Genomic DNA, 54,903 nt, shown 5'->3' with positions numbered 1-54,903 from the left:
CTGTCGCAACAACAGGTAATATATTACTAGTTAAGTAACACCTTTGCAAGTACTTTTCTGAAAAAAGTTACATTTTTTTTATTTTCTCTATATCTAGTACCTTATCGATCCAATCACTACTATAGAAGTCCTCTTCGTGAGTAACCAATATCATAGATCCAGGGTAGTTCTTTAGCGCTTTTCTTAATGATGCTTTACTCTCATCATCCAAATGGTTTGTTGGTTCATCCATAAATAGAAAGTTAGTAGGATCAAACATCAAATCAGCAATTTTAACTTTGGTCTGTTCCCCACCAGATAATGATCTAATTGGAGACATGATCTGCTGACTAGTTAATCCAGTTCTAGCTAAAACTTGGCGCACTTCTTTATTATCTTTATCAGGGTGTTCTTCTCCAACGATTTGAAATGGAGTTGCCATCTTATTTTTCCAAACTAAATCCTGCTTGAAATATCCTATTTTTACAACTTCAGAAAATTCGTAGTTACCTTCAATTGGTTTGATTATGTCTAGTAACGTTTTGATCAACGTAGATTTACCGATACCATTAAATCCCTTAATAACCATTTTCTCTCCACTAACAATCGAGAAGTTCAACTTCTGATCAAATAGAGGTTCGTCATAACCTATCTTCAAATCATTAGCTTCTAATACCATTCTTGAACTAGGAATTTCTTGATATGGGAAATTAAAGCTAGCAATTTTCTTATTACCAGGTGGTGTTAGGACATCCATGTGAGCTAATTGTTTCTCACGACTCTTAGCACTTTTTGATCTAGTACCAGCCTTGAACTTTCTAATATATGCCTTAGTTTTAGATATCTTTTCTTGCTGCTTAACGTATGCCTTCATATATGTTTCTTTGTTGGCAGCCTTTTGCTTCATAACTTGTTTTAAAGTTCCGGTATACTTAGTGATTCTGCCAAATTCAATATCAGCTATACAGTTAACTATCTTATCTAAGAAGTTGTAATCATGGGAAATAACAATGAATGCTCCTTCAAAGTTATTCAAATAATCTGATAGCCACTCAATATGGTTAGTGTCTAAATAATTAGTTGGCTCATCTAGTAAAATCATATCCGGTTTTTCTAATAGAATTTTTGCCAAAATAATCTTTGAACGTTGTCCACCACTTAATTTCGAAACATCGTGGTCATAGCCAATAGCGTCCAATCCTAGACCTGTAGCCACTTGCTCTATCTTGGTATCTAGTTCATAAAAATCATTAGCATCTAGTATCTCTTGTAGTTTTCCTGCTTTTTCCAAATCATCTTCATCTGGGTCATTCATATAAATTTCAGTTAACTTATCATTAGCTTCATACAAATCACTAAAAGCTGTTTGAAGGTATTCTTTTATAGACATCCCTTCAACCAATTTTGCCTGCTGATCCAAATAACCAACAGTTAAGTGTTTTTGCCAGGTTATTTTACCTTCGTCTGGTTCGATTTGACCGGTTAAAATTTTGATAAAAGTAGACTTTCCCACTCCATTTTGACCAGTGATTCCCAGATGATCTTCCTTATTTACTTGGAGACTTGCATTGTCGTATAACTTCTTATCCAAGAATTGTTGTGTTAAATCATGTACCTCTAAAACACTCATAAATAAACTCCTTAATTTAAAAACATAACAAAAGGCCGAAACAAATTATGCTTCAGCCTTTTAATTAAAATCCTGATAGTCCGATTTCATCGTCTCTATCTTTATTAGTACCTTCACTACTTGTTGTACTTCTAATCTTAGTTTCATAATTCTGACTTTGGTCGCCAGTATAGTTAAATGAAAAGCCTAAAGATTTATTGTACTTATTCAATTTTGTTTCTTGATTATCTAATGTTGCTGGTGTTAGATCCAATTGCTTTCTTAACTTATCAGACACTCGTTGCAACTCTTTTGTTGGAGCAATCTCATAAGATGATCCATTAATCGTTGAACTAAATCCTTGTACGTGGTCAGAACCGATCTTCTTGGAAGCTCCACGATAGTTAAGGAATATGGATTGCATATCACTAAAACTTAAATTAGTTGTCATTGAATTTGAGATACTATTCAAGACTTTTTGATAGTGAGTAAATGTATTAGCACTTGCAGCACTCTTAATAATAGCAGAGATTACTTGTCTTTGACGTTTTTGTCTACCATAATCCCCTTCAGGATCTTCATATCTCATTCTTGAATAATCCAGAGCTTGTTTACCATTAAGGTGCATTTCACCCTTTTTAAAATGAGATTCCTTTTCATCAGTATCACCATATGAAAAACTGAATGGTACATCAACGTCTACTCCGCCAACACTATTAACGATTTTCTTCAATGAATTAAAATCAACTTTAACGTAGTAATCAATAGGAACATTCAATAACTTCTCAGTTGTCACAACCGCACTTTCTTCATTTCCTATATTATAAGCCGAATTTATCTTTTGAATTTTCTTAGTATTATTGCCAACACCTTTCCAAATTTGAGCCATGGTATCTCTTGGAACTGACACCATAGTGGTCTTATTTGTTTTAGGATTGACTGTTACTACGATCATCGTATCTGAATTACCACGATAATCTACTTCCATATCTCTAACGCCGCCATCAGTCGTATCTACACCCAATAGTAAAATCGAGATGGGTTTTTGATCAGAAATCTTAGCTGAAGCTTGTTTGCCATCTAATGCTTTGTAAGTCTTACCCAAAGATTCTTGAGTTTGAGCATAAATTCTAAATCCATAAGCACCTAATACAAAAAATACTGTCAAAACTACTAAGCCTAGAATTTTTAGGAAGGATTTTTTAGAACTCCCACCATTTCCAGAAGCCAACGCACTATTTCTAGTTAAACGTCGTCTACGCTCCCTAGACATATTATTTTTATTATTCATAAATAAACTCCGTTTAGTATACCCTTGATATTTTCCGTTAAGTTTGGAAAACGGACATATTTGTACAACGTTAATAATATACCCTAAAAATATGAAGAAATTTAGTGTACGTTGAAACAATTATAAAAGTTTAAACGATTCTGTCAAATTCGAATCCAATTAAATTTGAAAATAAAACAAAAAAACATCCCACTAAAGGAATGTTTTCTATAGTACACGATCAAGATTAGGAACCCGATCTGTCTTTTCAGATTTAGATGCTATATCCACTTTACCATCATTCAAAATAAAGGTATCTTCATTTCTACACCTTGGACATTGCATCGTAATTTCATATTTAACAGAGTCGTCTGGATTATTTTCCAGTTCCTTCTTCTTAAGGATCAGCATGGCCGGATGATTGCACTGACTGCACTTAAATAATAAGATTCTACCTTCAGAAACTTTATCTGCTAAGCTCATTATCCTTAACCTCCATTAATATTCCAACTACATAAATGTTAATAGATTGTTTACCTCATGACAACCCATTAATTACTACTATTGACGTTTATTTTAACATCTGGAACATTTCCACCGTAGCTTCTTATTTCATTCATAATATCAATTAATTTCTGTTTCTGGTTTTCTTTATCAGAATCATTATTAGCATAAGCATCTTTAACTTTTTGAAGTTGTGTATTATATTGTGGCATCAAATTATTAACTTTACTCTTACGTTTAGATTCGCGCTCTGATTCTATTTTTTCTTTTTCTTGATTATACTCAGCAATCTTCTTATTATCCTTTGAAGTCTGGAACATAGCTTGACTCATATTGAGAGATTTTTGCAAATCAAGAATCTGGTTATTAAAGTCACTTTTAGCATTTTGACGTTTTACATTTGCATTCAAATAACGAATCTTTTGTAAATCATCCAATTTCTTATTGTACTGTGATTCTTTAATAATCGGCGAATCTTTATATTTTTCAATGGCTTTCTCAACCTTACGTTCACGGGAGTACTCTTCTTTTTTAGTAAGGTGATAAATAATTCGATAGTCTAAGTTAGCCAAACGTTCAGCATTCTTACTCTTTTGTTCTGAATTATATTTTGAAAAATCATTATCGATAATATCTTGTATACTTGGTTCTTTATTTTTATTTTGAACGGACAATTTATCCCCATCGACAATTATTGTACTTGGCTTTTTAAAGTTTTTATTCTTTTCTTTTAGAGTATCAACCAAGTATTCTCCCTCTGCCTTAAATGCTTGCATAGAAAGACCTTCTTCAGCCGCTGTCAAAGTTGAAGGCATATCGTTACCTGTCCAGTTAGCGATAGTAAATTTAGGAGTCATACCAACAAAATACGAATCCTTACTATCATCAGTCGTACCAGTTTTACCAGCAGTATAGTCATAATTATCGAGCTTGGCATTTTTACCAGATCCATCAGTAATAACTGATTGCATAGTATTTAATGTCATGTAACTTGCATCTTTAGTATAGACAGACGTTTTAGGATGCGTATTTTGATAAATATAACGTTCATTTTCATTATCATAAATACTACTCAAATTACTTGGAGATATAAATTTACCTCCTCTTGAAAATGAACTATAGGCGGATGCCATTTCAGTTGTAGTTACACCATTTTTGAATCCACCAATGGCAATAATAGGATTATCATCTTCTGGAGATATTCTAGCGAAATCCATTTTAGACAAATTATTATAGTATAAATGTTTGTTATCATCTAAAGCTAATTTATAAGCAACTGTATTAATTGAATTTGCCAAAGCATCCCTGACGGTAGTCTTCCCCTTATATCCGTTATACCAATTTTTTCTACCTGCAATAGCAGAATCGATTACAGTACTTTGTGGCAAATAACCTCTTTCAAAAGCTGGAGCATATGCTGTAATAGGTTTTGCTGCAGAACCTGGTTGACGATAACCATTGATTGCTCGGTTAACTTGATCTCCTTCAGTTGTTCTACCACCAACAATCGCCAGAACATCCCCAGTTTGGTTGTCTACCACCGTACTTGATACTTGAGGAGCCAATTTCCCATGAACATCTCGCCCTGTATAGGATTTATAAGTATCTGATACGATTTTTTCAATCTTATTTTGAACATCCATATCAATAGTCGTATGAATACTGTATCCACCTTCAACTAATTCACCACGCGCACGATCAAATTCTTGTTGGTAATTTGCATAGTACTGACTCATTTCTTTATCACTATTGAACTTATACTTCATCATGAACCCTGATGATTTCATTAATTCTTCTGCTGCATTGTTTACTGCATAGCTCAATGCATAGTTATTGGAAACATCATTATCAAATTTGTGTTCATTGATTTTTAAGCCTAATGGTCGTTTTCTAGCATTCAAATAGGCGTTATGACTTATCAACTTATTATTATAGAAAATGTACAGTACCATGTTTCTACGCTTAAGTGAGCGTTGCGGATAGTTGACTGGATCATAATACGCTGGATTATTAGGAATACCAACTAGCATTGCTAGTTTATCAATTGATAACTTATTTTGATTTTCCGAAAAATAGTAGTCGGCTGCACTGCTGAACCCATATGAACCATGACCCATGTAAACATCATTAATATAAAATTCTAGAATCTGCTTCTTAGTAAACTTTTTCTCTAATTGTTGAGCGATGACCATCTCTTTTAATTTACGATCAACAGTTTGAGATTGATCTTTTAGAACAACGTTTTTAACTAATTGTTGTGTTAAAGTAGATCCCCCTTCGATCCTACGATGAATTACACGTGCTCCTAGTGAACGAAGAATTGCGTAAACATCAACCCCATGGTGAATATAAAATCTCTGATCTTCTACTTTGACCAATCCTTTTTTAATTTTTGGATTGATATTACTTATTGGCACATAGTCTGAACTTGATTGAGATAATTTTTTTAAAACTTTACCGTTACGATCATATATGACAGTTGAATTTTTTGGACGAAAATCACTCTTAGTTAATCCTTCACTATATGAATAGCCATCAGCAATTGCACTTTTAATATCATATCCATACTTCATCCAAAAAATACCTGATCCACTGGTAATAAGAATAATCAAAATCAATAATACCCATGGCCATTTTCTATGTTTTCTCTTTATTGTATTTCGCTTAACTTCTCGCATAATGACCCCTAATCAGCGTAGAATGTGGTTCCTGATGATATCTTAGATTGTAAACTGGCTAAATCTGAAGAGCTTATTTGTAATCCGTTATTATAGCTACTACCACCTGAATAAATAAAACCAATCGTTGATCCATTACTGAAGTAAATAGATCTATTCAAGCTACTATTATTTTTCATCCAAAAGACTGGAGTAGCTGAATTAAAGTCAGCAGTTGTATTATCCGCATCGGTAATATCATTATTTGATAGAGTACTATCACTGGCATTGTTCAAATACTGACCAAAGCTACTATTACTACTATCAGTAATAATTGCATCATTACTTCCAGCTGAAGTAATAACTTTCTTAATAGAATATTTACCAGAACTTACTCTTGAATTACTTACTGAAATATAACCATCTTCTGCTACATAATTGCCATTAACATTAGTCATTAAAGCCAATTTATTACTACTTGAATCGTAATACAATACGGTCTTTCCAGTTATACCTGCATTACTTAAAGTATCTGAATCATTACTTGATTTGTCCAAAGTACCAATAATATCGACATTAGCTGGTTTATACTTTTCAGTTAATGGAGCATTTCTCAGCTCGTCCAATTGTTCTTTAGCCGCGGTAACTCTAGCACTGGCACCTTTATGATTTGCATAATAATCCGTCATCTTGTTAACTGCTTCTGTCCATTGCTTTTTAATAGTCTTATTCTTGATCAATTTATAATATGCATTGACCATTGAGATCTTCTTTATATCTAGGCTTGCGTTATCATCATTAAACTTATCCCAAGTTTTAGAGATATATCCGTTAGCATCTTGAGTTTGTTCATACCAAACCTGAATCATATCTAATCTATTACGTTGCTTTTGATAGACATCTTGATTTCTTTCTTTAAGTAACTTTTTATCTAACTCATCTATTTGGCCACTAGATACACCATCTTTATAGTTTTTATTGCCATCAAAAAGAGCCGACACAGCATCAGCACGATTCATTCTGGCCTCAATATAATCTTCTAATTCTTGATATCTCTTAATATTGTCTTTAGTAATTACGTACTTTCCACTAGTCTTGATTAATTTTCCAATAAAACTAGCTGAAGAAGAATTAACATCTGTTTTTAAAACTTTATGTGTCTTATCCTGATATTGATTATTTATCTTTGCAGTTACGGCAGCATTAACAACTCCACGTGAAAGCATTACAAAAAAGATAACGGCTGTAAAAATAGCTATTACCTTAGCTCCTAGTAGTAAATACTGCACTGATTTAGAATTTCCCTTTAAATCTTTTTTATCTTTCACGATTTTCCTCAATTAACGCTTCTTTTTGTATATTATATATATTAAAGTACCACAATTATAAAGGGTGAGAAATTTTGAAAAAATTATTTAAAAAACATCTAAAACTATTGATCACTTTACTAATTCTGATCTTAATAATTTTAACTTATGTATTCAATTGGGGAAATATCAAAACTAAGACCGTTAATAAGATATCTTCCCTGACAATTCCTTTTTCATTAGTCGTCAATCCTAAAAATGTCGATAAAGGAATAACACCTAAATCAATCAAACTGAATGATAAGGACTTTGAAGGTGATAAAACTCAAGCTATTAATCTAGTCAATACTATCAATGGCAACTACAAAGCAACCAAAGATTTCAATTTTCTTACGGAAAAACAAGACAAATCTCTCACTGAAAAGATAAAAAAACAGTCACATCAATATATTCACGATGTCACTTTACTTAATTTTGGAAAAGACCGTAAGGGAAAATATTTAACAGTCAGTCTCAACCAATATAATGATACCGACAAAATAACTAGTTATCGTTATCGCCTATATCACAAAAGAAATGAAATATTCTCTGTTAAATATTTAAAAAGTACCTCTAATACATATCCACCGCGTTTCATCATTCCTGATGTTAAGGTTGGAGAAACTGGTATAAATAACTCCAAGAACTTTATGCAGCGTCTGAAAACGGCCATTATTAATTCCAACTTATCTATGAATAACGCTTCAGAACCTGGTAGTTTCAATCAAATAGCAATCAATTTAGGACTTGATCCCGATAAAAGTAATAAAGGGCTTTATAATCTGGCCAAAAATTCTAATTCTAGAGTCACTAATTATGGAATAGTTGGTTACGAAATTTCTGATGTGCCTAGATATTCTAGAGTCTATATTAAACAATTAAGTAAAGATAACCATTTTTACTACACTTTAACTTACAACAGAAATAGCAACAAATTTATTAGATTTCAAAGTGGAATAATTTCAACAAATAACAATAAATAGATGAAAAAAAAGGAGCAGTGACATGGGTCACTGCTCCTTTTTCGATTTCAAATTTTTATAGATTAAACGTGTGACAAAAGACTGTAACCTCTACATAGCTACGATCCGGTGGCAAACCGTCTTTTGTCACACTCTTTTCATTAGGCGTTCCAAACGTCATTAACTTCAATTGTTTGTTCACGGTCAGGACCAACTGATACGGTAGCGTACTCAACACCAAGTTGTTCCTTTAAAAACTCAAGATATGCTTTAGCAGCATCTGGTAATTCACTGATACTCTTAGCACCTGTAATATCTTCAGTCCAGCCATCAAATGTCTTATATACTGGCTTACATTTAGCCAAGATATTTAAATTAGCAGGATATTCGTCAATTATTTTTCCGTTTAAGTCATAACCAGTACATACTTTAATTTCCTTAAGACCAGTTAAAACATCTAAACAATTTAGTGAAAGGTGAGTAACACCAGCTACATTACATGAATGACGTAATACAACTGTATCTAACCAACCAACACGACGAGGACGGTGTGTAACTGTTCCGTATTCATGGCCAGCTTCACGCAAGAAATTCCCAACTTCATTCTCTTGTTCTGTTGGGAATGGACCAGCACCGACACGGGATGTATAAGCTTTTACAACTCCAATAACCTTATCAACCATTGGAGCACCAATACCAGCACCTGTTGTTACACCACCGGCAGGGTTTGATGAAGTTACATATGGGTATGTACCATGATCAATATCAAGCATGATACCTTGTGCACCTTCAAATAAAACGTTCTTTCCATTTTTCAACTCTTTATTCAAATAAGCTGAAGTATCAATAACACGATCTTTTACTTCTTGTCCAAATTGATAATACTTTTCAAACACATCATCAAACTTGATTTCATCAGAATTATAGATTTTTGTAAATAACTCATTTTTTTGTTTCAAGTTTTCTGTAAGTAGATCTTTGAAGATATCTTTATCCAGAATGTCAGCCATTCTGATACCAATACGAGCAACTTTATCCATATAAGCTGGTCCAATACCTCTATTAGTTGTACCAACTTTAGAATCACCTCTTGCTGCTTCTTGAAGTGAATCCAATTTAATATGATAAGGCAAGATCAACTGTGCACGATTAGATATCTTCAAATTTGAAGTATCTACACCTTGATCATGCAAACGATTTAATTCTTCTAAAAGAGATTCTAGATTTAAAACAACACCATTACCAATAACACTAGTCTTATCAGGATAAAGAATTCCTGAAGGAACTGATCTTAATTTGTAAACATTACCATCAATGTTTAGAGTGTGTCCGGCATTATCTCCACCTTGATATCTAGCAATGATATTTGCTTCACCACTAAAATAATCGGTAATCTTTCCTTTACCTTCATCACCCCATTGGGTACCTACTACAACAACTGTTGTCATGTCTATCTCCTCTTAATTGATTGAGTTTTTAAAACAAGCTACAAAAAGACAGGTTTCTACACTTACTATGACTATCTAGAATGATTGGTTCATTCTATTAATCTAATGCTCATACTATCTCTTCTTAGCTTTTTAATTTTCAGGGATATTTGCTATCGAAGAAAACTTATTATAGGACTTTACAAACAATAACTTGGCTGTACCACGCGGACCAGAACGGTTTTTACTAACAATTACTTCTACCTCACCGACATCTTGGTCTTCTTGATCTTGTGGTTCACTGTTATCATCACCATCTTCATCACGATAATAATCATCACGATAAAGGAAAGCTACGATATCAGCATCCTGTTCAATTGAACCAGATTCACGAATATCTGACAACATTGGTCTTTTATCTTGTCTTTGTTCAACTCCACGAGAAAGCTGTGACAGCGCAATTACTGGTACATGTAATTCTTTTGCTAATTTTTTTAGATTACGAGAAATAACAGAAACTTCTTGTTGTCTATTTTCTTGTCCCGTACCTTCGATCAACTGTAAGTAATCAATAATAATCAAATCCAAATTGCCGCTTTCTTTTAAAAGTCGACGACATTTTGATCTGATTTCAGCCATTTTAACACCTGGAGTATCGTCGATATAAACATTAGTTCTAGACAGACTACCCATGGCAACAACCAGACTATTCCATTGATTTTCATCCAATTGACCAGTACGAAGTGAATTAGCATCAATGCTACCTTCAGAACAGATCATACGATTAACCAGTTGTTCAGCTCCCATTTCCAATGAGAAAATAGCAACGGTCGCTTGATCCTTAGTTGCAGCGTTTTGAGCCAAATTCAAAGCAAACGCTGTTTTACCAACACCTGGACGTGCTGCTAAAATTATAAGTTCATCTTTATGCAGACCAGTAGTTAAGTTATCTAGATCTTTATAACCGGTAGATAAACCAGTAACATCAGTATCTTCACTATATAATTTATCAATTTCATTAAATGACGATTTAACAACATCAGAAATTTTTCTAAAGCCTTGATGACTACGATTCTCAGAAACTTCCATGATGTCTTTTTCAGATTGATCAATAATCGTATCTAGGTCCTCTGACTCTTCAAAACTACGAGAGACAATATTTGTACCTGCATTGATCAAACGTCTCAAAACCGCTTTATTTTTAACGATACGGGCATAATAACTTATATTTGCAGCTGTTGGTACAGCATTAGCCAATTCAGCTAAATAACTGACCCCACCAATATCCTCAATTTGATTTAGTCGATCCAATTCATTTTGGACAGTGACTACATCAACTGGTGATTCTTGCTCGTTTAAATTAACCATAGCCTGAAATACTAATTGATTAGCATGTTGATAGAAATCTTCTGCATCAACATATTCCATTGATTCAACTAGTGCATCCTGGCTTAAAAATACCGCACCTAAAACAGCTTGTTCAGCATCCTTGTCATTAGGAGGTATTCTTGTCGTCATTTCATTATTCATTTAAATTACTTCTTTTCAGCAACATGTACTCTAATAGTTGCTTCCACACCCTCAAAAATTTTACTTTTGACATTGATATAACCCAATGATTTAACACCTTCGTTTAATTCCATCTTGTGTTTATCAACTTTGATTCCATATTGCTTTTCTAATTCTTCAGAAATCTTTTTACTTGTAACGGAACCAAACAAACGACCATCAGCACCAGATTTAGCAGAAATTTCAACGACTGTTTTATCATCTTCAATTTCTTGCTTCAATTCTTTCGCCTTAGCTAATTCTTCTTTATAATCCTTAGCTTCTTTGTTTTGTTCGGCCTTTAATTTAGACATATTTTGTTTTGTTGCTTCAATAGCTTTATTGTTTTTAATTAAGAAATTTTGGGCATAACCATCTGCAACGTTTTTTACTTCACCCTTTTTTCCTTTTCCTCTTACATCAGCAGTAAAAATTACTTTCACGATGGATTCCTCCTAGTTTTTATTTTCAATTTCAGACAAGACCTGTACTAATTGATCTTTAGCTTCACCGACGGTTACATCGGATATTTGAGTAGCAGCATCAGATAAGTGACCACCACCACCCAATTTCTCCATAATAACTTGAACATTAATATTACCTAAACTACGAGCAGATATTCCAACTCTATCATCAGGTCGTTTACTAATTACAAATGAAGCTTCGACATTGTTTAATGATAACAGTGTATCAGCCGCCTGGGCAACAATAACTGGATCATACACTCGATCGTTTTCACCAAAGCAAACTGCCATTTGATTTCCAACCATTGTAATAGATTCAATCAAATGATTTCTTTGAATAAATGAATCAATATTCTCTTTTAAGAGATTTTGAATCAATGTCTCATCGGCACCAACAGAACGTAAATAACTAGCAGCATCAAAAGTTCTAGTACCGGTTCTAAGTGAAAATGATTTAGTATCGACCGTGATACCTGCCAACAATGATGTTGCTTCAATCTTTTCAATTGCTTTTTTATTCTTAGGTTGATACTCAAGCATTTCTGTTATCAATTCACTAGTAGATGAAGCGTAAGGTTCAATATAAATCAACATTGGATTTTCTGGGAACTCTTCACCTCGACGATGATGATCGATCACAACCACCTTTTCACTAGCTTTATTGAACAATTCAGGATTAATTGAAATACTTTGCTTAGAGTGATCGACCATAACGATCAAAGTATTTGATGTGATTATATTCATTGACTCTTCTGAAGAAATAATATCATCTTTAATATTAGGATCATCATCGATCATTTGAACTAATCGACTGACATCCGTATGTAAATTCTTCGTATCAATTACGATTTTACATGTAGTATTGTTCATTTGAGCAATTCTTCTGATTCCAAGACATGACCCTAAAACATCCATATCGGGATGATTATGTCCCATTACTAAAACTTGATCACTATCTTTTAGTAATTCCTGTAATGCTTCACTGATCATCCTTGCACGAACGCGTGTTCTCTTTTCCATAGGATCAGTGTTACCACCATAAAAACGAGCTTTTTGGCCAATTTCTTTAACGACTACTTGATCTCCACCTCGTCCCAATGACAAGTTAAGATTTTTTTGAGCTTCATCATTCAAAACATTCAGATCATCAACACCATATGAGAATCCCATACTCAAAGTTAATGGAACATTTTGTTGAGATGTATATTCTCTAATAACATCCAAAATTTTAAATCCTTTTTTCTCCATGTTAAAAATCTTACCTGAATAAGCAACAATGAAGAAATGGTCATCATCGATTCTCTTTAGGAACATTTGTTCACTAGATGCCCAATTCGATAATTCATTTGTAATGTAATTATCCAAATTAGAAACATCTCTATCACTCATAGATTGAGTAATTTCAGCATAATTATCTAAATAAACCTGTCCAATTACAGAACGATTATCTTCATAACGACGTTCAATCTTAGAATAATGAGTTATATCCATAAAGTACATTGTTTGCAGTTCACGCTGAATCTGAACTAAATAGTATTTGTCACCTATTTTGACAGTTTTATGAGATTCATCTTTTTGATTATCACTAACTAATGAAACTAAATCATTAGAAATATCAGATAAACTCATACTAAAGATCGAATCAATTCCAGTCTTTTCAACGAAATAAGGATTTACCCACTGAACCTGATTATCATCATCGTAAAGTAGGATCCCCAAAGGATACTCGACAAAACTATTGTCCGTTCCTCGATCAATACGATACTGTAAATTATTCGTATACTTACCGGCCTTTTCACCTAAAAGCAAGAAGAGGTATACAAAAAGTATCAACGAGATAATTACAAGCACAGCTTGAATATAACCACTTAGTGAACCATGAACTAGGCCAACAATTAAAATTGACACTAACATGACGATTAAAGATAGCGCTGTCAGTTGTGTTGAATAATCTACTCGAGAAAGGAAAAATCGCAGATTAGATTTTATTTTTTCCATATTAGTCCCCTCTTAAACGTACCCTCTAATTTTATCACAGCCTAGATTCACTTTTAATATCTAAATATAATACTTTAGTGATGACTCGATAGGTATTCTAATAAATAAGAGAATAAAAAAAGACCACTTTTCAGTGGTCTTAATTAATTTTCAATTAATCTTCTGCAACGAATGGTAATAGAGCCATGATTCTTGCACGTTTGATAGCAATTGTAAGCTTTCTTTGATTCTTAGCACTTGTACCAGTTACACGTCTTGGCAAAATCTTACCACGTTCTGAGATAAATCTCTTAAGTAATTCTGTATCTTTATAATCGATATATTCGATATGGTTAGCTGCGATGAAGTCAACTTTACGTCTTCTACGTCCGCCTCTTCTTTGTTGAGCCATTTATGTCATTCCCTTCACTTTAGAATGGTAAGTCGTCATCTGATATGTCGATTGGTTTACTGTTGTCAGCAAATGGATCGCCCATATTATTTGAGTTGTTACTGTTATTGTTAGATTGATTGTTAAAGTTATTATTGTTGTTATTTGCTGGAGACTGATTTGATGATTGATTTTGTTGGTTGTAATTAGGAGCTTGATTTGGATTAGAATTACCGTTATTACTTGAATTAGCTCTTCTTTCACTATCAGATCTAGACTCAAGCAATGAGAAGTTTTCTACAACTACCTCAGTTACATAAACTCTTTGACCTTGTTGGTTCTCATAGTTACGTGTTTGTACACGTCCATCAATTCCAACAAGTGATCCTTTATTAGTAAAGTTAGAGAAATTCTCAGCGGCTTTTCTCCAAATAACACAATTAATAAAATCAGCTTCGCGCTCACCTTGAGCATTAGTAAATTGTCTGTTTACAGCGACTGTAAAACTGGCAACTGCTGCACCATTGGCAGTATATCTAAGTTCAGGATCACGTGTCAGGCGTCCCACTAGAACTACTCGATTAATCATATACCTGCCTCCTTAAAATGTTTCACGTGAAACAAAATTAGTCTTCACGTTTGATGATCATGTGACGAAGAATGTTATCTTCGATCTTTGATAGACGATCGAATTCGTTGATTGCTTCATCGTTGTCAGCGTCTACGTTTACAATATGGTAGACACCTTCTTTATAGTTAGCAATTTCATATGCTAAGCGTTTCTTTTCCCAGTCTTTGGAATCGATTACTTTGGCGCCATTATCTGTAAGAATCTTATCGAAACGATCGATTAGAGCCTTCTTTGCGTCTTCTTCAACATCAGGTTTGATGATGTATGTAATTTCGTAATGTGTTTCAGCCATGACTGTACACCTCCTTATGGTCTAATGGTTCTAATTAAAGAACAAGGAGCATAAATTAACTACATTTTATACTCACGATGTTATAGTTTAGCATAATTACCAAACAATTTCTAGATAAATTTTCCAATAAAAAAGTGTTTCTGCCTGACACGTATCAAAAACTTGATACATATCAAATTACGCAGAAACACATTTTTTTATTCTTCAGTGTTATTTAAGTCTTCACTGGAATCTGCTGAAGCACTAGATTCGTCAGTGTCATCTTTTACATTATCATCTGAATTATTTGAATCATCAGGATTTGAATCAGAAGTATTTTCATCCCCGTCATCTGGATCCTCATGTTCGATCTTAGCCATTGTTGAAACGATTGAATTATCATCCACCTTGATCAATCTTACTCCCAAAGTAGCACGTCCTGTTTGCGATACACTTTCAACATCAAAACGTATCATAACTCCCTTATCAGTAATAAGCATGATATCCTCATCGCCATTAACAGAAGTTACACCAGCAATAGGTCCGTTCTTTTCAGTTACATTAGCGGTCTTTATACCCTTACCACCACGTCCTTTGATTGGATACTCTTCAACCTTAGTACGCTTACCATAACCTTTTTCTGAGATAGTTAGAACTTCTTGTCCAGGTTCAACGATCGAAGAACCAACAACGTAATCTTCTTCACGCAATTTAATACCACGTACACCAGCAGCAGTTCTTCCCATTGGACGAACATCGCTTTCTCTAAAGGTTACAGCATAACCCTTGTGTGTACCGATAAAGATAACCTTATCGCCGTTTGTTAGAAAGACATTAGTTAATTCATCGCCATCTTTTAACGTAATAGAACGAAGTCCAGAATGTCTAATATTAGCAAAATCAGTTACAGGTGTTCTCTTTACAGTTCCGTATTTAGTGACAAAGAACAGGAATGAATTTTCTTTATCAATGTCTCGACCAACATTAATAACAGTTTGAATCTTTTCACCCTTCTCGATATTCAATAAATTGATCACGGGGATACCTTTAGCAGTACGACCGTACTCAGGAACTTCATAACCCTTTGTTCGATAAACCTTACCCGTATTAGTAAAGAAAAGCATTCTATCATGAGTTGATGCATAAATCATATGCTCAATAAAGTCATCGTCATGAATACCCATACCTTGGATTCCACGACCACCACGATTTTGAACTCTAAATTCATCAGCAGATAAACGCTTAATATAGCCATTGTGAGTCAAGACGATTAGAATATTTTCTTCTTCGATCAAATCTTCGTCTTCAATATTGGCCACTTCACTAGCGCGAATTTCAGTTCTTCTCTCATCACCGAATTTTTCTTGAATTTCAAGCAATTCATCATAAATAATTTTATCTACACGTTCTGGTGTATTTAAAATATCTTTGTAATCAGCAATTTTAACTAAAAGATCTTGATACTCTGCTTCAACTTTTTCACGTTCCAAACCAGTCAAACGAACCAAACGCATATCAAGAATAGCTTGCGATTGTTTATCTGATAATTTAAAACGATCCATCAAAGTTTGTTTAGCCACACTTGAAGTTTGTGAACCTCTGATAATACTGATAATTTCATCAATATGATCAAGAGCAATTCTCAAACCTTCAAGAATATGAGCACGTGCTTGGGCACGATTTAATTCATATTGAGTTCTTCTTCTAATAACTACTTCTTGATGTTTCAAATAATAAACTAATACTTCTTTTAGTGACAAGACACGTGGTGTCTTATCAACGATAGCAACCATGTTGATACCATAAGAAATTTGTAATTGAGTTAATTTATATAGATTATTTAAAACAACTGAGGCACTCATATCACGACGAACATCGATAACAATTCTCATACCTTCACGGTCAGATTCATCGTTAAGATCAGTAATACCATCAAGCTTTTTATCACGAGCTAATTCAGCAATACGCTCAACCAAGTTAGCTTTATTGACCATGTATGGTAACTCAGTAACAATAATTTGTTCCTGTCCACTCTTTTTAGTAACAACGTCAACTTTAGCTCGTAAGATTATAGTACCTTTACCATTCTCATAAGCTTTTCTGATTCCTGAGCGTCCCATGATAATTCCACCAGTAGGAAAATCAGGACCAGGAAGAACCTTCATCAAATCAGCAATCGTTGCATCTTTATTTCTCATTAAGATGTGTAAAGCATCAATAACTTCTTTTAAGTTATGTGAAGGGATATTAGTTGTCATACCAACAGCAATTCCTGTAGCACCATTAACTAATAAATTAGGGAAACGTGCAGGAAGTACCATTGGTTCTTTTTCTTCACCGTCATAGTTAGGCACTAAATCAACGGTATCTTTATTAATATCACGCAACATTTCAACTGCCATTTTGCTCATACGAGCTTCTGTATAACGCATGGCAGCGGGCGGATCACCATCAATAGAACCAAAGTTTCCGTGTCCATCAACTAATGGATAACGATAACTAAAGTCTTGAGCCATTCTAACCATTGATTCATAAATGGCAGAATCCCCATGAGGATGATATTTACCCATAATGTCACCGACAAAACGAGCACTCTTTTTATATGGCTTATCTGGTGTAACACCAAGTTCATTCATTCCGTAAAGAATACGACGATGAACTGGTTTTAAACCGTCACGTACATCTGGAAGTGCTCTTGAAACGATAACACTAGCGGCATAATCCACGAAAGATTTTTTCATAACTTCCGTTAGATTAACATTGGATATTCTTCGATCGTCCATTAACTTGCTTTACCTCCCCTAATAATCTACTTCGGCATAACGTGCATTGTCTTCAATAAATTCTCTTCTTGGTTCAACTTTATCGCCCATTAACATTGAGAAGATCTTATTAGCTTCTATAGCATCATCGAGATTAACTCGATCTAATCTTCTCTTGTCAGGATCCATAGTTGTTTCCCATAATTGATCAGCATCCATTTCACCAAGACCCTTGTAACGTTGGATCTTTGGTTCTGGTTTTGGTGAAAGTTGTGCTACAAAATCATCTTTTTCTTTATCAGTATCAAAGTACTTCATCATCTTACCTTGACGAACTTGATACAAAGGTGGTTTAGCGATATAAACATAGCCTGCATCAACAACCGGACGCATATAACGATAGAGCAATGTTAATAATAGTGTTCGAATATGAGCACCATCAACATCGGCATCGGTCATGATAATAACTTTATGATAACGAGCTTTGGAAATATCAAAATCATCCCCAAAACCTGTACCCATAGCTGTAAATAAAGTTCTAATTTCTTCATTAGCCAAAATTTTATCCATTGTTGCTTTTTCAACATTTAAAATTTTACCTCTAATAGGCAAAATAGCTTGTGTAAGACGTGAGCGTCCAGTCTTTGCAGAACCACCGGCTGAATCACCCTCGACAATGAATAATTCTGATATTTCTGGATCTTTACTTGAATTATCTGCTAATTTACCAGGTAAATTACTGATTTCCAATCCATTTTGTTTTCTAGTAACCTCACGAGCACGTTTAGCAGCCATTCTGGCTTTAGTAGCTAAACTACCCTTTTCAACGATTTTCTTAGCAACACTTGGATTTTCCATCAGGAATTTCATGAAATGCTCACTGAATAAACGATCAGTGATCGTACGGGCATCACTATTACCTAATTTTGTCTTAGTCTGACCTTCAAATTGAGGATCCGGATGCTTAACACTGACAACAGCAGTCATACCTTCACGAACGTCTTCCCCGGAAAGCTTTTCACTATCTTTTAACAACTTATTCTTGTGCGCATAATCATTGATAACACGTGTTAAAGCTGTCTTAAATCCAACCTCATGAGTACCACCTTCATAAGTATGAATATTATTAGCAAAAGTCATCAAATTAGTATGATATTCATCTGTATATTGAAGAGCAACTTCAACAGTTATGCCATCTTGAACACCTTCAAGGTAAATAGGTTCATCAAATAGAACCTCTTTTTCCTTATCCATAAATTCAACGTAACTTTTAATACCGCCTTCATAATGGAAAACCAATTTTTCAGCAGTATCAGCTCTTTTATCTGTAAAGGTAAGTTTCAATCCCTTATTTAAGAAAGCCAATTCACGAATTCTAGTCGTTAAAACTTTATCATCATAAACTGTTGTTTCAGTAAAAATATCAGGATCTGGAACAAAGTGAACCTTAGTTCCATGTTCAAACTCTGGAGCATCACCAAGGACGTGCATTGGATGTACAACTTTACCCTTAGCAAAATCTATGCCGTATTTTTTACCAGCACGGGTAACAACAACATCAAGTTCACTACTCAAGGCATTAACAACTGAGGCACCAACACCGTGTAGTCCACCCGAAACCTTGTATCCGCCACCGCCGAATTTACCACCAGCATGCAAGATCGTATAAACAGTCTCTAGAGCTGGCTTACCTGTTTTCTTTTGAATATCGATTGGAATACCACGACCATCATCAAAAACAGTAATTGAATTATCTGATTCAACAGTAACGTCGATTTTAGTTGCAAAACCTGCTAAGGCTTCATCAATACCGTTATCAATGATTTCCCATACAAGATGGTGTAAACCTTGCTTACTAGTTGAACCAATATACATACCTGGTCTTTTACGAACAGCTTCAAGTCCCTCGAGAACTTGAATTTGGCTGGCATCATATTCTTCGGCCAATTCTTCTTTTTTCTCTAGTTCAGCTTCTCTATTGTTTTCAGCCATTAAATTTCCTCCTGTTGAACTACTCCGTTACTAATATTCAAAATATTTGGATCTCTAACTAAAGTTTGATCGACATCTTCTAATGAAGTTGTAGTAATAAAAGTTTGAATACGATTGCTTATCGAAGTTAAAAGATGAGTCTGTCTCTTTCGATCCAATTCAGATAAAACATCATCCAATAATAAAATTGGATAATCTCCAACCTCTTCTTTTATCAACTCAACTTCTGATAGTTTCAAACTTAAAGCTACAGAACGCTGTTGCCCCTGTGATCCAAAATCTTGAGCATCCTTACCGTTGATCATAAATTTAATGTCATCACGGTGTGGTCCGTATAATGTAACGCCACGTTGAATTTCCTTTTTTACGTTTTCTTTGAAAACATCTTTGTAATTATTATAAATGTTTTCAATACTTTTTTCATTTACATCAATTGCACTACTATAACTGAGTTCAAGTTCTTCTTGATTATCAGTAATATCTGCATGAATTTTACTCATGAAAACTTGTAAACGTGATAAGAAATCTAAGCGCATTTTCACTACCTCAGCACAATATCCAGATAATTGATCTGACAAAACATCTAAATAAACTAAATCTGGATTTTTCTGATGTTGCAATTTTTTCAAATAAACATTTCTTTGTTTTAAGACACGTCTAAATTGACTAACAGTTTTCAAATATTGTGCTGAAATTTGACCAAACTCCATATCAATAAACTTTCTGCGAATACCTGGATTACCTTTTACGATCGATAGATCCTCCGGAGAAAACAAAACAACATTCAAATTACCAATGTAACTTGATAACTTGCGTTGTTCTAAATTATTTAAACGAGCTTTTTTACCAGACTTACTGATCACCAGATCCATTTGAAGATTACTTGAATTATCTTTAATGACGGTTCCAGATATCCTGGCAAAATCACTACCCCACATAATCAAATCTCTGTCGCTAGATGTTCGATGGCTTCTCGTCAAAGCTAAAAAATACATCGATTCTAATAAATTAGTTTTACCTTGGGCGTTTCTTCCCAAAAAGATATTAATATTCGGAGAAAAATCAATTTTTAAAGACTCGTAATTGCGATAATTGTGGAGCCGTAGTTCCTTTATATACAAATGTGGCTATTCAATTTCATAAGATTCATCTTGAATAACCAAAACATCGCCCTTACGTAACTTTTTACCTCGACGATTCTCCAATTCACCGTTAAGTTGTACGGCATTATCTTGCAAAAACCACTTTGCTTGACCACCGGTTGAAATAATTCCAACGTCTTTCAAAAGCTGTCCTAACGTTATAAATTCTGTTTCAATCTTTATTTTTTGCGACATATTAACACCCTATTTATTAGATTTACATATTTATTGACATACAATAATTATAGAGGTTTTTCACTCGAAAAACAACTTATCAAGCGTTTAGAGCAATTTTAAGCCTGTTTAGTAGTTCCCCACTAAAAAAGATAAAAAAATCACAGACAGCACGAAATATTGGTATATTTCCAAATTAGATAAAAAAAAGGGTCCGAACGAAATGTTCGGATCCTTTTTTGACAAATCTAGAATGTTCTTACAGGTGTAATCAATTGAACAAAGTTATCTTTATTCTCAATTGGTCTTAAAGTAAATGGATGCAATGGTGAAGTAAAACTCATTTCTATGTTGGTATTTCCACCGAATGATCTTAACGCATCTTTTAGATAATCGGGATTAAATGAAATCTCCAAATCATCACCTTCAAGTGATTCAAAGTCTAATACTTCTTCAACAGTACCAACTTCTGGAGAATTTCCATAAAGTGTTGCTTTCTTTTCCGCTGTCTTTATTTCTAATTTAATGACATTATTTCTACTTTCATGTGAAAGAAGTGAAGCTCTTTCTACTGAACCTAAAAGTTTCGTTGAATCAAAAGTTATTCTTGTATTTGAATCTGCTGGAATTAGGCGATCAGTTTCAGGATATCTTCCGTCTAACAAGCGTGAGTAGAACATTACATTGTCAAAACTGAATAAAACTTGGTTTTCAGAGATCGACATAGAAATTTCTTTAACAGAATCACTAATTGTTCTAACTAATTCAGTCAAACTCTTTCCAGGAATTATTAAATTGTAATCTTCGTCACTAGTTATATCGATTCTTCTTTGAGCAAGACGATGGCTATCGGTTGCAACAGAAGTAAGGCCTTCATTACTGATCAAGAAATTTACACCAGTTAAAACAGGTCTGCTTTCTTGATTTGAAACAGCAATAACTGTTTGATTTACGACCTCTTTAAATAAATCTGTGGGGAAAACTAATTGATTTGATGTTTCTACTTCTGGTAGATGTGGATAATTACTTGCATCTAATCCATTAATAGTAAATTCAGATACTCCAGATGAGATTAAAGTTTGATTATTGTTTAAAACTTCTAAATCAAAGTTATCCCCAGGAAGTTTTTTAATGATCTCATTGAAAAATCTAGCTGGTAAAACAATAGATCCAGTGCTTTCAATTCTTAAGTCGTTGTCTGTGTCATCTTTTGAGATAAAAGAAGTAATTGAAATGTCTGAATTACTACCTGTTATTGTTAATCCATTTTCTGATAAGTCTAGTTTCATTCCTGTAAGTATAGGAATTGTTGTTTTTGTTGAAATGGCTCGTTGAACATTATTTGTTTGATTCACGAATTTAGAACGATCAATTGAAAATTTCATAGGTGACTCCCTCTTTTAATTAATTAATAAATATAAATAGAAGTAAGAGTAGGTGCTGTTTATTCTGTGGAAAACTTTTTTAAACGTAACATACTCTTGACTTTTGCCTGTTATTAACAGGTGTGGATAACTCTATACAAGATTAAAACTTTTCAACATGTTAATTTCTGAGTTCATCTTTTAATTCATTAACAGCTCGTTTTATTTCGTCATCTTTTGCGACTAACTCGGATATTTTATCACATGAGTGCATGACTGTCGTATGATCTTTACCACCAAATTCCATTCCGATTTGTGGCAAGGACTTATCAGTCAATTCTCTAGCAAGGTACATAGCAATTTGTCTGGGAACAACAATTGTTTTGACTCGTTTTTTTCCTTTTAAGTCGTTAACAGATACACGATAATATTTTGCTACCCTACTTTGGATCTTATTAATAGTTAATCCATTTTGTTCATTGTTTAGTTTCAATGATTTTAGGGCATCAGCTGCGATTGATTTTGTGATGTCTTCTTTATTCATAGTTGAGTAAGCTTGAACTCTTAAAAGTGCTCCCTCAAGTTCACGGACATTAGTATCAACTTGTTCGGCAATATAAGAAAGTGTGTCGTCAGGTATTTCTAGATTTTCAGCTTTCGCCTTATTTCTTAAAATAGCAATTCTTGTTTCTAAGTCTGGAGCAGTTATGTCAACTGGAAGTCCCCATCTAAAACGTGAAACCAATCTTTCTTGAAGTTTTGGTATTTCATTTGGAAGACGATCAGAAGTCATAACGATTTGTTTACTATTAGCATATAGTTCATTGAAGGTATGGAAAAATTCTTCTTGTGTACCTTCTTTTTCCGCAAAGAACTGAATATCATCTATTAGTAATAAATCTACATTACGATATTCTTGTCTAAATTCATCCTGAGTTCTTGTTTGAATAGAATTTATGAAGTCATTTGTGAAAGTTTCACTGGTAATATATTTAACTTTAGCTGCGGGTTCCAGTTTGATCATCTGATGTCCAATGGCCTGCATCAAGTGAGTTTTACCTAAACCAACACCACCATAAATAAACAATGGATTGTAAATGACACCAGGCTCTTCGGCAACAGCAAGAGCTGCGGCATGTGCCATTTGGTTTCCACTTCCTGTAATAAAGGAATCAAAAGTATATTTAGGATTTAAATGTGAGTTATGAAATACATGTCCAGTGGTATTTTGTATTTCAGTGTTATTTTGAGGAACTCTTTCAGGTTCCTCTTTTTTTGTATCATCGTCTGCAGTTTCAATAATAGGATTTAATTCAATACCGTTAAATTCAAAAGAATAGATAGCAATATCTTCAGCGTAATGACGCTCCCAGTATTCTTTGTGAAGATTACTAGGAACAGAAATATGTAAATCGTTTCCTGATATATATAAAGGATTCGCACTTTCTACCCAAGTCGTGTAACTTACGGGGGTTAAATTCGATTTTAATTTGCTGGTTAGGTAATCCCAAAATTCTTTAAGTTGATTATTTGAGTCGTTATTTATATTTTGCAAAGATTTCCCCCCAATCTTTTAGTGTGGATAATTTTTTCCAGAAAAATGACATTGTATAGTTTATCATTGTATAAAATAGTTTTCCACAGAACAAATGTTTAAATTATAAAAAAATAACAAGGTGGATTTACTAAAAATACCTGCTTGTTGAAAAGTAGGAAAAATATAGTTGTTAACATAGTTATCCACAAACAGTATTGGGTCAGAATGCCTTTATATAGGCGAAATGGACGAACTATTTTTTTAATAACCATCCTGTGGAAAACTAAAACACAGCAAAAAAATAACGGTGATAACTTTGTCGAAAGTTCTGTGGACAAAAGAAGGTGTTAATTTCATCCACACATTATCCACAGGAAATTTGTTCAAAAAAAATAAGATTGATTTTGAGAACTCTATAGAAGTAATTAGAAATTTATTGTTTAAATTCGTTGCATTGCATGGTATTATAGTTAAGCAATTGTCTGAAGAAGTGAAAAAAATTTGTTAAATAAGATTCAGGAGGTTTATTGATGACTACAAAGAGAACATTTCAACCTAAGAAGCGTCATCGTGAACGCGTCCATGGTTTCATGAAGAGAATGAGTACAAGTAATGGTCGCAAGGTTCTTGCAAGACGCCGCAAAAAAGGTAGAAAAGTATTATCAGCTTAGTTTTGAAGGATCACTGATTTTTTAGTGGTCCTTTTTTATTACAAACAAGGAAACGTCTGGTGACATATGAGAAAGAGCTATCGAATTAAAAAAGAAAATGAGTTTCAATATGTTTATTCAAACGGACAATCAGTCGCAAATCGTAATTTTGTTCTTTATCAAATTGATAAAAAAGATCAAAAGCATTTTCGCGTAGGATTATCAGTTGGTAAAAAAGTTTCACATACAGCGGTTGGACGTAATCGTGTAAAACGCTACGTTAGACAATCTCTATTGGAATTGAAACCGGAAATACCAGCTGAACTGGACTTTTTGATTATTGCTCGAAAACCAGCCGTTGATTTAGATATGTTCGAGACGAAAAAAAATATCGTACATTTGCTAAAATTAGGTAAAATACTAGGGTAAGATAAAAAATAATAATATATAGGTGTAAAAGTGAATAAAAAAAGCTTAAAAAAATACTTAGGTGTGGCTTTATTACTTGGTGTTGTTTTAGTTTTATCAGGTTGTTCTAATCTTAATGAACCCATCACTAGTCACAGTACAGGAATTTGGGACCACTATGTTCTATATAGTTTTTCTCAATTTATCCTTTGGTTGGCTTCATTAGTTGGAAATAGTTCCGGATGGGCTATTGTTCTGTTTACTTTAATTGTTAGAGTTGTTTTGTTACCTCTAAACTGGTACCAAATCAGAAGTATGAACAAGCAGATGACAGTTCAACCACAATTACAAGCACTTCAAAAGAAATATTCTGCTAAGGATACCGACACACAACAAAAATTAAGAGAAGAAACTCAAAAACTTTATAGTGAGGCTGGAGTTAATCCGGTGGCAGGCTGTTTGCCATTATTAGTTCAAATGCCAGTTATGTTTGCCTTGTATCAAGCTATTTACAAGACTGAACAACTTCGCTATGGAACTTTCCTATGGATGCAGTTAAGTAAGGCAGATCCATACTACATTATGGCAATTTTGTCCGCTGTATTTACTTTCTTAAGTACATACATCGCAAGTTTTTCACAACCTAATCAAAATACAACTACTAAATTGATGACTTATGTCATGCCAATCTTTATTTTCGTACCAGCTTTGACATTCCCATCAGCTATTACATTATATTGGGTTGTAACAAATGCTTTCCAAGTTATTCAGACATTGGTTTTCCAAAATCCTTTCAAATATCGTCGTATTCAAAAGGAAAAGGAAGAAGCAGAACGTGAGAAGCAACGTAAGATTAGAAAAGCTAAGAAACGTGCTTACAAACGTAGATAATTGACAATTATTCTAAAACTAGTTAAGATGTTTTAGAAATTGAACATATATAGAAAAGTAGTCAAAGTGCTTTTCCGCCAAAATTGGTGGATTATGCACTTTTTTTGTGCTTAAAAATGGGAAAAGAGGACTATTATGGCAAGTGCAGTTACTGAATATGATACTATTGCTGCTATTTCGACCCCACCTGGGGAGGGCGCAATTTCAATTGTTCGTCTTTCAGGTGATCAGGCGGTAGAAATTGCCCAAAAAGTATTTAAAGGTAAGGATCTTACTAAAGTTGAGAGTCACACGATTAATTATGGGCATATCGTTGATCCCGTCGATGGATCTTTAGTTGATGAGGTTATGGTTTCAGTTATGTTAGCTCCTAAGACTTTTACTAGAGAAGATGTAGTTGAAATTAATACTCATGGTGGGATCGTTGCTACTAATAAAGTTTTGCAATTGTTAATTGGATCTGGTGCTCGTATGGCCGAACCAGGTGAATTTACTAAGCGAGCATTTTTAAATGGCCGGATCGATTTAACTCAAGCTGAGTCCGTTATGGATTTGATTCGGGCTAAGACAGATAAAGCTATGCAAGTTGCCGTTAACCAATTAGATGGTAATTTAAATCATTTAATTACTAACTTGCGTCAGGAAATATTAGATTCATTAGCTCAAGTAGAGGTCAATATTGACTATCCTGAGTATGATACTGAGCAACTAACAACCAAAATGTTGTTGGAAAAAGCCAAATTAGTTAGCAAAAATATCGATAGCTTATTAAAAACAGCTGATAGTGGTGAAATATTGCAACATGGTTTAGCAACTGCAATTGTTGGAAAACCAAATGTTGGAAAATCTAGTCTTTTAAACCGTCTATTGGACGAGGATAAGGCTATTGTAACGGACGTTGCTGGAACTACTAGAGATATCGTTGAGCAATATGTCAATATTGACGGCGTTCCGCTAAAGCTGATCGATACTGCCGGTGTGCGTGATACCAATGATAAAGTAGAGAAAATTGGTGTTGAAAGATCTAAAAAGGCTTTAAAAGATGCTGATTTAGTTATTGTTGTTCTTGATTCTAGTAGAGAACTAGAAAGTGATGACATTCAATTACTTGAAGCAACCAGTGGTAAACATAGAATCATCATTTTTAATAAAAATGACTTAGTACCCGTTATAACGCCTGAAACGGTAAAACAAATAAATAAAGACGATACTATACTACAAACATCCGCTATAACGAATGAAGGAATTGAAAAAATTAAACAAACTATTGGTCATATTTTTAATTCTGGAATTGAGGATAGTAGTAATAATGTGATCATTACCAGTGCAAGACAGGCTGGTTTATTAAGACAAGCAAAAGAAAATTTGAACGATGTTATTTCAGGGATTGAGGCAGGGATGCCAATTGATTTGGTCCAGATCGATATGACATCTTGTTGGGATACGTTAGGTGAGATCACTGGTGAAAGTTACCCAGATGAATTGATAACACAACTATTCTCACAATTCTGTTTAGGAAAATAGGTGGATTTATGCAAGTTAAAGAATTTGATTCAGAGAATTATGATGTAATTGTCGTAGGAGCGGGACATGCTGGTTCTGAAGCTGCGCTGTCAGCTGCAAGAATGGGTCAAAAGACTCTTCTAGTAACAATAAATTTGGATATGGTTGCATTTATGCCATGTAATCCTTCTTTAGGTGGTCCAGCAAAGGGAATCGTTGTGCGTGAAATCGATGCTCTTGGTGGTGAAATGGGCCATAATATTGATAAAACGTATATTCAAATGCGTATGTTGAATACTGGTAAAGGTCCAGCTGTTAGAGCGTTACGTGCTCAAGCTGATAAGAATATGTATCATCGAATGATGAAGGAAGTTCTTGAAGAAGAACCTAATTTGACATTAAGACAAGGTATAGTTGATAAATTAATAGTTGAAGATGGTGTATGTAAAGGCGTTGTAACGGCCACTGGAGCTAGATATCATGCTAAAGCTGTTGTTTTAACTGCTGGTACTTCATCAAGAGGTAAAATTATTATTGGTGAACTTACTTATTCTTCAGGTCCAAACAATAGTATTCCTTCAATCAAGTTGTCTGAAAATCTTGAAGAGAATGGCTTTAAGCTGACTCGTTTTAAAACAGGAACACCACCACGTGTAAATAGAGATACAATTGATTTTTCTAAAACAGAAGAACAACCAGGTGACAAAGAACCAAATCATTTTTCATTTGATACACCAGATTCACAATATTTAAAAGACCAATTATCATGTTGGATGACATATACAAATTCCACTACACACCAAATAATCCGTGAAAATCTTGATCGAGCACCAATGTTTTCAGGGGTTATCAAGGGTGTTGGTCCTAGATATTGTCCTTCAATTGAGGATAAGATCGTTCGTTTTGCAGACAAACCTCGTCACCAAATCTTCTTGGAACCAGAAGGTAAGGATACAGAAGAATATTACGTAGGTGATTTTTCAACATCTATGCCAGAAGAAGTTCAATTAAAGATGGTTCATTCAGTTGCTGGATTAGAAAATGCCAAACTGATGAGACCAGGATATGCAATTGAATATGATGTTATTGAACCATGGCAACTTAAGTTGAACATGGAAACAAAAGTAGTAAAGAATTTATTTACTGCTGGACAAATGAATGGAACTTCAGGATATGAAGAGGCCGCTGGTCAAGGAATAATGGCGGGGATTAATGCAGCTTTGCGTGCTGAGGGTAAAGAGCCATTTATTTTACATAGAGATGAAGCTTATATCGGCGTTATGATCGATGATTTAGTAACTAAGGGTACTAATGAACCATATCGTTTATTAACAAGTCGTGCAGAGTATCGTTTGATTTTACGCCATGATAATGCAGATTTGCGTTTAACAGATAAGGGTCATGATTTGGGACTTATTAGTGATGAAAGATATGATAAATTTAATAAAAAACGTGAAGCAATCAAGAAAGAACTACAACGTTTGAATCGTAAAATGATCACACCAAAAATGGCAGAACCATTTATGCAAAGTCATAACTTGAAGAGTCTAAAAGATGGTATTTTAGCAGATCATTTGTTAAGACGTCCTGAAGTTCACTATGAAGATATTATTAGTATGATCGGTGATCCTGAAGAGGGTCCTGTAGATCGTCGTGTTAAAGAGCAAGTTGAAATTGGAATAAAATACGCTGGCTATATCAAGAAAGAACAAATGAAAATCGAACGATTAAAGAAGATGGAATCTAAAAAAATTCCAGATCGTATTGATTATACAAAGGTTCCTAGTCTAGCAACTGAGGCTGTTCAGAAGTTATCTAAGATCAATCCAGAAACAATTGCTCAAGCAAGTCGTATTAGTGGCGTTAATCCAGCTGATATTGGAATTTTGAGTGTTTATATTGAACAAGGTAGAATAGCTAAAATTTCGTAAGTAAAAACTACTCAAGTTAGTAGTTAAGTTAAATACGAGTAGTGATCCAATATAGGATCACTGCTCGTATTTTTTTATTCAAATCTTCTATATGAAAGTTGATTTCTGAAAAGACTAAAACGATACAAAAATCAAACGAACGATTTTTGTATTTTTTTTATTATTAGGTTTTATTACGTATAAAATACGAACTATATTAAAAAACAAATTTGAAATTGTTCGTACTTTCTGCTATATTACTGGTATTGATTTCAGAAAGGTTGTCATAATTTGAAAAGATCTACTGTTTTACTGCTATCTCCAGGACTGTTATTGATAATTGTTTTGTTGATATTGCCGATTTTGCAGATGTTCTTGCCAACGTTTACGGGAGATCAATTTTTCTTAGAAAAATATCTCAGCTTCTTTCATAGCACTGGCAACATGCAAGTTATTGCCCGAACGTTAATAATTGCAGTTGTTACGACCTTAGTAACGTTATCGCTGGGATTACCAACAGCATATTGGATATCACGACTTGGAGAAAAATGGAAGAAAGTTGTTTCTATCATTGTTTTGTTCCCAATACTGACTAATGCGGTAGTTAGAAACTTTGCCTGGATCACTATCTTAGGCAAAAACGGTGTTATCAATAATTTCTTAATGCAACTCCATATTATTGATAAACCTCTGACTCTGCTATACACGAACTTTTCGATCGTAGTTGGATCGGTTTATCTATTTTTACCGATTATGATCACATCACTGGTAAGTTCATTTGGTCAGCTGAATTTTGAAGTCGAAGAAGCCGCTTCAGTAATTGGTGCAAGACCTATGGTGGTGTTTTTTAAAGTTATTTTGCCACAATTGTCGGTTGGAATGCTGACGGGATCAATTTTAGTATTTGTTGGTTCACTGACCGCATATACAACTCCACAATTGTTAGGTGGAAATAAGAACATGGTACTAGCAACACTGTTACAACAACAATCCATCACATTAGGTGATTGGACTAGTGCAAGTGTAGTAGCCGTTGTTCTAACTGTAATTGCCATTCTAGTTATGACGATTATGAATTATGGAACAAAGTTGCTGGATCGGAGAAATACTAAATGAGAACAAGAATAAAGTTTTCGTCTGTAGTAGGATTTTTAGTTTTAGTGATTTTAGTTGTACCTTTACTGATTGTTATCGTTACATCATTTGGTCAAGAATCAGCCATTTCTTTTCCAATCAAAGGGTTTACTTTTGACTGGTATAAAAATGTTTTTCAGCAGCCTGATTTTGTTGAAGGTCTAAAAATGAGTTCGATAGTTGCTATTTTGGCATCATTTTTAGCCTTATTAGTAGGTACTCCTATTGTTTATGTATTAACTAGATTTGATATTCACCATAAGGATTGGTTTCAAACGATTTTTTTAAGTCCCGCCTTAATACCTGAGATCGTAATAGGTTTTGCTTTGTATCAGGCATTAGTAATTAGTTTACAATTACCACTTTTCATCAGTTTGATCGTTGGTCATTTCTTACTTTGTTTACCATATGTAGTTCGTTTGATTACAGCAGGGATGATGGAGTTTGACGAGAGTATCGAAGAGGCTGCTTGGATGGTTGGGTACGATAAGCTTACTGCTTTCTTTAAAGTAGTGATTCCTAATATTAAGCAAAGCGTTGTAGCTGCTTTTATTCTTTCTTTTATAACTTCGTTCAATAATATTCCAATAAGTTTGTTCTTAAACGGACCGGATTTGAATATGCTACCGACATCTATTCTTAATTATCTAGAAAATAATTACGATCCGACGGTTTCCGCTGTTTCAGTTATTTTAATGATCATTACCGCCTTGATGATGATCATTGTTGAGAAATACTTGGGACTAAACAAATTGACATAGGAGATTTAACTTGGCAAATATTGAAATAACAGATTTATCAATGTCTTACCAAAAGGATAAAAAGATTCTCGATGACTTGTCATTGAACATTAAAGATGGTGAATTGTTATCTATTTTAGGTCCTAGTGGTTGCGGAAAAACAACAATGCTTCGACTAATTTCTGGTTTGATCCCGATTCAAAAAGGAACGATAAGGGTCTCCGGAAAAGATATTAGCAAGGTTCCAGTCTATAAGAGAAATTTTGGAATGGTTTTCCAAAGTTACGCTTTGTTTCCACATATGACAATTTTTCAAAATATTACTTTTGGTTTAAAGAGACGTAAGTTAGATAAAAAAACAATCGAAAAAAAAGCATTAGATATTTTAGATATAACAGGTTTATCTAATTTGAAGGATCGTATGCCAAGTGAATTATCTGGTGGACAACAACAACGAGTATCATTAGCCAGAGCATTGGCAATCAATCCTAGCGTTTTGTTATTAGATGAGCCATTAAGTAATCTTGATGCAAAACTTCGTATTGAGATGCGTGAAGAAATACATCGTCTGCAACAAAAATTAAAGATGACAACTATCTTTGTTACTCATGATCAGGAGGAATGTTTTGCCATTTCTGATCGAGTGGCTTTAATGAATAAAGGTCAAATCGAACAATTAGATACACCGCAAAATATTTATAAGAATCCAAAGACTGAGTTTGTTGCAAGATTTATAGGTTATGATAACTTTATTTCAAAAGAATGGGCCGAAAGTAAACAATGGCAATTTCATAAAGAGATTACGGGGAAATTGTTAACTATTCGACCAGAGAACATCGAAATTGGCTCAGGAGAAAATAATCTTTTGGGGAAAGTCATTTCGAAAAACTTTTTAGGTAACTACTATCAATATATTGTTGAAACTGAAATAGGTACTTTGAAAGTCAATACTACTGAAGATCAGTCTTCAACGAATGCTGAAATTACATTGAATTTTCCAAAACAATCATTAATTGAATTAGAGGATAAATAGGAGATTAACATGAAAAAAAATACTAAATTCTTTGCGATCATCACAACTTTACTAGTTACATTATTAGTAGCTGGATGCAGTAACAATAGTAGTAGTAAAGAAAGTAAGCAATTAACTGTATCTACTTTTGGATTAGCTACTAAGCAAATGACAAATGATGTTTTCAAACCATTCCAAAAGGAAAATAAACTTAAAGTTAAGAGTCAATTTGGAGATAGTTCATCAAGATTTACTCAAATTGAACATAATCCTAATTCTAGCGTCGATGTTATCGAACTAGCTCAAAACAACGCTGTGGCTGGTCAAAAGAAAGGTCTATTCAAAAAATTAGACTTCGATAAGATTAAGAATTTCAAGTATTTAAGTAAAGAACAACAAAAATTAGCTAAAGATACAAACAGTGTTCCATATACAGTTAACAGTATAGGTATCATTTATAACCCTAAGACAGTTGGTAAAATTACTTCTTGGGATCAATTGTGGGATAAGAAGTTAGAAAACAGAATTGCAATTCCTGATATTTCAACAACATTTGGTCCAGCTATGGTTTATGTAGCAAGTGAACATGCAAAAACTGATGTAACAAAAGATGATGGAAAAGCTGCTTTTGGTGCTTTAAAAGAATTAAAGCCTAATGTTGTTAAGACATATTCAAAATCTTCTGATTTAGCTAATATGTTCAAGTCTGGTGAGATCGACGCTGCTGTTGTTGGTGACTTTGCAGTTGATATGATTCAAGGAGCAGCTCCAGATGTAGATTATGTAGTACCAGAATCAGGAACATATGCAAATTATGATACAGTTTCAATCTTGAAGAATAGTAAGAATACTGAAGCAGCATACAAGTATATTGACTATCGTATCGGTAAAGATTCTCAAACAGTTGTTGCAGGTTCAGATTCATTGAATAACGCTCCTGTAAATAGTCAAGTTAGTCTTACACGCGATGTTAAACATATGACATTTGGGGATGTAGCAAAACGTGCTAAATTGATCGACTTTAACTATGTAAATAAAGAATTACCAACATGGATCAAAACTTGGAATCAAACAATGAACTAAAGAGGCAAATATGAAAATAGACACTTTAATCATTAATGGAAAAGTTTTTAATACTTTTAACCAAACGTTTGAATCAAAAGATGTTGCTATCAACGAAGGCAAATTTGTAAGAGTTGATACAGATTTGGGTTATGATGCCAAAAATATAGTTGATGCTAAAGGCAAATATCTTATACCAGGGTTGATCGATTCGCATATGCATATCGAGAGTTCTATGACGGGACCTGCTAACTTTGGTAAAATGGCGGTTAAATTTGGTACCACAACTGTAATTGCTGATGCACATGAAATTGCTAATGTAGCTGGATTACAGGGACTAAAAAACTTTATGAGTCAACGAAGTGTCATTGATACATTTTATGCCATTCCATCCTCTGTTCCATCAACTAGAACGGATATGGAAACTACTGGTGGGGTCATTGGATTAAGTGAAGTTAGTGAACTTTTGAAGGATAAACGTATCATCTGTTTAGGCGAAGCTATGAACTTTAAGGGAATAGTTGATGAACCTGAATCTTTGATCAGACAAATTATTCGTTTGTGTCAAAATAAGCGTCCAACAATGCCACTTGAAGGACATTGTCCTAAATATACTGGCGAAGATCTAGCCAAGTTTGTAGCAAGTGGAATCACTTCCGATCATACATTCCAAGCTCCTAAAACAATGTTAGAGCGAATTAGTAATGGCATGTATATTCAACTACAGAAAAAATCCCTTTCAAAAGAGAATATGGAAACAATCGTTAAAAATAATCTCTATGAATATACAGGTTTTGTTACTGACGATGTTATGGCAGATGATTTAGTAAATGGTCATTTGAATTTAATTGTCAAAGAAGCTATCAAACTAGGTTTACCAGTTGAGAAAGCTATTTATATGTCAACTTATACTCCTGCCAGAAGAATGTCCTTGAACGATCGAGGAGCAATTACTCCAGGACGAATTGCTGATTTGATTATGTTGTCTGATTTAAATGAATTTGAAATTGATCGAGTATTTAAGTCGGGAATTTCAACTGAAGAGTTACCTTCAAGACGTTCTGATTTTCCTAAATATTTACAGAATACTGTTCATGCTAGAAAATTTTCAGAAGCTGATTTGATTTTGATAAGTTCAAAATCAAAAGTTACTGCAAATGTAATGGTCGTTAATGAACATGGAACTTTTACTGAACATGAAAAAGTAGAATTAAATGTTATTGATGATAAGGTGGATTGGCAATCTGCAGGTCTTTCATTATTAGTAGTTCAGGAAAGATATGGCAAAAATGGTAATGTCAGTTTTGGATTAGTTAAAAATACGCTGAATAAATCTGGTGCAGTGGGAACTACTTGGGCACATGATCATCATAATTTAATGGTTATGGGAACTGATTTAAAGTCTATGCTTGAGGTCCAACATCAGTTAATCGATCAACAAGGTGGCTATATAGTTGCTGAGAATGGTAAAATCACTGCTAATACTCCTTTAAATGTTGGAGGTATTATCAGTAGTGAACCAGTAGAAATTTTAGCTGACAAATTAAAAGAAGTTAGAAAAGCTATGAATCGATTGGGATATGTAAACTTCAATGAGATCATGTCATTTTCAACTTTGTCATTACTAGTATCACCGGAATTAAAAATCTCTGACGTAGGGATGTTTAATGTAAAGACACAAGAAAAGATTCCGTTATTTGATTAAAATAAAATTTCATAAAAGCGTGATGGAGAAGTTTTTCAACTTTGCCATCACGCTTTTTTTGTATATTAAAATATTAAGTAATAAGATTAGTAATATTAGGATTAAAGGAGAACGCCTTTGGAAAAAATAGGAGTTATTGGATTAGGAAAAATTGCTCAAAAAGCATATCTACCTGTTATGTCTGAATTACAGGATCAATTTGAATGGCATTTAACAACTCGTAACAAAGATAAGGGTCAATTCTTAAAAGCTAAATATAATTTTAGTCATTTACATCAGACCTTAGATCAGCTAATTGCTGAAAAACCGTTAGCTGTATTTGTACATACTCCAACAAAAACTCATGCAGCTATTATTAAAAAGCTACTTTTATCTGGAATAAATGTGTATGTTGATAAGCCGGTTTCTGATGACATCGGTGAAGTTAAAGAACTTTATAAATTGGCTGAAGAAAAAAATTTGTTATTAACTTGCGGCTTTAATCGTCGTTTTGCACCGTATAATCAAGAATTAAAAAAAATCCCTAATAAGAGAATGATAACGGTAGAAAAAACACGAGAAGATGTTGAACAGAATGTTGATCAAGCTATCTTTGATTTAGCAATTCACAGTATTGATACAGCTTTTTATTTAATGGACGAGCCAATAGAGACGACAAGATCAAAATTGGTTCTAAAAGATGATAAATTAGCGCAAATGTATTTTGATGCTGAGACTAAAAATAGTCATATTCAAGTCGTAACTAATATGATCAGTGGATTGAATTTGGAGCAAAGTGTTGTTCAAGGTGAAAGCCAGAGATCTGTCGTGACCAATTTAAGCAATTTGGAAGAATATACTACGGGTGGAGTACAACAGCTTTCACGTCCTGATTGGGAACAGAACTTGGTAACAAGAGGCTTTAAGAAAATAATTATGGAGTTCTTGCGTGCTGTTTCTGAAAAATTAGAGAATCCAGTTAGTCCCAAGTCATCTATATTGAGTCATGAAACCTGTTACAAAATTGTTCATAAAAATTAGAATACTATATATAGTGGAAACGTACGTTCTGAATACAGAATGTTCCATGTGAAACATTCTGTATTATTTTGATCATTGACGTGTGTTGTAATGAAATTAAAACAATGCTAATATACTTGCCAATAAAGCGTATTGATAATGTAAATTTGAGGGGGAGTTTTATATGTCAAAATTTAATACTACATTGATTCATGGAGGTAAGGTTGACGACAATAATACCGGTGCCATCAATACTCCAGTTTATAATTCATCAACTTATGTTTATCCTAAATTCGGAGCTGATGTTCGTTGGGACTATGAAAGATCAGGTAATCCAACAAGAGCATCAGTAGAGCAACTACTAGCTAAACTAGAAAATGGTTTTGCTGGATTTGCATTTGCTTCTGGTATGGCAGCAATTACAGCAGCATTCTCTCTTTTTAAGCCTGGCGATAATATTGTTATTGGTGAAAATATTTATGGTGGAACCTTCAGATATATCAATGAATATTTAAAGCCAAATGGAATTACTTTCACATCAGTTGATACAAGAGATTCTGATGCAGTTGAAAAAGCTATTTCTGCAGATACTAAAGCTATTTATTTTGAAACTGTAACAAATCCACTATTACAACTGACAGATGTTCGTCAAATAACAGCTATTGCAAAAAAACATCATATTTTGACGTTGATCGACAATACTTTTCTATCACCATACTTGCAACAACCACTTAATTTAGGTGCGGATGTTGTAATTCATTCAGCAACTAAATACTTAGCAGGACATTCTGATTTAGTTGCAGGGGTAGTGGTTGCTAAAGATAAGGATGTCGCTGAACAGATATATAATTATCAAAATACTACAGGGGCTGTATTGCCACCACAGGAGTCTAGTATTTTACAAAGAGGTATCCAAACATTAGCAGTAAGAATGGATCGTCATTTGTTCAATGTTCAAAAAGTGATTGAATTTTTGGAGAAAGATTCACATATCAGTGTGATCCATTATCCTGGTCATGATGGCGATAAAAATTTTGAAGCGATTAAAGATGAATGCAAGGGATTTGGTGGAGTACTATCCTTTGAATTAAATCCAGGACTTGATGCAAAAGAATTTGTAAATCATATTAAAGTATTTTCATTTGCAGTTAGTTTAGGAGCAGTTGAAAGTTTGGCGGAGGTTCCGGCATTTCAATCACATGCGGAGATTCCACGTGAAGAAAGACTAAAAGTAGGAATCAAAGACGAATTGATACGCTTATCAATTGGACTAGAAGATTATCATGATTTGATTGATGATATAAAACAAGCTTTAGAGTATGTATAAAAAAATCATGTTTAGATATATTTAATGCAAAAAGAGGGGTCGTGACATAGGTCACGATCCCTCTTTTCTGAACTTTTATAGACTAAACGTGCAACAAAGGACTACATATCTACAAAATGCTCTTTGTCACACTCTTTCTCTATTTTAGTTTGCCTGACGATAGCCGTAAGCAAAATATATACCGATTCCAACTGCAATCCAGCCGATAAATGCGATCCAAGAATTTATACTTACTTGTGTCATCAATAGAATACACAACAATGCTGACAAAATTGGGAATACTGGATAGAAAGGAACATGGAACCCACTTTCAGGGACATCAGTTCTATTTCTTAATTTTATAACTCCCAATGAAACAAATGTAAATGATAATAAAGTGCCAATGTTAACTAAACTAGTTAGTTCCTTTAATGATACTAGTCCACCTAATGAAACTGCCATTATCGTTATGGCGTTTAGTGAAAGTAGGGGCATATTAGCCTTTTTATCGAGCTTTCCAAATCTTTGTGGAATCATTTTATCGCGTCCTAGAGCATAAACTAGACGTGATCCGCCATATAGAGTGTTTAACATCATAGTAAACATACCGGCTAAGGCTCCGATTGTAATGACAAAGGCAATTTTACCAAGGCCAACGTATCTAAGAGCTAGAACAACTGGATCGGAAACATTTAGATCCTTATAATTTACCATCCCTGTTAAAACTGACGCCATGATCAAATATAGAGCTGCACATATGGCTAAAGAGATCATAATACCAGCTGGGATATTTTTTTGAGGATTTTTTACTTCAGGCGCTGAAGATGGAATAACATCAAATCCTAGATAAGCGAAGAAAACAAGTGCGGCACCTTTTACCACTCCAAGTCCTCCCATGGGAAAGTAGGGATGATAATTTGCTGGCTTAATATAGAATAAACCAATGACAATAAATGCAATGATTACGGCTAATTTAACAAAAACCATCACCGCATTCATTTTTGCTGAAGCTTGTACACCTCGTCTTAATAAGAAATAGATCAAAACTAAGACTATTACTGAGGGTAAATTGATAATTGTCCCTTGAGAGGGAATAAATGGTCCGGTTAGCGCCTTAGGAAGCTCTATACCAAATCCTTGGAACAAACTAACAAAGTAGGCTGAGAATCCAGAAGAAACCGCAGAGACACCTAATATGTACTCTAGGCACAATGCCCAACCAACTATCCAGCCGGGTAATTGACCAAAAACGATACTTCCATATGAATAAGTACTACCTGCTACAGGAAAAGTTGAAGAAAGTTCCGCAAAACACATAGCTGCCAAAATACAAACGATTGCAGCCAACACAAAAGATATAGTGATACTTGGTCCGGATGTTGAATAAGCAACGATCCCAGGTAAAATGAAAATTCCTGTACCAATAATCGAGCCAATTCCCATGGCAATCAGATTATTTTTAGTAAGAGATTTTGTAAAATGCGCATCTTTAGAGATGAATTGCTTATAATCTGCTTTTTTAAAAATTTTTTCTTTCATAATATACCTACCTGTAAAATAACATTTACTAGATTACGTAATTTTTATACCTTATGTCAATACTAATTGCTTAAATATATTTCACGCTAAATATAAAGCTAAAAAACTTTGATAGAATAGAATTATGCTCAATAAGATTACTTTTTGATTAAAAAGAAACAAATACAATGCAAAAGTCCCATATTTTCGGTATATTTTGAATGATAGAAAAGATAAAGAGGCAAATAGATTTGGAAAATAAATTAGAAACATCACGTGGATTTGTAAATGTCAGAGTAACTGGCGATGTTAATGACGATAAAGAAATAATTGTTTTAGTTTCAGGCATTAATGGATCGATTTCATACTATGATTCAATTACACCTTATTTGACCGACAAATATACGGTTGTTGCCATGGATCTGTTAGGTCAAGGTAAGTCTAGTGAAGCAAAAGATGATTTATATAATATCGATGTTGAAGCTTGGGCTATGTGGGAAGGAATAGGACGTATAAAGGTTCTTAAACCAGTAATTGTGTTTGGATACGGAGTTGGTGGACTTATTGTCAATCGAATGGCCGAACAACATGATATAGCAATGTCTAAGAAAATCATGTTAAATACTCCAGCTACAGAAAAGTATGCTGACTTAGATACTTCAACCACTTTTTCATCAATACCTTTGTTGGGAAAAATGGCTAAATCTTCAGTTAAGTCTAATCTCTACTTTGCAAAAGGATTTGATACTTCAGCTTTGGAAGATTCTAATATTATTGCAAAATCTGCTAGTGAGACGGATAAAAAAATTGCCAAAAAATTGCTAAGATCAACAGATAAGTATCTTGAAGAAATGGCATTAAATCGTCGTATGCGTAAAGTTAATTTACCAACATTAGCTTTATTTTCAGATGGAGACCAAATTCTTGGAGAAGCTGGTATCAAGGATGCTAAGGCTACTATTGGACGTGTCCCTAATCTTACAATGGAAGATATTTCAGGAACAGGCCACATAGCATTTTTAGAAAAACCAGAAGAAATTGCTAAAAAGATAATTGAATTTGATGAAAGTACTCCTACAGAATAAATAATTGTTAATTACATTTGACTTAATCTCCTTTACCATTAATAATCAAAGTAAAAAAGAAAGTAGGTATTTCTCATGTCAAACCAAGCTCTTTTAATCATTGATTATACAAACGATTTTGTTGCCGATAATGGTGCATTAACTTGCGGTAAACCAGGACAGTTGATCGAACCAAGAATCATGAAAATAGCAGAGGATATGAGAAAATCAGGTGATTGGGTATATTTACCAACTGATCTTCATAAACCATTTGATTCATATCATCCAGAGACTAAACTTTTTCCAGCCCACAATATGCGTGATACATGGGGAAGAGAATTTTTTGGAGACTTGAAAGATTGGTACGAGAAACATAAATCAGAAGATAACGTTGAAATGTTCGATAAAACTCGCTACAGCGCCTTTGCTGGTACAGCATTGGATCTAAGATTACGAGAAAGAGATGTCGATACACTTCATTTAGTTGGTGTATGTACTGATATTTGTGTATTACATACAGCCGTTGATGCCTATAATTTAGGATATAAGATCGTTGTTCATAGCCAAGGTGTAGCATCATTTAATCAAGTAGGCCACGATTGGGCTATGGAACATTTTGAAAAAGTATTAGGAGCTACGATTAAAAAATAATAAAAGAGGCATGATTACGACAGTTTGTCGGAGTCATGCCTCTTACTTTTAAGCTTAGAGTTGAAGGTGGACGGAAAAAGATGATTCGAAAGATGAAGCAAAATGAAATAGATGAAATAGGCGATATTTGGCTTAATGGTAATCTGGAAGCTCATCCCTTTGTAGATAAAGAATACTGGATAAATTATTTGGACGATGTTAAGAAACAATTCAAGCAAGCTGATATTTACGTTTATGATGAGCAGGGTATCAAAGGATTTGCGGGTCTAATGGATAATTACATTGCAGGAATATTTGTTAAAAAGGAGTTTCGTGGTCACAGTATAGGTAAAAAACTGTTAGATTATTTGAAACAACACTATGACAAGTTAAGTCTAGAAGTTTACGAGAAAAACTATAAAGCACGAAAGTTTTATCAACGAAATGATTTTAAAGTTTCTGTTGAAGACATTGAACCAGACAATAACGAAAAAGAATATCAGTTAGTCTGGACTAAAGAAATTAAAAGTTAAGTATTCAAATATTTTTCGACTGATGATTCTCATTATGGGAATCATTTTTTTGTTTTGTTTTTAATGTTGTTCAAAACTAAGTAAGGATCTTCATGACTACCCAAGAATAATGGAACTTTTTCTTCTACAACATCACTAAATTCCAGTCCAAACCATAGTGATGGGCTAATAGTAATATTTTGTAAAAGTAATCTACCACCAATTAAGAATCTATCAAGACTACGCATATATTCCTGTGCACCTAAATCTTGGAATTGTTGATTTTGGATAATGAATTTGAATGATCCAACATGTCTATTTGGGAGCATAGAGTATTTGGGATCTTGTCTATCGATTGCTCCGTCATTCATTAACGAATTGATTATTTGACGAATATAAATGTTAACATGTTGCGATTTTTTAAAGCCTAAATTTAGTTGAACATTTACTACATTTCTAGTGTGCATCATATCGACTGAGTAATTGCATTCGTATGGGACATCGGTTTGATTTACAGAGATAAACCAATAAACTTTAGCACGTTTAGGGTCTTGATCAAGAATAGAATAAATAATCGAGCGTTTCATGGAATAGTCAGAATGTATATTGTGCATGTAGACTAGGTTAGTAGCATACATAGGGATGGAATCATCGTTACTTAATTTCTCTAGCTGAGGGATGAAATCAAGCAAAGAAACATTTTCACTTTCGTTCATATAAGCATCACGGCGTTTATTGCCAAAATACCAAATTATCATAATCATAAGGATTAAAGTTGTGATTATAACGGTTATATAACCACCATGAACGAATTTTACTAAACTGGATATTAAAAATAATGATTCTAGAGTGACAAAGAAGATAAGAAATATAGAAGCTAAATGACGATGATTTTTCATAATTAAGAATTGATGTAACAAAATTGTTGTCATCAACATGGTGATCGTGATGGCTAAACCGTATGCTGCTTCCATATGTTCAGATGTTTTGAATCCCCAAACGATACCTAGAGTTATTAGACAAAGGATCCAGTTAACTGTCCCAATATAAAGCTGGCTCATTAATTTACCAGGAAATTTTACTTTTAAACGAGGTAATATTTTTAAACCAATGGCTTCTTGAACAAGAGTATAAGACCCAGTTATTAAAGCTTGGGAAGCAATTATGGCAGCTAGAGTTGCAATAATAATTGCAAATAATTTGAGGTCATTTGGGATCATTTCATAAAATGGATTAACGGAATTAATACCAATAAATTTATTGGATCTATAATTTGTCATTACCCAGGCACCTTGTCCGAGATAATTAAGCATCAACATTGAATAAACAAATGGCCAGGTTGCATAGATGTTTTGTTTTCCAACTTGTCCCATATCTGAATAGAGTGCTTCGGCACCAGTTGTTGATAGAAATACACTACCAAGAATAAAAATACCAACATGATTAACGGGACTGAATAAAACATTTATGGCATATATAGGAGAAATAGCCTTTAGAATACTTAGATTGGAAAATAAACTCTTTAGGCCGATTATTCCAATAAAAGAAAACCAGACTAACATTATTGGACCAAATGAACGTCCAATTTTTTCGGTACCAAACTTTTGAATTACAAAAATAGTTAATAAAATGACAGTTACTATTATTAGAATTATGGCTTGATCATTTGAAAAATTAAAACCGCCAAGTTTTTGTCCCTTGATATCCTCCATAGCAGACGTTACCGTAACGGCTGGAGTTAGTGTGCCATCAGCTAAAAGGGCGGATCCACCGATAAGGGCTGGTATGATCAACCATTTTTTGCTGGATTTCACTAAAGCAAATAAGGCAAATATTCCACCTTCACGATTGTTATCTGCCTTCATTGCTACAAGTACGTATTTAATTGTTGTAATTAACATTAGTGTCCAAAAAATTAAAGAGATACTGCCAACTATATATTCAGGAACTGCTTCTTTTAAACTACCTGCATCGTTAATAATGGCGTTCATTACGTATAACGGCGATGTTCCGATGTCTCCGTAGACTATTCCTAAAGTAATCAGCATACCCAATTTAGAAAAAGAGGATGTTTTTCTAATCATTCTTTTACCTCCTTACACTAAATATCTCGCTTTGTGGGATGTCTTTTTCTTGAGGATGGTGGGTTCTTTTCATCTTTAAGATTTTGAATCTCGTTTTCTAATTCACTTAGAATAGAAATTTGCATTTTTTGAATTTCCAAGATATGAGGCCATTGGACTTCGTTAAGTTGATCTATTTTTTCATGCAAAACTCTTATTTCCATTTCAGATTTAGTATTTGTTCTATAGTCATTTTCAGCGTCAAAACGATCACGATCTGCTTGACGATTTTGACTCATCATGATGATAGGAGCTTGTATAGCGGCGATACAACTTAAGAATAGATTTAATAATATGAAAGGATAAGGATCAAAATGTACTCCTAAAAAGTGGGTGACGTTAATTCCCATCCAAATCACTAAAATAATTGTAAATGTAATGATGAACCCCCAACTACCACCAAATCTTGCTACAATATCAGCAAGTTTTTGTCCCTTGGTTAACTTACCGTGCATCGTATCATTGATATTTCTGGTTACATAATTATCTTTAGCTAATTCCTTTTGAAGAGCCTCATTCATCATACGATCTTTTTGTAAGTCTTTTTCAATCATGTCTTCCATTTGGGAGAGACGAGTTTTTTGAATATCTTTCAAACATACAAAAGAGGAAGTTTTAGCGTTAGGAATTTTTTCATAGATCGAATTTTTCAACTTGGGGCTTAAATCTCGAATAAATAGCCCCTCTGTAACTGAGAATCTGTTGTTACAAATGACGCAAATTTGATTTTTTCTAACAGTCATTTTACTAACCTCCTTTGTATAAATTCACATAGATAATAATACTTATCTAATGTTTAAACAAATAATATGTATACTGATAAATTAAATAAATTTTAAGTGGTGAAGTCAAATTGGTATACCTCTCATCTCAAAAGAAGTACAATCACAACCATTAAATAATTAAGGGTGTGATACTGATGAGTATTGTGTTTATGGTTTTGGCTACACTATTGGTGTGGATTATGACTCCAGGGATTGCAGTTTTCTATGGTGGATTTGTTCCTAAAAGCAATATCACTAGGATTTTATTTGATAGTTTTTTAATGTTTGGTATAGCTGGTCTTATGTGGATATTAGTAGGTTATTCAGCCGCATTTGAAGGAAATCATTTTGGTATTATAGGAAATTTTAATCATTTGTTTTTGTCTGGAATAAATATGACGGCAATGTTTGGAATGACAAAATTACCTACCGAGGTAGTAGTTTTATTTCAGATGATGTTTGCTATTTTGACACCGGCCCTTTTTATTGGAGCTATTGCCAACCGTACTAGAATAAAATTTGTTATTGGATTTATAATTTTATGGTCACTTTTAATTTATTATCCATTGGTACATATGGTTTGGTCTAGCGATGGATTTCTTGCCAGAATGGGGGTAATGGATTTTGCCGGAGGTACTGTTATTCATATTGATGCAGGAATAACTGCCTTAGTTTTATCAAATTTCTTATTGAAACCATACAAACCGACTGAACACCCAAATGGAAATTCTTTTTGGATTTTAATGGGAACGGCGCTATTGTGGATAGGATGGTATGGATTTAATGCAGGTAGTGCTCTTTCATTAAATGCGCAAGCTATTCAGGCTTTTATGACAACGACCATAGCTCCATTGTCAGCCATGCTAACGTGGATTGCTTTAGAGAATACCTATAAGAAAGAAATAACGCTGAGCGGCATTTGTACGGGTACAATATGTGGTTTAGTTGGTGTAACCCCAGCCGCAGGTTATGTGACGATAACAGCTGCGCTTATTATCGGTGTGGTTTCGTCAATAGGGAGTTTTTACTTTATGAATAGTTTAAAATATAAACTTCATATCAATGATTACCTAGACATCTTTGGTTCCCATGGTGTTAGTGGGATCATCGGATCTTTAACAACTGGGTTATTTGCTACTAAAGCTGTAAATCCAAATGTTATCAATAATGGATTACTAGTCGGTGGTGGATTTAGACTATTATTAGTTCAAACACTCGGTGTACTATTTACGATCGTTTTTGTTGTCATTTTAAATTGTTTGATCGTATCAGGTTTAAAGAGATTCTTTAAAGATGATATTTATAGTCCTGAGTTGGGTGATTTAAAACATATTAAATTGACTTGATGTATAGTTGCGTGCGATACTACTGGAGGTGCCAAACCAGGTAAATGTACGTGATCTGCGTGAAAACGTTCGGAAGGTCGCCGCAGTTTACCAACTGATCCTGCATATATGTGCAGGATTTTTTTTATGCAAATAAAAAAAGCCTCAAAACTTGAGGCTTTTTTGTGTTTTAAATTGTACCCTTTTTGATAGCTGTCTTGATACCGGCAACTTCGTAAATACTTCTGTCAGCTGATCCACGTTTTAGAAGTGAAGCAGGGAAGCCCTTGAACTTCAATTTCTTATCTGTAATTTCAGCAATACCATGATTTTGACCTAATGAAGCAATTGTACCTAGTGAGTGGTATACAAACTTCTTAAGATCTTTACCATTAATTGAAGCTGCAACGTTGAATGCTGCGCCAGTACCTTCAGCAATAGCCAATTGACCTGTTGTTGGAAGTGGACGTTCTTCACCTTCTGGAATCATAGCAGAATCATCACCGATGAAGAATGCTTCTGGATGATCTTCAAGATTCAAGAATGATGTTGTCATTACACGATTTCTTCTAGCTTCAAGTCCAGAATCTTTGATAACGTCACTACCACTGACACCAACTGTCCAAATGATCGTGCTACCATCAACACGTTTTTCTTCTTCGCCATCCATGTAGATAACGCCATCTTTTTCGATCTTAGTAATTTTGGCACCAGTTAAGATCTTGATACCATGTTTTTCTAGGAATGAAACGGCGTAATTAGCAAGTCCTTCGTCAAACATTGGAAGAATATGTGTTGCCATTTCTAGACATGTAACTTTAATTTCCGGAACACCGTATTTTGCTTTAAGAATTTTAGCTGTATCTATCAATTCACCAAGAATTTCAACACCAGTAAAACCAGCACCACATACGATGATGCTTAGATCAGCTTCATTTTGTGATTCCTTGTAGTTAGCAATGTTTTCGTTGATTTTCTTGTAGATATTTTCAGCAGTTTCAATATCTTGAAGGATAAGAGCATTTTCACTTGCTCCCTCAAGTCCGAAGTCTTCTGATCTGAATCCTAGAGCTACGATTACGTAGTCATAAGAAATATCGTCGTGATCTTCGAAACTAACTGATTTATTATCAAGATCTATGTTTTTAACAGTAGCCTTGATGAAGTTGACGTTTGAAGGGAGAACAGAACGAACGTCGAAACTAACGGCATCTGCTCTGCTTGTACCAGCAGCGATCATGTGTAACGCTGTTTTTTCTACGTGTTTTTCATTTTTATCTACTAAATCTATCTGTGTATCTGATGGAGTAGTTTTAGCTAGATCTCGAGCAGCCTTTAATCCACCGTAACCTGCACCTAATACTAAAATATGGGCCATAATAACTTGTCTCCTTCGTCTTCTAAATAATATTGTTTACGCTACCATTATATATCTATCAAGAGTCCTAAATAAAGTAGGTATACTCCTAATTTGAGTTTAATGGCTTTTTACTAATAGAATGCTTTAAAAAGAATGGAGCTAAGATCGTGATTAGAATAATACTGATAATAACGGCTGAGTAATATTCGTCAGATAGTAGTTTTACGCTAAATCCGATTTGAGCAATTATCAAAGCCATCTCACCACGAGATATCATTCCGGAACCAATTATATATGAGTCTTTCAGATCAAATCCGGAAATCTTTGCTCCAAAGCCTGCACCAAATAGTTTTCCAATTATTCCTGTAACCGTTAGAATCAAAATTAACCAAAAATCATGGAAGAAACTATTAAATTCTAGGTTTATTCCAATACTTATGAAAAATACAGGGATAAAAACCGAATATCCGATAGTCTCAATATTGTGATTAATTTTTTCGTTATATTTTGGAGCATTTGAAATAGCAATCCCAGCAACAAAAGCCCCTAGAACAGCATCTAGTTGAACAGCATCAGCTAAATAGGCAAAAATCATGCAGACAACCAATGCCATGATAGTTGGTGCGTGGGTTGCATCAACATATTCAGACAACTTCATTATTTGAGGGATAATCCATCGATGCGCTACATATATAATAACGCCGAATCCGATCCACATACCAAGTAATAACAATAATTTCTGAGCTGAAAAGTTCCCTGTTAAGGTTCCAGACATAACACTTAAAATTGAAATGGCTAAAATGTCATCTGCAACAGCTGCACCTAGAATAACGGCACCTGAATTACTAGATAGGTAATTTAAACTCTTTAATACCTCAACTGAAATAGAAACAGAAGTTGCTGCAAAAACAACTGAGATAAAGATACTTTCTTTTAGATTGATATTAAAGATCAGGGCTGTCACCAAAGTTAATAATACCGGTAAAATAACTCCCATAATAGCCACGTTTATACTAGGACGTAGATGTTTCCTTAATAGTTTTAAGTCACTTTCTAGTCCAGCTAAAAACATCAGCAAAATAACACCGATCTCAGCAAAAAGTTCAACTTCGTGAGTCGATTTGACAATATCTAGCACACCTTTACCTAAGATTACGCCAAGGATCAATTGTCCAATAACTGCTGGAAGGTTAAGGCGATTAAAAATATGACTAACTACAAGGGTTAGGAAGAGCATTAGTGCTAATAATGTTATAAACTTCATATTACCTCCTTACTTTTTTTGAATACCATCAATGAAAATTTTGACCATTGTACTTAGATTAGCGATATTACGCTTTCTCTTAGCATCATTATACTCGATATAAGGTAAAAGCATGGTCAAAAAGGTTCCCACTTGAACTGGAATTGCTAGGTCAGAACGTAACTCGCTTTTATGTGATTGAAAAATATTGAACATAACTTTGTAATAGCCACTATCCCAATTTTTGCTGATATCTTTGCGATCATCATCTGTGAAGACAGTTTCCATGTCATGTCGCATCATAAAATAATTGATACGGAAGTTTTCGATCATATATGTAGATATAGTGAGGATCATTTCTTCAAAGGGCAGGTCTTTGTTTTCTTTATAAACATTCATTAAGCCTTCGCTAAAGCCACTGACGGCGTATTCGATGGCTTTCATATAAAGAACTTTTTTGTTCTTGTAATAGTGATACATATTAGGTTGAGTAATATGTAATTCATTAGCTATTTTCCTAGTCGAAGTCGCTTGATAGCCTTGGGATAAAAAATCCTTTGCCGCTACTTCGAGGATAGCATTTTTTGTCTTTTGAGCTTGTTTATCTCTAGAATTCATTAGTTGTTTCACCCTCGTATTTATTGAACTTCATTATACCCACATAATTTTAAAAAAGTGAATTTATCATCTGATAAATAAAATATACAAAAAAACTATCTGAATATCAACAAGCATGCTCAAACAGTCTAATTTAGTTATTTTTTATCTTTAATAATATAAATTGGACGTTTTTTGACCTCAAGGAATATTTTACCAATATACTCACCTAAAATACCAATACTTAATAATTGTATTCCACCAATAAGTAAAATAATAGTTACCATAGAAGACCATCCATCTACGCTACTCATAGGGTTGATGATTTTTCTAATAATTATAGCAATAATAGCTACAATTGAAGCTATTGAAAAGGCTGATCCCATCCAAGTTGCGAACATAAGAGGGCGTTCAGTGAAGTCAACGATACCCGTTATAGCGTACTTAAATAGTTTCCAAAAGTTCCAAGAAGTTGTACCTGCAACACGTTCTCTGTTCTTATATGGTAAGTACTTAGTTTTAAATCCAACCCAGCTAAAAATGCCCTTTGAAAAACGGTTGTATTCAGTCATAGAAAGAATAGCGTCGACCATTTGACGTGTCATTAAGCGATAATCACGGGCACCTGGAATGATTTTAGTTTGTGACATTCTATTGATCACACCATAAAATGAGTTTGAGAAGAATGAAATAATTGGGTTTTCGCCTTCTCGGTCCATTCTGGCTGTTCCAATACAATCATAGTCATTGTCTTCAGATTCTAACATATCAAACATTTTTACTAACATTTCAGGAGGATCTTGTAGGTCTACATCCATTACGGCAGTGTATTCACCAGTAGCTTCGTTCAAGCCGGCATATAGTGCTGATTCTTTACCGAAGTTTCTGGAGAATGAAATATAGTGTACTTCGTCGCTATGCTTTTTTTGTAGTTCACGCAAAACTTTAAATGTTTTGTCATGTGAACCATCATCGACGAACCAGTATTCTAAGTTAAATTTATTATTTTCGGTTTTAACTTTATTCATGGCTTCATAATAAAGTTCGATTGATTCTTCCTCGTTATAACAGGGAACAATCACAGAAATAGTTTTCATAAAATATCTTCCAATCTATTTAATAAAGTCGTTATACGCTCGAAAATACGGGGCAAAGGTCAGTTAGACTGCCTTTTGCCCCGCATTGTTAAATCTTCAATGAGTCTGGTAAATACAATTCGTTGCTACTTGAATGGCTAATTGAACTTACACTTATATCTCTAGTAGTTGATGTTTCAATTGCTTGTAGATCTTCAGCGTGTTCAACCAAAATATTCAAAATATTAGTATTTGCAGTCAATAGATTTATAACTTCTTTGATGTTCTTTTGAGCGTTTGTTAGAAGTGGAATAAATTTATCACTTTCGATTTTATTATCATTAGTAATTAGCTTATAAAGTAGATCATCGTTGTTACCAACAAAGACACTATTATCGCTATCAAGGGTTAGACTCTTTAACCACCAAGCAATTAGTTCATCTTTTTTATTGAAGTCATGCTCTAGGAGACCATTAGCATCAAATAATTGGTAACTGTTTGCTTTTTCACCGTCAAATATAACTGTTAAGACGATTGATCCATCAGTTCTATAGAAGCTTTGTTCAGTCAATTCTTGTTTCTTATTGAAAATTTGAACTGATGATAATTGACCAGCAGCGTTATAAATATTAGTTTTATTAATTTGTTCATTTTTATAGTAGTTGATACGGTTGATTTTTTCTTCGTCGTATTCAACTGTCATTAGTAGATTGTTATTTTGATCGTAAATTAAAGTATCTTTACTTTCTACATCTGTTCTTGTTATCCAACCGTCATTTTCAGGAATTGTAACAGGTTGTTCTGTTGGATCAGCACTTACTTGTAGTTGATCAAATAGATTTACTACATTAGGTGTCTCAAGATGATTTGATTGGATTTCTGAGTCAACTTTTTCGGATAATTTTTCATCATAGAAGGTTGAGATAACAGTTACTGGTTTTTGCAATTTGGATTCTAGGAAACGAATCATGTCAAATAAGTTGTTCATTTGGTTATTGTTATCAAATGAGTCAGCTAAAACATAGTAATCTTTGTCTTTATCAAGGTATACATCGCGAACTAAAAAGGCTGAATGGAATACGTCCTTAATGTATTTTTCGATATATGCTTTGTTGTTGTTAACTTCAGATAATTCTGATTCGATTTTTTTGTGTTCTTCATCAAGGCTTTGTACATGTCTTTCCAAACTGGCAGTCGTTTCAATACGGTAGTTACGATCATTTTTGATCTTACTTTCAATTTGATTAGCATTACCCTTAAGAGAATTGATTGCTGAATTGGTTTGATTGATTTTGCCATTGACTTCATCGAGTTGTGAATTGAGCTTTTGAATCTCTTCGTTTACATCATCGATGTCTTTTTGAATTTCAGCACGTTGCTCGTATAACTTGTTAATAGCAGTTTTTTGATCTTCCATCAAAGCAAGCATTTTTTGTAGATCTTTTTCTTCTTTGATAGATCCTGATAAGTCTTTTTCGGATTGTTCGTTGTCAGCTAAATCCTTTTGCTTTTCTTCAAGAGTTTGTTGGTTACGTTCTAGTTTGGCAGTAAGAGTGTTCTTTTGATCTTTGTAATCGGAAAGAAAGTCTTCTTGTTCCTTTTGATCAGCACGAACTCTAGCCAATTTTTCTTTTTCAGCGTTATCGTTTTGTGATTTAATATCAGCCAATTTTTCGTCTGTTTCAGTTTGGTCTCTATTAAGAGTGTCTAAATAATTTGATAGTGTATCTTTTTTGTTTTCTAGTTCATCTTTTTCAGTAAAAAGGTTAGTTTTAAGATCATTTCTCAATTGAGTATATTGATGAGATAGCTCATTCATCTGGTCTTCGATGCCAATACGTTGATCTTTTATCGAAACAGGCAAATTAGCGCTTTCATCTGACGTTTCAGCTGGTGTATTATTATTACTGGATGTTATTTGATCCTTTTCTTGTGTATCGGGTGAATCGTCCGTTACAGTTTCATTTTTTAAATCTGGTTTCTCATCTATTTTGCGTAACATATTAAATAATTTCACGAATGAATTCCCCCAAGAAAAGACTTATAATAGTTACTAAAGAGTAGCATTTTTTTAAATTGGTGTAAAGCTGATATAGAGCCATTTAAAACAAATGTTAATACCTAAAAAAAGGAGATTTGAATATGAAGATAATGGCTATAAATGCAGGGAGTTCCACATTGAAGTGGAAACTGTTTGAAATGCCGGATAAAGCAACGATTGCTTCCGGAATGATCGATCGGTTGGGTACACCAAAATCAGTCTTTAAGCTGAAATATAATGGTGAAAAAATTGAGTACGAACAAGCAATTGAATCAAATGAAATTGCTGTTTTATCGATTTTAGATGCGCTTAAAGACAAAAATATTATTGAGAAATTTGAAGATATTGTTGCGTTCGGTCATCGTGTTGTAGCCGGTGGAGAAGAGTTCAAGAAGTCAGAAATTGTGACTGATGAAAACCTCCAAAAGATTTTACAATTATCTGAATATGCACCTCTTCATAATAAAGTTGAAGCTTACTATATCGACGTGTTTAAGAAGTTAGTTCCAAAAGCAATTCAAGTTGGAGTCTTTGATACTTCATTCTTTGCAGATATTCCTGAAGAAAATTATTTATACAGTGTTGATTTGGAAGACTACAAGAAATATAAAGTTCGCCGTTACGGAGCTCATGGTACAAGTCACCGTTACATTGCTCAACGTCTAAATGAACTTGTTGATGGCGGAATTCAAGATAAGAATGTAATCGTTTTGCATCTTGGAAGTGGTGCTTCAATCAGTGCAATTAAAAACGGTAAGGCATTTGACATTTCAATGGGATTCACACCACTAGCTGGGATAACAATGAGTACTAGAAGTGGGGATCTTGATGTTTCAATGATTCCATATTTGATGAAGAAATTAGGCTTAAATGATATTAATGATATGATCGATATCTTAAATCACAAATCTGGTTTATTAGGTATTTCCGGAGTATCAGCTGATATGCGTGATATTGAGGCTGTTGAAGATACTAACGAACGTGCCGCCTTAGCATTACAAATTTTCCGTAATCGTATTGTTAAATACGTTGGATCATACATGGCTGAAATGGGCGGAGTTGACGTTTTGGCCTTCACTGCCGGTGTAGGTGAAAATTCTAAAGAAGTCCGTGAGGATATTTTGAACAGTTTTGGTTACATGGGTGTAAAAGTTGATCCCGAAAATAATAAGTTACGTGGTAAAGAGGTCAAAATTACAACTGATGACTCTACAATCGCTGCCTACACTATTCCAACTAATGAGGAATTAATGATTGCTCAAGATACTTATGGATTTGCTAAATTGTTAAACTAAAAATTTAATAAAACTCCTAGAGCAAATGTAACAACTTCAGTCAAAGTAATTAATAATAGATTTTTAATTATCAATGGAAATGTCTTTTTTTTGATAGGATTTTTAGAAAAATTCATAGCGTTTTTATAGACTATTGGAGAAATCAAGAAAGTCAACAACATCATTTTTGGTAATAATCCAATAATGATTGAGCAAATTAGGGCTAAGTATCCTAAAACGTATAGAGACTTCAAAATAAAAATTGAGTTATCTTTTCCAAGGTAATAAACAAGAGTCTTTCTACCTAATCCGATATCCTCTTTTTCATCAGCAATATTATTAGCTAATAAGAGATTGGAAATTGCAAAGACAGTTAATAGTGATGATAAAAGTGCGTCACCATAAAATTTAAAATCTAAGATTGCTGTTGGAGAATTAAATGTGTTGATGTAAATTGCAATCAAATAAATTACATAACCCATAGTAAATCCTGAGAAGAACTCTCCAAGTGGGCCACGATTAATGGGTTTAGGTCCGCCAGCGTAGAGAAATCCTACAGCAAAACAAAATATTCCCATAATTAATAATGGTATTCCAGTTTTATATACGATAAATAAGCCAATAATAGCAGCAATTAAAGTAAATGAAAAATCTAGCCAACCTACTAAATGGATGTTTAAATTATTAACACCGATAATGTTGGTTTCACGACGGAAACTTTCACTTCCAGTGGCGTTTTTGTAATCCCAATAATTGTCGTTAATATCTACGGCCATATTGAATAGGAACATGGCAACAAAGAATAGTAGCAACTCAAGAGCGTTAATTGAATGCCAGTGATAATATGAATACAGAGTACCCATTAAAAATGGAAAAACGCTAGCTGTCTTGGCTTTAATTTCAACTAGTTCGAAGAAAATTGATGGTTTCAAATAATCATTCCTTTTAATTTGATATATTATATTATAAGGTTATTTAAAATATTACTACAAGTAATGGGTAGAGAGGGATTACATGGCGCATTCAATTTGGAAGAAATATTCGCAAATGGGGAAAAAAGTCGATCAGACTACCGAATATATCCATCATGTTGTTAATATAAAAAATGAAGAAATCAGAGTTATGATCGAGGATCTAACATCCGGCGGTAAGATGTTGCGTCCAGCCTTTTTTCTTCTGTTTAGTGAACTTGGACCCGAAAAAAAGCCTGATTCAGAATTAATACCTCTAGCTGCTTCATTAGAGTTACTTCATGTAGCTACCTTGATCCATGATGATGTTATTGATGATTCACCACTACGTCGTTCAAAAACAACGATTCATACCCGTTATGGTAAGCGTAACGCTATATATGCTGGTGATTATCTATTTACAGTATATTTTGAATTGGCTTCAAGATATTTACCTGAACAAAAATATGTGGTTTTAAATGCTTTAAGTATGAAGAAAATTTTGACGGGTGAATTAGATCAGATGTTGATCAACTACAATGTCAATGCCACTACTAAAATGTATTTAACTGAAGTTTCAGGAAAAACGGCTGAATTGTTTAGTTTAAGTACCATGATGGGTGCAGTAGTTTCTGGTGGTGACCAAAAGTTAGTTAATTTGGCTAAAAATATCGGCCATGATATCGGAATGTCTTTTCAGATAATTGATGATGTGCTTGATTTTGGAAATAGTAAAGATACAGGTAAACCTAATTTTGAAGATCTTCGAAATGGAGTTTATTCTTTGCCATATATACTTGGATTACAAGCTAAAGATGCTGAATTAATTGAAATACTGTCGAGAAATGATTTAACCAATGAAGAAATAACCAATGCGGCTCAAATTGTTGTTGATAAAGGTTATTTGGCTAAAGCTAAAGAAATAGCCTTGACCTATAGTAATCATGCTTTAAGAAGAATAAATAAATTACCAAATAAAGAAAGTCGTACTATTTTAACTAAAGTTGTTAAGAAATTAATGAACAGAGTAGATTAAAAAAAGTCGGTTCTTTGTCAAATCGTATTGATGAATGATTTTGGACCTGAGGCACCTCTTAAT

The 54,903-nt window shown here is 33.8% G+C and carries 46 protein-coding genes; 19 read left to right on the top strand and 27 right to left on the bottom strand.

Features of this window, described 5'->3' with window-relative positions:
• Nucleotides 1-67: 67 nt before the first annotated feature.
• From FC72_RS07765 to FC72_RS07745, 5 genes are all read right to left on the bottom strand, one after another.
• Complete coding sequence (locus tag FC72_RS07765; protein ID WP_057766475.1) at nucleotides 68-1,609, bottom strand: ABC-F family ATP-binding cassette domain-containing protein; 1,542 nt, start codon at nucleotides 1,607-1,609, stop codon at nucleotides 68-70.
• 64 nt (nucleotides 1,610-1,673) lie between these two features.
• Complete coding sequence (locus FC72_RS07760; protein WP_057766473.1) at nucleotides 1,674-2,879, bottom strand: LCP family glycopolymer transferase; 1,206 nt, start codon at nucleotides 2,877-2,879, stop codon at nucleotides 1,674-1,676.
• Between the two features lie 207 nt (nucleotides 2,880-3,086).
• Nucleotides 3,087-3,341, bottom strand: coding sequence for a hypothetical protein (locus FC72_RS07755; protein ID WP_057766471.1), 255 nt, complete (start codon nucleotides 3,339-3,341; stop codon nucleotides 3,087-3,089).
• Nucleotides 3,342-3,409: 68 nt separating this feature from the next.
• On the bottom strand, nucleotides 3,410-6,040 hold the full coding sequence (locus tag FC72_RS07750) for a transglycosylase domain-containing protein (protein WP_057766469.1): 2,631 nt from the start codon (nucleotides 6,038-6,040) through the stop codon (nucleotides 3,410-3,412).
• A gap of 8 nt (nucleotides 6,041-6,048) precedes the next feature.
• Entirely contained in the window at nucleotides 6,049-7,347 is a 1,299-nt protein-coding gene (locus tag FC72_RS07745; protein ID WP_057766467.1) for a hypothetical protein, read from the bottom strand.
• A 74-nt stretch (nucleotides 7,348-7,421) separates the two neighbouring features.
• On the opposite strand from FC72_RS07745, the gene FC72_RS07740 reads away from it, so the two are divergent.
• A complete protein-coding gene (locus FC72_RS07740) occupies nucleotides 7,422-8,348 on the top strand; it encodes a hypothetical protein (RefSeq protein WP_057766465.1) in 927 nt (308 codons plus the stop codon).
• A 140-nt stretch (nucleotides 8,349-8,488) separates the two neighbouring features.
• On the opposite strand, the gene FC72_RS07735 is transcribed toward FC72_RS07740, so the two are convergent.
• From FC72_RS07735 to dnaA, 13 genes are all read right to left on the bottom strand, one after another.
• Complete coding sequence (locus FC72_RS07735; protein ID WP_057766463.1) at nucleotides 8,489-9,775, bottom strand: adenylosuccinate synthase; 1,287 nt, start codon at nucleotides 9,773-9,775, stop codon at nucleotides 8,489-8,491.
• A gap of 132 nt (nucleotides 9,776-9,907) precedes the next feature.
• Nucleotides 9,908-11,284 (bottom strand): replicative DNA helicase, encoded by a 1,377-nt coding sequence (gene dnaB / locus FC72_RS07730; protein WP_057766461.1) that lies wholly within the window; start codon nucleotides 11,282-11,284, stop codon nucleotides 9,908-9,910.
• 5 nt (nucleotides 11,285-11,289) lie between these two features.
• The gene (gene rplI, locus FC72_RS07725) at nucleotides 11,290-11,745 is read right to left on the bottom strand and encodes a 50S ribosomal protein L9 (protein WP_057766459.1); all 456 of its coding nucleotides are present in this window, start codon (nucleotides 11,743-11,745) and stop codon (nucleotides 11,290-11,292) included.
• Between the two features lie 12 nt (nucleotides 11,746-11,757).
• Nucleotides 11,758-13,764: a DHH family phosphoesterase gene (locus tag FC72_RS07720; protein ID WP_057766457.1), complete on the bottom strand. Its 2,007-nt coding sequence runs from the start codon at nucleotides 13,762-13,764 to the stop codon at nucleotides 11,758-11,760.
• Between the two features lie 154 nt (nucleotides 13,765-13,918).
• On the bottom strand, nucleotides 13,919-14,155 hold the full coding sequence (gene rpsR, locus FC72_RS07715) for a 30S ribosomal protein S18 (RefSeq protein WP_057766455.1): 237 nt from the start codon (nucleotides 14,153-14,155) through the stop codon (nucleotides 13,919-13,921).
• 19 nt (nucleotides 14,156-14,174) lie between these two features.
• On the bottom strand, nucleotides 14,175-14,723 hold the full coding sequence (gene ssb / locus FC72_RS07710; RefSeq protein ID WP_057766451.1) for a single-stranded DNA-binding protein: 549 nt from the start codon (nucleotides 14,721-14,723) through the stop codon (nucleotides 14,175-14,177).
• A gap of 37 nt (nucleotides 14,724-14,760) precedes the next feature.
• A complete protein-coding gene (gene rpsF, locus FC72_RS07705; RefSeq protein WP_057766449.1) occupies nucleotides 14,761-15,057 on the bottom strand; it encodes a 30S ribosomal protein S6 in 297 nt (98 codons plus the stop codon).
• A 197-nt stretch (nucleotides 15,058-15,254) separates the two neighbouring features.
• Nucleotides 15,255-17,819 carry a DNA gyrase subunit A gene (gene gyrA, locus FC72_RS07700; protein WP_057766447.1) on the bottom strand — a complete coding sequence of 855 codons (2,565 nt, stop codon included), beginning with the start codon at nucleotides 17,817-17,819 and terminating at the stop codon, nucleotides 15,255-15,257.
• An 18-nt stretch (nucleotides 17,820-17,837) separates the two neighbouring features.
• Nucleotides 17,838-19,790 (bottom strand): DNA topoisomerase (ATP-hydrolyzing) subunit B, encoded by a 1,953-nt coding sequence (gyrB, locus tag FC72_RS07695; RefSeq protein ID WP_057766445.1) that lies wholly within the window; start codon nucleotides 19,788-19,790, stop codon nucleotides 17,838-17,840.
• Nucleotides 19,790-20,911 (bottom strand): DNA replication/repair protein RecF, encoded by a 1,122-nt coding sequence (recF, locus tag FC72_RS07690; RefSeq protein ID WP_057766443.1) that lies wholly within the window; start codon nucleotides 20,909-20,911, stop codon nucleotides 19,790-19,792. The genes gyrB and recF overlap by 1 nt, the downstream gene beginning before the upstream one ends.
• 6 nt (nucleotides 20,912-20,917) lie before the next feature.
• Nucleotides 20,918-21,127: a S4 domain-containing protein YaaA gene (yaaA, locus tag FC72_RS07685; RefSeq protein ID WP_057766441.1), complete on the bottom strand. Its 210-nt coding sequence runs from the start codon at nucleotides 21,125-21,127 to the stop codon at nucleotides 20,918-20,920.
• A 227-nt stretch (nucleotides 21,128-21,354) separates the two neighbouring features.
• A complete protein-coding gene (dnaN, locus tag FC72_RS07680; protein ID WP_057766439.1) occupies nucleotides 21,355-22,491 on the bottom strand; it encodes a DNA polymerase III subunit beta in 1,137 nt (378 codons plus the stop codon).
• Between the two features lie 160 nt (nucleotides 22,492-22,651).
• Nucleotides 22,652-24,025: a chromosomal replication initiator protein DnaA gene (gene dnaA / locus FC72_RS07675; protein ID WP_083480786.1), complete on the bottom strand. Its 1,374-nt coding sequence runs from the start codon at nucleotides 24,023-24,025 to the stop codon at nucleotides 22,652-22,654.
• A 512-nt stretch (nucleotides 24,026-24,537) separates the two neighbouring features.
• On the opposite strand from dnaA, the gene rpmH reads away from it, so the two are divergent.
• From rpmH to FC72_RS07610, 12 genes are all read left to right on the top strand, one after another.
• Nucleotides 24,538-24,678: a 50S ribosomal protein L34 gene (gene rpmH, locus FC72_RS07665; RefSeq protein WP_010625561.1), complete on the top strand. Its 141-nt coding sequence runs from the start codon at nucleotides 24,538-24,540 to the stop codon at nucleotides 24,676-24,678.
• Between the two features lie 66 nt (nucleotides 24,679-24,744).
• Entirely contained in the window at nucleotides 24,745-25,086 is a 342-nt protein-coding gene (gene rnpA, locus FC72_RS07660) for a ribonuclease P protein component (RefSeq protein WP_057766435.1), read from the top strand.
• Between the two features lie 30 nt (nucleotides 25,087-25,116).
• Nucleotides 25,117-25,956 (top strand): membrane protein insertase YidC, encoded by an 840-nt coding sequence (gene yidC / locus FC72_RS07655; RefSeq protein ID WP_057766433.1) that lies wholly within the window; start codon nucleotides 25,117-25,119, stop codon nucleotides 25,954-25,956.
• A 135-nt stretch (nucleotides 25,957-26,091) separates the two neighbouring features.
• Entirely contained in the window at nucleotides 26,092-27,480 is a 1,389-nt protein-coding gene (gene mnmE / locus FC72_RS07650; protein WP_057766431.1) for a tRNA uridine-5-carboxymethylaminomethyl(34) synthesis GTPase MnmE, read from the top strand.
• Nucleotides 27,481-27,488: 8 nt separating this feature from the next.
• Nucleotides 27,489-29,390: a tRNA uridine-5-carboxymethylaminomethyl(34) synthesis enzyme MnmG gene (gene mnmG / locus FC72_RS07645; protein WP_057766429.1), complete on the top strand. Its 1,902-nt coding sequence runs from the start codon at nucleotides 27,489-27,491 to the stop codon at nucleotides 29,388-29,390.
• A gap of 270 nt (nucleotides 29,391-29,660) precedes the next feature.
• Nucleotides 29,661-30,485 (top strand): ABC transporter permease, encoded by an 825-nt coding sequence (locus tag FC72_RS07640; protein WP_057766427.1) that lies wholly within the window; start codon nucleotides 29,661-29,663, stop codon nucleotides 30,483-30,485.
• Nucleotides 30,482-31,264 carry an ABC transporter permease gene (locus FC72_RS07635; protein ID WP_057766425.1) on the top strand — a complete coding sequence of 261 codons (783 nt, stop codon included), beginning with the start codon at nucleotides 30,482-30,484 and terminating at the stop codon, nucleotides 31,262-31,264. Before FC72_RS07640 ends, FC72_RS07635 begins: the two co-directional genes overlap by 4 nt.
• A gap of 10 nt (nucleotides 31,265-31,274) precedes the next feature.
• Nucleotides 31,275-32,276, top strand: a complete 1,002-nt coding sequence (locus FC72_RS07630; RefSeq protein WP_057766423.1) for an ABC transporter ATP-binding protein — start codon at nucleotides 31,275-31,277, stop codon at nucleotides 32,274-32,276.
• Between the two features lie 9 nt (nucleotides 32,277-32,285).
• Nucleotides 32,286-33,338, top strand: a complete 1,053-nt coding sequence (locus FC72_RS07625) for an ABC transporter substrate-binding protein (RefSeq protein ID WP_057766421.1) — start codon at nucleotides 32,286-32,288, stop codon at nucleotides 33,336-33,338.
• Between the two features lie 10 nt (nucleotides 33,339-33,348).
• Nucleotides 33,349-35,022 (top strand): adenine deaminase C-terminal domain-containing protein, encoded by a 1,674-nt coding sequence (locus FC72_RS07620; protein ID WP_057766419.1) that lies wholly within the window; start codon nucleotides 33,349-33,351, stop codon nucleotides 35,020-35,022.
• A 117-nt stretch (nucleotides 35,023-35,139) separates the two neighbouring features.
• Nucleotides 35,140-36,042, top strand: coding sequence for a Gfo/Idh/MocA family protein (locus tag FC72_RS07615; protein ID WP_057766417.1), 903 nt, complete (start codon nucleotides 35,140-35,142; stop codon nucleotides 36,040-36,042).
• A 163-nt stretch (nucleotides 36,043-36,205) separates the two neighbouring features.
• The gene (locus FC72_RS07610) at nucleotides 36,206-37,348 is read left to right on the top strand and encodes a trans-sulfuration enzyme family protein (RefSeq protein ID WP_057766415.1); all 1,143 of its coding nucleotides are present in this window, start codon (nucleotides 36,206-36,208) and stop codon (nucleotides 37,346-37,348) included.
• A gap of 144 nt (nucleotides 37,349-37,492) precedes the next feature.
• Here FC72_RS07610 and FC72_RS07605 read toward each other — a convergent pair whose 3' ends face one another.
• Nucleotides 37,493-38,866: an amino acid permease gene (locus FC72_RS07605; protein WP_057766413.1), complete on the bottom strand. Its 1,374-nt coding sequence runs from the start codon at nucleotides 38,864-38,866 to the stop codon at nucleotides 37,493-37,495.
• Nucleotides 38,867-39,096: 230 nt separating this feature from the next.
• Between FC72_RS07605 and FC72_RS07600 the strand changes: the two genes are divergently transcribed.
• The 3 genes from FC72_RS07600 to FC72_RS07590 all read left to right on the top strand — a co-directional run bounded on the left by FC72_RS07600 (nucleotide 39,097) and on the right by FC72_RS07590 (nucleotide 41,072).
• Nucleotides 39,097-39,930: an alpha/beta fold hydrolase gene (locus tag FC72_RS07600; RefSeq protein WP_057766411.1), complete on the top strand. Its 834-nt coding sequence runs from the start codon at nucleotides 39,097-39,099 to the stop codon at nucleotides 39,928-39,930.
• A 75-nt stretch (nucleotides 39,931-40,005) separates the two neighbouring features.
• Nucleotides 40,006-40,560 (top strand): cysteine hydrolase family protein, encoded by a 555-nt coding sequence (locus FC72_RS07595; protein WP_057766409.1) that lies wholly within the window; start codon nucleotides 40,006-40,008, stop codon nucleotides 40,558-40,560.
• A gap of 80 nt (nucleotides 40,561-40,640) precedes the next feature.
• The gene (locus FC72_RS07590) at nucleotides 40,641-41,072 is read left to right on the top strand and encodes a GNAT family N-acetyltransferase (RefSeq protein WP_057766477.1); all 432 of its coding nucleotides are present in this window, start codon (nucleotides 40,641-40,643) and stop codon (nucleotides 41,070-41,072) included.
• A 41-nt stretch (nucleotides 41,073-41,113) separates the two neighbouring features.
• Here the strand turns inward: FC72_RS07590 and FC72_RS07585 are convergent, their stop codons facing one another.
• Together FC72_RS07585 and FC72_RS07580 are read right to left on the bottom strand one after the other, a co-directional pair.
• Nucleotides 41,114-43,135, bottom strand: coding sequence for a KUP/HAK/KT family potassium transporter (locus FC72_RS07585; protein ID WP_057766407.1), 2,022 nt, complete (start codon nucleotides 43,133-43,135; stop codon nucleotides 41,114-41,116).
• Nucleotides 43,136-43,152: 17 nt separating this feature from the next.
• Nucleotides 43,153-43,917, bottom strand: a complete 765-nt coding sequence (locus FC72_RS07580) for a DUF1003 domain-containing protein (protein WP_057766405.1) — start codon at nucleotides 43,915-43,917, stop codon at nucleotides 43,153-43,155.
• 176 nt (nucleotides 43,918-44,093) lie between these two features.
• Between FC72_RS07580 and FC72_RS07575 the strand changes: the two genes are divergently transcribed.
• Nucleotides 44,094-45,284, top strand: coding sequence for an ammonium transporter (locus FC72_RS07575; RefSeq protein WP_057766403.1), 1,191 nt, complete (start codon nucleotides 44,094-44,096; stop codon nucleotides 45,282-45,284).
• Between the two features lie 169 nt (nucleotides 45,285-45,453).
• On the opposite strand, the gene FC72_RS07570 is transcribed toward FC72_RS07575, so the two are convergent.
• The 5 genes from FC72_RS07570 to FC72_RS07550 all read right to left on the bottom strand — a co-directional run bounded on the left by FC72_RS07570 (nucleotide 45,454) and on the right by FC72_RS07550 (nucleotide 51,556).
• The gene (locus tag FC72_RS07570; protein ID WP_057766401.1) at nucleotides 45,454-46,641 is read right to left on the bottom strand and encodes an NAD(P)/FAD-dependent oxidoreductase; all 1,188 of its coding nucleotides are present in this window, start codon (nucleotides 46,639-46,641) and stop codon (nucleotides 45,454-45,456) included.
• An 88-nt stretch (nucleotides 46,642-46,729) separates the two neighbouring features.
• A complete protein-coding gene (locus FC72_RS07565; RefSeq protein WP_057766399.1) occupies nucleotides 46,730-47,887 on the bottom strand; it encodes a cation:proton antiporter in 1,158 nt (385 codons plus the stop codon).
• 9 nt (nucleotides 47,888-47,896) lie between these two features.
• Complete coding sequence (locus tag FC72_RS07560; protein ID WP_057766397.1) at nucleotides 47,897-48,484, bottom strand: TetR/AcrR family transcriptional regulator; 588 nt, start codon at nucleotides 48,482-48,484, stop codon at nucleotides 47,897-47,899.
• Between the two features lie 137 nt (nucleotides 48,485-48,621).
• A complete protein-coding gene (locus tag FC72_RS07555; RefSeq protein ID WP_057766395.1) occupies nucleotides 48,622-49,560 on the bottom strand; it encodes a glycosyltransferase family 2 protein in 939 nt (312 codons plus the stop codon).
• A gap of 88 nt (nucleotides 49,561-49,648) precedes the next feature.
• Nucleotides 49,649-51,556, bottom strand: a complete 1,908-nt coding sequence (locus FC72_RS07550) for a coiled-coil domain-containing protein (protein WP_057766393.1) — start codon at nucleotides 51,554-51,556, stop codon at nucleotides 49,649-49,651.
• A gap of 125 nt (nucleotides 51,557-51,681) precedes the next feature.
• Between FC72_RS07550 and FC72_RS07545 the strand changes: the two genes are divergently transcribed.
• Complete coding sequence (locus FC72_RS07545) at nucleotides 51,682-52,875, top strand: acetate/propionate family kinase (RefSeq protein ID WP_057766391.1); 1,194 nt, start codon at nucleotides 51,682-51,684, stop codon at nucleotides 52,873-52,875.
• On the opposite strand, the gene FC72_RS07540 is transcribed toward FC72_RS07545, so the two are convergent.
• Nucleotides 52,872-53,786 carry a 1,4-dihydroxy-2-naphthoate polyprenyltransferase gene (locus tag FC72_RS07540; protein WP_057766389.1) on the bottom strand — a complete coding sequence of 305 codons (915 nt, stop codon included), beginning with the start codon at nucleotides 53,784-53,786 and terminating at the stop codon, nucleotides 52,872-52,874. The two genes, FC72_RS07545 and FC72_RS07540, sit on opposite strands and share 4 nt — an antisense overlap.
• Before the next feature lie 82 nt (nucleotides 53,787-53,868).
• Here FC72_RS07540 and FC72_RS07535 point away from each other — a divergent pair, with 82 nt between their 5' ends.
• Nucleotides 53,869-54,840: a polyprenyl synthetase family protein gene (locus FC72_RS07535; RefSeq protein ID WP_057766387.1), complete on the top strand. Its 972-nt coding sequence runs from the start codon at nucleotides 53,869-53,871 to the stop codon at nucleotides 54,838-54,840.
• Nucleotides 54,841-54,903 lie beyond the last annotated feature (63 nt).

It is taken from the genome of Companilactobacillus tucceti DSM 20183, assembly GCF_001434665.1.
Taxonomy (GTDB): Bacteria; Bacillota; Bacilli; order Lactobacillales; family Lactobacillaceae; genus Companilactobacillus; species Companilactobacillus tucceti.
The sequence above is the reverse complement of the archived record's forward strand: the minus strand, read 5'-3'. Positions and strand labels throughout refer to the sequence as shown.

What these genes read in the sequence shown, in the direction of transcription:
- FC72_RS07735 (WP_057766463.1), bottom strand. Translation starts at nt 9,775, where the DNA reads ATGACAACAGTTGTTGTAGTAGGTACCCAATGGGGTGATGAAGGTAAA.
- FC72_RS07635 (WP_057766425.1), top strand. Translation starts at nt 30,482, where the DNA reads ATGAGAACAAGAATAAAGTTTTCGTCTGTAGTAGGATTTTTAGTTTTA.
- dnaB (WP_057766461.1), bottom strand. Translation starts at nt 11,284, where the DNA reads ATGAATAATGAAATGACGACAAGAATACCTCCTAATGACAAGGATGCT.
- FC72_RS07555 (WP_057766395.1), bottom strand. Translation starts at nt 49,560, where the DNA reads ATGAAAACTATTTCTGTGATTGTTCCCTGTTATAACGAGGAAGAATCA.
- rpsF (WP_057766449.1), bottom strand. Translation starts at nt 15,057, where the DNA reads ATGGCTGAAACACATTACGAAATTACATACATCATCAAACCTGATGTT.
- gyrA (WP_057766447.1), bottom strand. Translation starts at nt 17,819, where the DNA reads ATGGACGATCGAAGAATATCCAATGTTAATCTAACGGAAGTTATGAAA.
- rpsR (WP_057766455.1), bottom strand. Translation starts at nt 14,155, where the DNA reads ATGGCTCAACAAAGAAGAGGCGGACGTAGAAGACGTAAAGTTGACTTC.
- FC72_RS07585 (WP_057766407.1), bottom strand. Translation starts at nt 43,135, where the DNA reads ATGATTAGAAAAACATCCTCTTTTTCTAAATTGGGTATGCTGATTACT.
- yaaA (WP_057766441.1), bottom strand. Translation starts at nt 21,127, where the DNA reads ATGTCGCAAAAAATAAAGATTGAAACAGAATTTATAACGTTAGGACAG.
- FC72_RS07625 (WP_057766421.1), top strand. Translation starts at nt 32,286, where the DNA reads ATGAAAAAAAATACTAAATTCTTTGCGATCATCACAACTTTACTAGTT.
- FC72_RS07765 (WP_057766475.1), bottom strand. Translation starts at nt 1,609, where the DNA reads ATGAGTGTTTTAGAGGTACATGATTTAACACAACAATTCTTGGATAAG.
- FC72_RS07595 (WP_057766409.1), top strand. Translation starts at nt 40,006, where the DNA reads ATGTCAAACCAAGCTCTTTTAATCATTGATTATACAAACGATTTTGTT.
- FC72_RS07565 (WP_057766399.1), bottom strand. Translation starts at nt 47,887, where the DNA reads ATGAAGTTTATAACATTATTAGCACTAATGCTCTTCCTAACCCTTGTA.
- FC72_RS07610 (WP_057766415.1), top strand. Translation starts at nt 36,206, where the DNA reads ATGTCAAAATTTAATACTACATTGATTCATGGAGGTAAGGTTGACGAC.
- FC72_RS07580 (WP_057766405.1), bottom strand. Translation starts at nt 43,917, where the DNA reads ATGACTGTTAGAAAAAATCAAATTTGCGTCATTTGTAACAACAGATTC.
- FC72_RS07570 (WP_057766401.1), bottom strand. Translation starts at nt 46,641, where the DNA reads ATGGCCCATATTTTAGTATTAGGTGCAGGTTACGGTGGATTAAAGGCT.
- FC72_RS07760 (WP_057766473.1), bottom strand. Translation starts at nt 2,879, where the DNA reads ATGAATAATAAAAATAATATGTCTAGGGAGCGTAGACGACGTTTAACT.
- FC72_RS07755 (WP_057766471.1), bottom strand. Translation starts at nt 3,341, where the DNA reads ATGAGCTTAGCAGATAAAGTTTCTGAAGGTAGAATCTTATTATTTAAG.
- FC72_RS07560 (WP_057766397.1), bottom strand. Translation starts at nt 48,484, where the DNA reads ATGAATTCTAGAGATAAACAAGCTCAAAAGACAAAAAATGCTATCCTC.
- FC72_RS07575 (WP_057766403.1), top strand. Translation starts at nt 44,094, where the DNA reads ATGAGTATTGTGTTTATGGTTTTGGCTACACTATTGGTGTGGATTATG.
- ssb (WP_057766451.1), bottom strand. Translation starts at nt 14,723, where the DNA reads ATGATTAATCGAGTAGTTCTAGTGGGACGCCTGACACGTGATCCTGAA.
- FC72_RS07720 (WP_057766457.1), bottom strand. Translation starts at nt 13,764, where the DNA reads ATGGAAAAAATAAAATCTAATCTGCGATTTTTCCTTTCTCGAGTAGAT.
- FC72_RS07535 (WP_057766387.1), top strand. Translation starts at nt 53,869, where the DNA reads ATGGCGCATTCAATTTGGAAGAAATATTCGCAAATGGGGAAAAAAGTC.
- mnmG (WP_057766429.1), top strand. Translation starts at nt 27,489, where the DNA reads ATGCAAGTTAAAGAATTTGATTCAGAGAATTATGATGTAATTGTCGTA.
- FC72_RS07620 (WP_057766419.1), top strand. Translation starts at nt 33,349, where the DNA reads ATGAAAATAGACACTTTAATCATTAATGGAAAAGTTTTTAATACTTTT.
- FC72_RS07545 (WP_057766391.1), top strand. Translation starts at nt 51,682, where the DNA reads ATGAAGATAATGGCTATAAATGCAGGGAGTTCCACATTGAAGTGGAAA.
- rpmH (WP_010625561.1), top strand. Translation starts at nt 24,538, where the DNA reads ATGACTACAAAGAGAACATTTCAACCTAAGAAGCGTCATCGTGAACGC.
- gyrB (WP_057766445.1), bottom strand. Translation starts at nt 19,790, where the DNA reads ATGGCTGAAAACAATAGAGAAGCTGAACTAGAGAAAAAAGAAGAATTG.
- rnpA (WP_057766435.1), top strand. Translation starts at nt 24,745, where the DNA reads ATGAGAAAGAGCTATCGAATTAAAAAAGAAAATGAGTTTCAATATGTT.
- dnaN (WP_057766439.1), bottom strand. Translation starts at nt 22,491, where the DNA reads ATGAAATTTTCAATTGATCGTTCTAAATTCGTGAATCAAACAAATAAT.
- FC72_RS07605 (WP_057766413.1), bottom strand. Translation starts at nt 38,866, where the DNA reads ATGAAAGAAAAAATTTTTAAAAAAGCAGATTATAAGCAATTCATCTCT.
- FC72_RS07590 (WP_057766477.1), top strand. Translation starts at nt 40,641, where the DNA reads ATGATTCGAAAGATGAAGCAAAATGAAATAGATGAAATAGGCGATATT.
- mnmE (WP_057766431.1), top strand. Translation starts at nt 26,092, where the DNA reads ATGGCAAGTGCAGTTACTGAATATGATACTATTGCTGCTATTTCGACC.
- FC72_RS07750 (WP_057766469.1), bottom strand. Translation starts at nt 6,040, where the DNA reads ATGCGAGAAGTTAAGCGAAATACAATAAAGAGAAAACATAGAAAATGG.